44 protein-coding genes and 1 pseudogene (1 of these 45 running past the window's edge) are annotated in these 51,428 nt (G+C 38.7%); 3 read left to right on the forward strand and 42 right to left on the reverse strand.

The features are described 5' to 3' along the window. On the forward strand, positions 1-265 hold the 3' portion of the coding sequence (locus tag D8Q48_RS04070; protein WP_117989500.1) for a PTS lactose/cellobiose transporter subunit IIA. 65 nt of this gene lie to the left of the window's left edge; 265 of the gene's 330 nt are visible here — the last part of the coding sequence; the start codon falls outside the window, past its left edge; its stop codon occupies positions 263-265. A gap of 59 nt (positions 266-324) precedes the next feature. On the opposite strand, the gene D8Q48_RS04075 is transcribed toward D8Q48_RS04070, so the two are convergent. The 9 genes from D8Q48_RS04075 to D8Q48_RS04115 all read right to left on the reverse strand — a co-directional run bounded on the left by D8Q48_RS04075 (position 325) and on the right by D8Q48_RS04115 (position 10,503). After that, positions 325-1,371, reverse strand: coding sequence for an FUSC family protein (locus tag D8Q48_RS04075; protein ID WP_117989499.1), 1,047 nt, complete (start codon positions 1,369-1,371; stop codon positions 325-327). 163 nt (positions 1,372-1,534) lie between these two features. Continuing rightward, positions 1,535-2,569, reverse strand: coding sequence for a transglutaminase domain-containing protein (locus tag D8Q48_RS04080; RefSeq protein WP_121055524.1), 1,035 nt, complete (start codon positions 2,567-2,569; stop codon positions 1,535-1,537). 30 nt (positions 2,570-2,599) lie between these two features. Further along, a complete protein-coding gene (locus tag D8Q48_RS04085; protein WP_243116219.1) occupies positions 2,600-3,541 on the reverse strand; it encodes a CorA family divalent cation transporter in 942 nt (313 codons plus the stop codon). 109 nt (positions 3,542-3,650) lie between these two features. Further along, a complete protein-coding gene (locus D8Q48_RS04090) occupies positions 3,651-4,283 on the reverse strand; it encodes a cytidylate kinase-like family protein (RefSeq protein ID WP_121055526.1) in 633 nt (210 codons plus the stop codon). A 149-nt stretch (positions 4,284-4,432) separates the two neighbouring features. Continuing rightward, a complete protein-coding gene (locus D8Q48_RS04095; RefSeq protein WP_121055527.1) occupies positions 4,433-5,629 on the reverse strand; it encodes a DNA polymerase IV in 1,197 nt (398 codons plus the stop codon). Between the two features lie 75 nt (positions 5,630-5,704). Beyond that, positions 5,705-6,430 (reverse strand): class B sortase, encoded by a 726-nt coding sequence (gene srtB, locus D8Q48_RS04100; RefSeq protein ID WP_207667540.1) that lies wholly within the window; start codon positions 6,428-6,430, stop codon positions 5,705-5,707. Positions 6,431-6,453: 23 nt separating this feature from the next. After that, complete coding sequence (locus tag D8Q48_RS04105; RefSeq protein ID WP_117989495.1) at positions 6,454-7,584, reverse strand: DUF5979 domain-containing protein; 1,131 nt, start codon at positions 7,582-7,584, stop codon at positions 6,454-6,456. A gap of 30 nt (positions 7,585-7,614) precedes the next feature. Continuing rightward, entirely contained in the window at positions 7,615-8,100 is a 486-nt protein-coding gene (gene lepB, locus D8Q48_RS04110; protein WP_121055529.1) for a signal peptidase I, read from the reverse strand. Next, a complete protein-coding gene (locus tag D8Q48_RS04115) occupies positions 8,101-10,503 on the reverse strand; it encodes a Cna B-type domain-containing protein (RefSeq protein WP_117989493.1) in 2,403 nt (800 codons plus the stop codon). A 309-nt stretch (positions 10,504-10,812) separates the two neighbouring features. Between D8Q48_RS04115 and D8Q48_RS04120 the strand changes: the two genes are divergently transcribed. Then, positions 10,813-12,555: a 5'-nucleotidase C-terminal domain-containing protein gene (locus tag D8Q48_RS04120; RefSeq protein ID WP_279230728.1), complete on the forward strand. Its 1,743-nt coding sequence runs from the start codon at positions 10,813-10,815 to the stop codon at positions 12,553-12,555. Between the two features lie 156 nt (positions 12,556-12,711). Here the strand turns inward: D8Q48_RS04120 and D8Q48_RS04125 are convergent. The 15 genes and pseudogenes from D8Q48_RS04125 to D8Q48_RS04195 form a co-directional block, all read right to left on the reverse strand. Further along, positions 12,712-13,101 (reverse strand): annotated as a pseudogene (locus D8Q48_RS04125) (AAA family ATPase); the annotation flags it as partial. An 88-nt stretch (positions 13,102-13,189) separates the two neighbouring features. Continuing rightward, entirely contained in the window at positions 13,190-15,838 is a 2,649-nt protein-coding gene (locus tag D8Q48_RS04130; protein ID WP_121055533.1) for an ABC transporter permease, read from the reverse strand. A gap of 15 nt (positions 15,839-15,853) precedes the next feature. Beyond that, a complete protein-coding gene (locus tag D8Q48_RS04135; RefSeq protein WP_117989490.1) occupies positions 15,854-16,525 on the reverse strand; it encodes an ABC transporter ATP-binding protein in 672 nt (223 codons plus the stop codon). Between the two features lie 135 nt (positions 16,526-16,660). Next, complete coding sequence (locus D8Q48_RS04140) at positions 16,661-17,560, reverse strand: HAMP domain-containing sensor histidine kinase (protein WP_121055535.1); 900 nt, start codon at positions 17,558-17,560, stop codon at positions 16,661-16,663. Continuing rightward, complete coding sequence (locus D8Q48_RS04145; RefSeq protein ID WP_117989698.1) at positions 17,553-18,230, reverse strand: response regulator transcription factor; 678 nt, start codon at positions 18,228-18,230, stop codon at positions 17,553-17,555. The genes D8Q48_RS04140 and D8Q48_RS04145 overlap by 8 nt, the downstream gene beginning before the upstream one ends. Positions 18,231-18,534: 304 nt before the next feature. Further along, positions 18,535-18,786 carry a hypothetical protein gene (locus D8Q48_RS04150; protein WP_118688612.1) on the reverse strand — a complete coding sequence of 84 codons (252 nt, stop codon included), beginning with the start codon at positions 18,784-18,786 and terminating at the stop codon, positions 18,535-18,537. Between the two features lie 63 nt (positions 18,787-18,849). Next, the gene (locus D8Q48_RS04155) at positions 18,850-19,257 is read right to left on the reverse strand and encodes an HI0074 family nucleotidyltransferase substrate-binding subunit (protein WP_117989487.1); all 408 of its coding nucleotides are present in this window, start codon (positions 19,255-19,257) and stop codon (positions 18,850-18,852) included. Next, the gene (locus D8Q48_RS04160; protein WP_117989486.1) at positions 19,241-19,534 is read right to left on the reverse strand and encodes a nucleotidyltransferase domain-containing protein; all 294 of its coding nucleotides are present in this window, start codon (positions 19,532-19,534) and stop codon (positions 19,241-19,243) included. Before D8Q48_RS04160 ends, D8Q48_RS04155 begins: the two co-directional genes overlap by 17 nt. Before the next feature lie 511 nt (positions 19,535-20,045). Further along, positions 20,046-22,670: a pyruvate, phosphate dikinase gene (ppdK, locus tag D8Q48_RS04165; RefSeq protein ID WP_121055537.1), complete on the reverse strand. Its 2,625-nt coding sequence runs from the start codon at positions 22,668-22,670 to the stop codon at positions 20,046-20,048. Positions 22,671-22,933: 263 nt separating this feature from the next. Beyond that, positions 22,934-24,334, reverse strand: a complete 1,401-nt coding sequence (locus D8Q48_RS04170; protein WP_121055539.1) for an aminopeptidase — start codon at positions 24,332-24,334, stop codon at positions 22,934-22,936. Positions 24,335-24,418: 84 nt separating this feature from the next. Beyond that, a complete protein-coding gene (locus D8Q48_RS04175) occupies positions 24,419-25,819 on the reverse strand; it encodes a glycine--tRNA ligase (RefSeq protein ID WP_022074568.1) in 1,401 nt (466 codons plus the stop codon). 142 nt (positions 25,820-25,961) lie between these two features. After that, complete coding sequence (recO, locus tag D8Q48_RS04180) at positions 25,962-26,702, reverse strand: DNA repair protein RecO (protein ID WP_022074567.1); 741 nt, start codon at positions 26,700-26,702, stop codon at positions 25,962-25,964. Between the two features lie 62 nt (positions 26,703-26,764). Then, complete coding sequence (gene era / locus D8Q48_RS04185) at positions 26,765-27,664, reverse strand: GTPase Era (RefSeq protein WP_118723960.1); 900 nt, start codon at positions 27,662-27,664, stop codon at positions 26,765-26,767. Between the two features lie 24 nt (positions 27,665-27,688). Next, complete coding sequence (locus D8Q48_RS04190) at positions 27,689-30,625, reverse strand: insulinase family protein (protein ID WP_121055541.1); 2,937 nt, start codon at positions 30,623-30,625, stop codon at positions 27,689-27,691. A gap of 295 nt (positions 30,626-30,920) precedes the next feature. Beyond that, positions 30,921-31,982, reverse strand: coding sequence for an IS30 family transposase (locus tag D8Q48_RS04195; RefSeq protein WP_121055543.1), 1,062 nt, complete (start codon positions 31,980-31,982; stop codon positions 30,921-30,923). A gap of 252 nt (positions 31,983-32,234) precedes the next feature. On the opposite strand from D8Q48_RS04195, the gene D8Q48_RS04200 reads away from it, so the two are divergent. Then, positions 32,235-32,765 carry a hypothetical protein gene (locus D8Q48_RS04200; RefSeq protein ID WP_118723963.1) on the forward strand — a complete coding sequence of 177 codons (531 nt, stop codon included), beginning with the start codon at positions 32,235-32,237 and terminating at the stop codon, positions 32,763-32,765. A gap of 276 nt (positions 32,766-33,041) precedes the next feature. Here D8Q48_RS04200 and D8Q48_RS04205 read toward each other — a convergent pair whose 3' ends face one another. From D8Q48_RS04205 to D8Q48_RS04295, 18 genes are all read right to left on the reverse strand, one after another. Next, entirely contained in the window at positions 33,042-33,413 is a 372-nt protein-coding gene (locus D8Q48_RS04205) for a hypothetical protein (protein WP_243116220.1), read from the reverse strand. A gap of 8 nt (positions 33,414-33,421) precedes the next feature. Then, a complete protein-coding gene (locus D8Q48_RS04210; RefSeq protein ID WP_118723964.1) occupies positions 33,422-34,549 on the reverse strand; it encodes a hypothetical protein in 1,128 nt (375 codons plus the stop codon). 361 nt (positions 34,550-34,910) lie between these two features. Continuing rightward, positions 34,911-35,849 (reverse strand): tRNA-dihydrouridine synthase family protein, encoded by a 939-nt coding sequence (locus D8Q48_RS04215; RefSeq protein ID WP_118723965.1) that lies wholly within the window; start codon positions 35,847-35,849, stop codon positions 34,911-34,913. 27 nt (positions 35,850-35,876) lie between these two features. Then, the gene (locus D8Q48_RS04220) at positions 35,877-36,428 is read right to left on the reverse strand and encodes a hypothetical protein (protein ID WP_121055545.1); all 552 of its coding nucleotides are present in this window, start codon (positions 36,426-36,428) and stop codon (positions 35,877-35,879) included. After that, complete coding sequence (locus tag D8Q48_RS04225; protein WP_022074562.1) at positions 36,419-37,063, reverse strand: J domain-containing protein; 645 nt, start codon at positions 37,061-37,063, stop codon at positions 36,419-36,421. The genes D8Q48_RS04220 and D8Q48_RS04225 overlap by 10 nt, the downstream gene beginning before the upstream one ends. 69 nt (positions 37,064-37,132) lie before the next feature. After that, positions 37,133-37,975, reverse strand: coding sequence for a DUF5685 family protein (locus D8Q48_RS04230; RefSeq protein WP_118688609.1), 843 nt, complete (start codon positions 37,973-37,975; stop codon positions 37,133-37,135). Between the two features lie 3 nt (positions 37,976-37,978). Continuing rightward, a complete protein-coding gene (gene glpK, locus D8Q48_RS04235; RefSeq protein ID WP_121055547.1) occupies positions 37,979-39,475 on the reverse strand; it encodes a glycerol kinase GlpK in 1,497 nt (498 codons plus the stop codon). 132 nt (positions 39,476-39,607) lie between these two features. Beyond that, positions 39,608-43,156 carry a pyruvate:ferredoxin (flavodoxin) oxidoreductase gene (nifJ, locus tag D8Q48_RS04240; protein WP_121055549.1) on the reverse strand — a complete coding sequence of 1,183 codons (3,549 nt, stop codon included), beginning with the start codon at positions 43,154-43,156 and terminating at the stop codon, positions 39,608-39,610. Between the two features lie 277 nt (positions 43,157-43,433). Continuing rightward, positions 43,434-44,294, reverse strand: a complete 861-nt coding sequence (lgt, locus tag D8Q48_RS04245) for a prolipoprotein diacylglyceryl transferase (protein WP_121055551.1) — start codon at positions 44,292-44,294, stop codon at positions 43,434-43,436. 57 nt (positions 44,295-44,351) lie between these two features. Beyond that, on the reverse strand, positions 44,352-45,449 hold the full coding sequence (gene ychF / locus D8Q48_RS04250; RefSeq protein WP_121055553.1) for a redox-regulated ATPase YchF: 1,098 nt from the start codon (positions 45,447-45,449) through the stop codon (positions 44,352-44,354). A 255-nt stretch (positions 45,450-45,704) separates the two neighbouring features. Next, the gene (locus D8Q48_RS17105; protein WP_172696950.1) at positions 45,705-45,890 is read right to left on the reverse strand and encodes a hypothetical protein; all 186 of its coding nucleotides are present in this window, start codon (positions 45,888-45,890) and stop codon (positions 45,705-45,707) included. A gap of 211 nt (positions 45,891-46,101) precedes the next feature. Next, on the reverse strand, positions 46,102-47,004 hold the full coding sequence (locus tag D8Q48_RS04265; protein WP_121055557.1) for an ABC transporter permease: 903 nt from the start codon (positions 47,002-47,004) through the stop codon (positions 46,102-46,104). Further along, complete coding sequence (locus D8Q48_RS04270) at positions 47,004-47,915, reverse strand: ABC transporter ATP-binding protein (RefSeq protein WP_121055590.1); 912 nt, start codon at positions 47,913-47,915, stop codon at positions 47,004-47,006. Before D8Q48_RS04270 ends, D8Q48_RS04265 begins: the two co-directional genes overlap by 1 nt. Before the next feature lie 83 nt (positions 47,916-47,998). Continuing rightward, positions 47,999-48,454, reverse strand: a complete 456-nt coding sequence (locus tag D8Q48_RS04275; protein WP_121055559.1) for a GNAT family N-acetyltransferase — start codon at positions 48,452-48,454, stop codon at positions 47,999-48,001. 74 nt (positions 48,455-48,528) lie between these two features. Then, positions 48,529-48,717 carry a hypothetical protein gene (locus D8Q48_RS04280; protein ID WP_121055561.1) on the reverse strand — a complete coding sequence of 63 codons (189 nt, stop codon included), beginning with the start codon at positions 48,715-48,717 and terminating at the stop codon, positions 48,529-48,531. A 133-nt stretch (positions 48,718-48,850) separates the two neighbouring features. Further along, positions 48,851-48,973 carry a hypothetical protein gene (locus tag D8Q48_RS17870; RefSeq protein WP_330514299.1) on the reverse strand — a complete coding sequence of 41 codons (123 nt, stop codon included), beginning with the start codon at positions 48,971-48,973 and terminating at the stop codon, positions 48,851-48,853. Positions 48,974-49,139: 166 nt separating this feature from the next. After that, a complete protein-coding gene (locus D8Q48_RS04290) occupies positions 49,140-49,907 on the reverse strand; it encodes a zinc ribbon domain-containing protein (RefSeq protein ID WP_121055563.1) in 768 nt (255 codons plus the stop codon). Between the two features lie 163 nt (positions 49,908-50,070). Continuing rightward, the coding region (locus D8Q48_RS04295; protein WP_130647811.1) for an ABC transporter permease at positions 50,071-51,428 on the reverse strand (1,358 nt) is incomplete at its 5' end.

A 51,428-nucleotide genomic window follows, 5' to 3' on the forward strand; every position in this document is an offset into this window, starting at 1 on the left:
TATGAATGCAATTCAAAAGGCAAAGCTGGGATGTTATGAAGAGGCAGAAAACCTGATTCAAGAAGGAAATGCAGCTTTTTTGAATGCACATAAGGTTCATGCAGAACTGATTCAAAAAGAAGCAGCTGAAGAAGAAAATATAGTACCTAATATTTTGTTGATTCATGCAGAAGATCAGTTGATGGGAACTGAAACATGTAAAATTATGGTTGGTGAGCTAATTGATGCATACAAACGTATCGATGCATTAGAGAAAAAGTATTAAAATCGGCAATTTTAGAAATCAAATGGCAAGGTGAATATGCTCACCTTGCCGTTTGTATTTTAAGCAGCAACTGCTTGTTTCTTCCCGATTCGTGCCAGCAGCTGATTACAAGCCACTGTATATACCGCACCGAATACATTTGCACCAATACGAAGTGCTACGGCAGCAGGCATTCCAAACATTCCTGCTGCAATAGACAGTGCTCCAAATGTGTTAAATACGGTCTGCCATGCATATCCGGCTGAGTAGCCGACTCCAATCCCGCCTATCACTCCGATATACGGATACATAGATTCCGGCAATACAAGATATAACACGATAAAAATCAAGCTTCCTACTATATTATATATACCTCTTAATTTTGCACGTTCTTTTGCATCTTCCGTAAATGGCATGCACACTGACATACATGCAATTCCTGCCCACATTGCTCTTGGCAAGCCAAGAAGTGTCATGATCAACATTGCTGATGATACGATCAGTGTCAATCGGATATACCATCTGCTTCTTGCTGAGAAACGATCAAATTCACGAAACAGATCCAGAAATGTTCTGCGATATGGTCTGTTTTTCTGTTTTTTGTAAAATATTGCCATACAGCCTATCATTCCGACAACTAATCCAATCACACGAAGTCTGTACGACTGTCCGCTTACATCATATCCAAACAATAATAAGTATCCCAATACAAAGGTTGAATGATTTGACATGATCACATTATGGCATCCCAAAATCATTAATAATAGAATACAGATTATATTTACACCAAATGCTATAACTGGCGGCAACATATTTGCTAATCTTGGTCCTATCATTAATATCGCAAAAATACCTCCGATACTGAGAATGCCATGACTTGTCCGAATTCCGAAATCTGCCTGGCGAAGGACAAGTACTGCCAGTAATATGGTTACTCCCGCCACACTGTTATCCGAACCGAATATCTGGCTGAATATTGTTACAAATGCAAAACAAAATGCCATTACAAGATATACTTTAAAGTTGTAGATTAGTATGTGACGGCGTTTTTCTTTTTTGTCTTGTGTGTTTTTGATCAATTGTTTTGAGCCTACAGAGCTTAATTGTAATTCCTGATAAAATGTCATGAGGTATCCTTCCTTTCACTTTTGTATGTTAACTGCATCGGCTTTTGTGGATGCAATTATTTTTGATATAGCGAAGAGGTACTATACACGAAAAATGACTTTTAGTCAAGACATTTTTTTACGAATCCTTTAAACATGCAAAATATCTATACAGCCTTGCTCATTAACAACCTATCTGTTCACCTTCATTTGCATCTTCCATCGTAATCTCTGCCATAACTAATTCCTCTGCAAAGGTAAATCTCAGCACTGCCTGTGACCAGTTCAAACTAATCTTCGCCTTTTTCTGCTTTTCTTCTCCGGCTTTTTGGATTAAGTCTATTAGTTCATCTAAGACTTCTTTTGTTAAATATCCGCCACGCCAATGCATCGTAAATATTTTTCCTTTTTTTGCAGTCTGTAATGCTCTTTTATATACATCTTCTTTTTTTGTAAAAGAAAGTTTCTTTTCTTTATAATAGAAATGTTCTCCGTCTTCACATTTTGGTACAGAAACAAGAACCGGTTCATGATCGCGAAAAATCTGTTTATCGCTTAGATTAAAATAATCGTATCGAATTTCAGAACCAAATGTTTCTTCTTTTCCTAGTGTATTATCAAACGTTGCATCAAGATGATAGTATTTTCCATTGATTTTTACAATATTCCAGGTATGACGATATTTAATTCCTTTTTCTGGATTATTTCCACAAATTGCAATAATACACCAGACACCTAGTGCATCACACAACACTTTGACCGCTTTTGCAATACCTTCGCAGACTCCGACTCCTTGACCTAATGGTCCAATGATTTCATGGGAATATGATTTTTTTAATTTGTCATATCGTACATTTTCGCAAATAAAATCATGCACATACTTTTCTTTTTCCCATTCGGAATAGTTTGCAGCCAGTCTTGATAGTTTTTCTACGCGGGCTTTCATTGCTTTTTGATGTTCTTTGATCTTGTTTTTATCAAATAAATATTCCGGGATAAAAATTAAATTAGAAGAATCTATATAATGTTTATATTTGAATCCGCTTGCCCAAAATATTTCCGGATGATCGAGACGAAGTTGGAAGAATACATCGTATAATTCATTTCCTTCCAGATAAGGTATTTTAATTTCATCTGCCAATGCATTCAGTCCTTGCATAAGAGAATGATATACGATTTGTTTTTGCTTATTCATCTTGCTGTAATAGTATGGTTCCATGCTTCTATTCCTTGTTTTTTTATACTCTTTTTAAATGATTTTTTTCTTTTTAAAGAAATGCAGGCTGACTATAACGACTACAACACTTAACACACACACGCTGTAGTATCCGCTTTTGAGTCCGGGCATATCGTAAAAGTTCATTCCAAACCATCCTGTAATGAGGGTCAATGGAAAGAATATTGTTGATATCACTGTTAAGAACTGCATATTATTATTCTGTCTTGCTGCAATCTGTGACTGATAAGCTTCTTTTACCTGTTGTGCATATTCCAGTAAATGCTGTGTCTTACTCATCAGACGGTCGGCACGGTCTGTCAATGTACCGAAATATTTTAAATGACGTTCAAGGAAAATACCATTTTCATTTTCTTCAAGCTCTTTTCCTAAGTCCATGATCTCATCGTAATAGCTTCTTAAATTTAAAAGTTCTCTGCGAATTGGCATCATTTCATTTTCAAAGCTTTCTACTTCATCGCGGGTCACTTCTTCCTCCATCTGTAAGAGACGGCGTTCATATGCAATCAGTATTTCCAGATCTCTGCTCATAAACTCTGCAAAAAAATTATAAATAAAACGTTCTTTTGTATCTGCCTGTCTTGCTTTTTTCTTTTGGATCCGCTGAATCAGTTTACATGCAAATGCATCATCGTCTACAATTACAACATTAAGCTGATTAACAAAAAAATACATTCTATATTTGTTTCCCAACACATCCAGAAGTTTTGGTATACACAAGGTTCCTACCATACATTCATGTTGGTTTTCTACTTTACAGAAACCAATCTTTGCAAGCTTGATTTCGTTATCATATACAATCCCTGCTTTTTTCAGGGTTTCTTCTGCATGTGCAGAATCTGTCAGAAAAACCGCAGCCGGTCTTTCTTTTTCCCAGGTTTCATTTTTAATGGGAACTAAACGTTCTCCTATTTTATAAATCACCAGAGTCACCTTCTCTCTTGTTTTTACCATAAAAGATTATCTCATACTTTGCCTGTTTTGGGAAGTCAATTAGAAAAGACAGCCAACTTGACTGTCTTCTCCAAAATATATTTCTATAAAGAATGGTGAACAACAACTATTATGCTTCCCATTTTTTGTAGATTCCTTCTAATGCATCTACAACGCCGTCAATTCCCATAAGACTTGAATTGAACATCATTTGATGTGCTTCTATGCTTCCCCATTCACGATCTGTATGTTCTTCATAATATGATTTTCTTGTGCGATCTACACGTTTGATTTTTTCCCATGCTTTTTTCTCATTCAAATCATACAATTTCATAATTCTTCGGATACGATCTTCTTTGTATGCATAGATAAATGTATTTATGCAATTTGAGTAATCACCTAATATGTAATCTGCACATCGTCCCACAAATATGCACGGACTTTGTTCTGCGAGTTTTTCGATTAATTTGGACTGCATATCAAATATCTGTTCTGATAATGGCTGTTCATATTCTGTCCCGTTCATAAAGAGTATATATGCTCCAGAGCCTGTGCCGGATACTGCAGAAGCCATATATCTTCCAAGAATTGTTTCATCTACTTCCTGGGCTTTTTGGGGATCAATCTTCAGTTCTTGTGCCGCCATACGGATTAGGTTGTAATCATAAAGTGGAATTCCAAGCCGTTCTGATAATCGATTCCCGATTTCATGTCCGCCACTTCCGAATTGTCTGCCGATTGTAATAATTGTGTTGTTCGTCATAATTGTCACTCCCATCTGCTTGTATTATTGTATTTGACATTTTAAATACACGTTGATTATATACAGATATTATAACGTAATCCCATTATTTTTTCTATCAATTTTCACATTATTTCTATTTCAAATTTCATCAGCACTTCTATTTTGATTTATTTCATCTCACTTGCTTTCATCACTGCACTATCTCCAAATTTTTTTCTGATTTCTTCCATTGCTTTATTGAGCTTCTGATGTTTTTCATCTGGTTTTTCCGGTATTTTAATATCGAATATAGATAGTTGCTCCGGTTCCGACGCATCGACCAGTTTTGCTGTCCTGATTCCAAGAAGCCGCACAGGTTCTCCGTTCCATGATTCTAAAAACAACTGGCATGCAGCATCATATATTTCTTCTTCTTTGTCTGTCGGTTTTGAAAGCTGTCTTTGATGCGACATTGTTTGAAAGTTGTGATATTTTACTTCCATACTGACCATCATTGCTTTCTGTCCTGCTTTTTTTAACCTGCCTCCAACACTTTGTGAAAGGCTTTTGAATACTTTTTGAACTTCTTCATAAGTTGCTGCATCTTCTGAAAGCGTCGTTGAATTTCCGATTCCTTTTGCATCTGATGGTTTTGATTGTACTTGCGAATCATCGATTCCATTTGCGAAGTTCCATAACATACGGCCATGACTTTTTAAATGAAGTTCAATCAATGCCGGATCTGCTTTTGCCAAATCTCCAATCGTATTGATTTCCAGTTTTTTCATTGTATCCACGCTTGATTTTCCAGCCATAAATAATTCATTTATCGGCAAACTCCACATTTTCACTGGAACTTCTTCCGGAAATAACGTATGTACTTTATCAGGCTTTTCGAAATCGGATGCCATCTTTGCCAGAAGTTTATTTGAGGAAATACCAATGTTTACGGTGAAACCAAATTTATTTTTTACTCCATCTTTTATTTCACATGCTGCTGCCACCGGCGATGCAAATTTATCTGCGATTTTCGTAAAGTCCATATAACATTCATCCACACTGACCTGCTCGATTTCTGTTGTATATGTCCTAAGGTACTCCATCAATTGACGGCTTTTTTCTCGATACATCTTGTGATTGGGGGCTGCTGTTATGAGATTTGGGCACTTACGAAAGGCATTCGCCACCGGCTCCCCTGTACGAATGCCATATTTTTTTGCAGAAATAGACTTGGCAAGTACAATTCCATGGCGGGATTTTTGATCACCGCCGATAATCGCAGGTATTGTACGCAAGTCTACTTCTGCTCCATTTTTCAATTGTTCTACTGCTGTCCAACTCAAGTATGCTGAATTTACATCAATATGAAATATAATCGTCGCCATGCCTTCCTCCCAGTGTTTTGATAAGGCTATCATTACACACTTTTATATAGCCGTCAAGGTTGGCATAGCGTCTTTCTAGTTATCTACACCCATTATTTTTCCAATAAGAATATCTCGCCCATTTGTCTCTCCAGATGTACAGGTGCTAAGCACAAGCAAGTGTTCGGAAGCTGTCACCTCACATTTTCTTTTTTGTATCGCATATTGATCAATATACTCCAACAATGCTGTTTTTTCGTCTTCCTCTTTCACCTGCGGATTATAAATTGTATAATCATAAGCATCCGTTTCAAGAAATGCGAAGAATTCTACTTTTTTGTATTTTCCTTCATAATACAGCTTTCCCCAGCGGTGATTTTGAAAATATTTTTTCCCCGAGAAAGATTCCAGCTCTCCAAACATTTTTTCTTTTGCCATATGGTGTCCATATATGATGTTATTGAAATCCGAAAAATCCGGATGATTTCGGCAGTCTAAAAAGAGACTTCCTGACAATGAAGCATTTCCTTTTGCATCCGTATTTACATACTTTGAATTATCTTTCCCTTGTGTCAACGGGTAATTGATATTCGTGTCTTCAACCATCAGCCAGCCAATCACTTCAGGATTTATTTTTACAAGTTCTTCGAACGACTCCTGATTTTTCGGATTATAAACAGAATAGCTTGTGGCGGATGCATTTTCATAAATCTGCTGTGTGTCCCACCACGTATAGCAGGCATAAAGGAGCAGAAGCAGTCCGATCACACCTGCTATGCAATTTAATATTTTATCTACAATCTCAAATACATAATTTTCCAACTGCATTCGTCTTCACATTTTATTTATTTTTCTTTTTTTAATCTTTTTACAAATGTTCCCATTGCCAGAAGCATTGCTGCAGCTCCGATAAGAATTGTAAATGGAAGGTTTTCAAGGATAATGCCTGTGATCGGAACATCATCGAACGTGTTTGTAAAGTCTGCGCTATTATTTCCTTTTCCAACAAGATTTGTTGCACCCGCTTCTGCTGATGACAAACTCTGTCCTTTGACTGCCTTTGTATCTACTGTTTTGACTCCATTTTCAACTACTTCTACAGAAGGTGTATAATATGCTGTTCCTGTTTCTGTTACAGCATAGCGTGTTCCGGCCGGAATGTTTGTGAATACAATTTTTTCTCCGTCATGAAGTTTAAATGTCTTTGCTTCTCCTGCCTTGAATTCTACTTTTTCATTTCCAATCATTCCTTCATAAGTATCATCCGTTGCTGTACCTGATTTTGTAAATGTTAATGTAAATGCAAAATCTTTTGTTCGGTCTGCATTCTTTCCTGCTGTTGTTTTTGAAATAGTAAGTGAAGCGTCATTTTTAATATAAATGTTTTCGAAACTCATTTCACTCACTTTGTCCCCTGCCGTGTTTGAAGCTGTAATTTTTTCAACTTCCGTTCCGCCATTCTCTGTATTAATGACATATACATGCATCGTGTATGCCTCTGTGGAATATGTCATAACTTCGCCGGAAGCAGTATCGTAGGTGTCTGCTTTTTCCTGCACATGATACTGATACTCACCGGCATGTGGAAATTCGCCAAATGTAATCCTGCCTGCTTTGTTGATTTTATAAACTCCTTCTGACAAGTCACCTTTTGAATCTTCTGCACTATAACTTACACTCTCGATTTCTGCTTCTGGTGCGTCTTCAGTAATTTTGTCGGCTGTAAAATGAAATGTTGCTCTTGGAATTGTAATACCTTCGGCTAGTTTTAATTCTTTTGTAATCTGTGCTACTGTTTCCGGCACATTGCTCGTATCACCTGCAACATCATTTACCGAAGGCTGATTTTTCGAGCCATTAACAGCGCCATTTCTTATAAATACATTTGTATCTGCTGCCAATGCGGTTGCTCCAATACAGATTGTCATTGTAGCCACCGTGCATCCTACCATTGATTTCCAATTGTTCCTTTTCATAGTTTTTTACTCCTTTTGACTTACATTTTTTTATAATCTGTTTCGCCGAATTAATGTGATGACTTTTCCTAACGTGTCTTTTTTATTTACTGCCCCGTAAATGCGACTGTCTGTTGCATGTTCTCTCGCATCTTTTAAGAGAAATATTTCTCCTTTTTTTAAGGTGACCGGAAATGAAATTCCTTCGGCATAGCGTTCTGTTTTTTCCTGGATGTCAGATTCTTGAACATACATCCCATTGATTTTTAACCCTTCGTCATCTATATCTACAATGTCCCCTTCCACCGCTACGACTCTTCCTACTTGCTTTTTTCCATCTTGTACGATTGCCACCAGATCGTGAAATACATAATTTTTATTCAACTGATAACTTACAATCAAATCCCCTTGCCGTATGGCCGGCTTCATTTCCTCATCATTATTTTGAAAAATGGAAAAGCAGACACCAAATAACAGCCACAATATTAAAATCAGTACGCCAGCTTTTGTAATCAGAAATATTATTTTTCTTTTCAATTACTTATCCTGCTTTTTATCTTTTTTTCCATAAAACAATTTTGAAATTGCAGCCAATACAAATAGTGCCACTGTTGCAAGAAGGATTCCGGGTATCATATTTGTGCCAAATGTGACTACATTTGTCAGTGGAATATTTTCTTTTTCATTTGTAACATTAATCCTCACATTTTCATTTAATATTCCATCTACTGATTTTTTATGGATTCCATTGAAACTGACCCGGTACCCTTCTGCATCGTTTACTTTTTCTGTTATGTTATAAGATGTTCCAAGTGAAAGCTGCTGAAGCTCTATCCCTTGTCCATGAGATAACCAGATTTCTGCAACGCCTTGCTCAAATGTTAATGTTCCGTCTTTTGGAGCCGTGACATTTTTTACATCGTCTAAAATGAATCCTCGATATGAATATGTTCCGTTGATTGGATTTCCTGACGCATCTTTCAATATAATCCGGAATGGGAATTTTTTTGTAATATCCCCCATTTCACCGGTCACTTTTTTGCTGATAGAAAGACTAGGCAGCTTCGTGTTTGTCACTGTAAATCCTCTTGTCGAATCACCGGACACTGCACTGACAAATCCCTCCAAAGCCTGTTCCTTGATCTGATACTGATGATGCTTTGCCACATGTTGAAAATCTGCTCTCCACTGATTGTCTGCATTCAATGTCAACGTTTTGTATGGTGCAAGCTTTCCATCCTGATACAATTCAACTTTTACCGGAACTTGTTCACTCTTTGCTGTGTTTTTCCACTCTTTATTCACCGGAATGGTCAGAGAATTCACCTGGAGTACCGGTTTTTCCACATAATCCACTGTCTCAGCTTGTGCCTCCCCTGCTCCATAAACATATGTCAAGGTTGCTGCATCGTTTGTGTAAAATCCAGCTTTACCTGAGCTTGTATCATTATCCCATGCATCACTGTTCATACTTCCCACAACTCCACCATAACTGTCTTCATTTGCCGCATATTCATCATATGCCTTTGCTGTAGGTTTGACATTGAAGCTGACAGCGTAAGTCACATCTTTCTGTAATTTGTAATCTGTTGGAAATGTTGCTGTTACTGTGCGTGTCTCTTCATTGTATGTTGTCTGAATATCAACGCCGGATAAATCCACCTCACTTCCGTCACTTGCGGTTGCTTTTACTGTCGGATTAAGATGTTCTGCATTTTCTAGTTCTGCATAATCGCTCAGCGTATCAGTAAGCACTACACTTCTACAAGTATATTCCGTCAGATTTCCCGTAATCTGTTTAAACGCCTCCGCCAATTTATCTGCGTCCGCTGCGGAATAATATTTTTTACTGGAAGTTGTATTTACTTTTTCCGCTAGTGTACTCAAAAATGTGCTGTCTGCACTATTCGAAAATCCGATGGTGTAAAATTGATCCAAGCCTTTCATCGCAGCTGCTTCATTGTAAGCCGCATTTGCATTGTAATTATAAGGATCTGTGTTTCCGTTTCCTATCGTATAACCATCGTTGTTATATCTGTACGTTGGAAGTCCGTCCGATAGAAAAATTACAATCTTACGTGCACTGCTATCTGCCTTTGCCAAAGCCTCCTTCGCGGTACGCAAGCCAGCCTGACAGTTTGTTCCGGATTTTTCTTCATTTACACGAATTCCATTTACAATCTGATCTACTTCTGACTTTGTTGTCGCCCATGCTCCATTTACCCAGGTTGCATCATCCCATGGTGAGTTATACCAATAATCCTTTAACCCGTAATACGTTACAACTGTCATTCTCGCATCAATTTGATCATTGTTGAAAATGGAATCACTCAAACCGCCCTTTTCTTTTACTACATCCTGCAAAACCTCTAATCTTGACTTTTCTCCCATCGGCTCATCCATACTTCCAGATGTGTCAACGATAAGAACAACATCGATTTTCGGTTTGCTCAATGTAGAATCATATTTTCCCGTCACATCCAAGGTCAGCGTATACGAATCTTCTCCATTGTATTTGATATACTTACGATGCGCCGGTGCCGTATTCTCATCAGACGATAATACAAGTGCAGATGGCTTGGCAGTGTCTGCATCAAGCTCTGCATCTTGTGGTGTATCTGTGTTTGTTGTTATAGCAATATCCGAGATTGTCGTTGCATCTGTTTTCATTGTGGTATCTGATGTAGTTACATCTTCTATTTCAGCTTCTGTTCTGTCTGTATCTGATATGGTTTTATCTTCTGTTAAGTTGCTATCTGTATTTGTCGTTATCTCTTCTGTTATGTCTGCCGCTTCTTCAATTGTGTTTTCTTCGACATTGAACTCAGATTGTTCAGCTGCATTAGATACGCTTGTCCAGATCCCTAAAATCATTATCAGTACAAGTGCATATGCAAGAATTTTCTTCAATATCAAATGTCGTTTTCCTTCTCCTCGCATATTTCTCCCTCCTTCATCACAGTTTAATTGGATTTAAAATCCATATTTCAAGTCGAACGTGCTTTGACACATTCTATTAACAGTCCTGGCATAAATCTATGACCGAACTGTTACTATCTTTTATATGCTTGTCCAAAGAGATGTATGTAACATTTTAGGACAAAAATTTTGCGGTTTTTCGTGGATTTTTGACATAATACCGGGTTGCTGACAGAGGAGGGGTGCTTGTCACAGGTACTGTAACCAGTAACAAATTATGATTATACAATTAGAGAAAATGCATCAGAAAGTACAACATTTGATGTAAAAATCGTACATACCAATGATATTCATGCACGAGTAGAAGAGGATGATTACAATCAAGTGATCGGAATGGACCGGCTAAGCACAATTGCACAGACATTTACGGCAGGCGCCGACGGTTCATTGATGCTTGATTCCGGAGATATCTTTCACGGACAGCCGATTGCAACACTGGTACAGGGAGAATCGGTAGCTAAACTGATGAAATCCTGTGGGTATGATGCAATGACCGCCAGAAATCATGATTGGAGCTACGGCAAAGATCGTTTGAAAGAGCTTGGCGGAATTGCCAATGTCAAAATTTTATCCGGAAATATCAAAAATGTAGATGGAACCTCCTTTTTTGATACAGATGCACTTGTAAAGGAAATTACTAAAAACGGAAAAATATTAAAAATCGGTGTGTTTGGTGTAAGTGACCCAAATATGAAAGACAAAACAACTCCATCCAATGTGGAGGGACTGGAATTTCAGGATGCAATAGCTTATGCAAATATGGAAGCTGCCGCATTAAAGACAGATGGATGTGATGTAGTGATTGCGCTGTCACACACGCTTAATCCGAAAAATATGGCTGCACAGGTGGATGGTGTAGATTTGTGGCTGTGCGGACATGAGCATATTGAACTTAGTGAAACCGTGACGACGCCAAACGGATCAAAGGCCTATGTATCGGAAAGCGGATATTATCTGAACACCATAGGGCTGATTGATTTGAACTGTACACTGGATGCAAATGGCAGCGTACATGTGGATTATAATAAAACATCTGTCAATTATGAAGCAGCACAGAACTATCCGAAGGACGCTTCTGTAACAGCCATATTAAATACGATTAAAGCGGAAAACGAGACAGCACTAAATCGTGTCATCGGTTCTTCTCCGGTAGAATTAGATGGTGTCTGGGAGCATATCCGTATTGGGCAGACAAACCTTGGAAATGTCATAACAGATGCATATCTGCTTGCCACAGGTGCCGATATAGCCTTTGAAAATGCCGGTGGCATCCGTGCTTCTGTCGCAGCCGGAACGATTACATACGGAGATGTCATTAATGTCAGCCCTTATGGAAACTATGTAGTGACAAAAAAACTGACCGGTACACAAATTAGAAATATGCTTGAAACCAGTCTTACAATTCAGAAAAACTGTATTGCCGCAAATGATAGTGGCGAGTGGGATTCCTGGCCAAATGACAGTGGAAGTTATCTACAGATTGGCGGAATCACCGTCAGCTTTGATCCGGCACAACCGGAAGGTTCACGCGTGCTTTCTGTAAAAAAAGATGGGCAGGAGCTGGATAATACAAAAGAATACATCGTAGCAGTTAATAATTATCTAGCAGGTTCCGACAGCTATCCGGCACTTGCCGAGGCAGCGGAAATCGGAGAATATTCTTGTTGTGAAGAGTTGCTGATCCGTTTCTTTGAACAGGGTTCCGATGCAATTGCCGCAAGTGCATCAAAACAGAATATGATTCAGACAAACAAAGAGTCCTCAGAACCGGTACCACCAGCTACACCAGAAATACCAGCTGTACCCGTAACGCCGGCTGTACCGGAGCAACCTGCGAAAGAACAGCCAAAATCTCCAAAAACAGAGGTTAAAAAAGAAGACACAAGCACAACAAAAGCTTCAGCAAAAAATCCAAAAACGGGCGACGACAATACTCTGCTCTGCTGGATGTTGCTTCTATTGCTCAGTGGAAGTGTAGGAAGTATCTGCCTGGTTCAGAAAAATAAAAAGTAAGGTTAGACAGAGGTGTCACAAGTATAACGACACAACTCATTCGAAGCGACTATGTTTTCCTTCTACGCATTGGATAAACCCGATTCCAATTCGAGAGGAGACATAGTTGCTTCTTTTATGATAATTTCTCTTCCTGTTTCACTTTGCATCGTTTCATATGGTGTTAATCCTATAGTTTTCTGGAAACGAATCCGCACGGTCTTTTAATTTATCACAGTAATTCAATACATCCCATGGACAGTACACTTCTACACTGCCAAACTGATACCCGTCATACCAGCTCTTGGCCTCTTCATAATGCTCCTCCATCCCATAATACTCCAGCATGTTCTTTACTTCCATATCTGTAAAGCCAAAATATTCATCATACCGTTCATCTGTAATGGACAATACTTTCAGGTTATTAAGCCCCGTAAAGATACTTTCTTTGGAAATGCGCATGCATCCTGTCATCACTGCAAATTTCAGGCTGTTATTCGTTTTTAATGCCTGTTCCAATAAACTACGGATTAAAAAGATCATCTGATCATAATACCCGTTTTCAAATTTCATAATTCCCTTAAACAAATTTCTTTTTTAAAAAAAGAACCGCCTCTCGGCCATTATAACCAAGAGGCAGTTTTTTGCTTAACAGTTATTGAGCATCCCTTAATTGCTCTACAACGCTGCATTTCGTTGCGTTGTCATACATCATGCAGGGGATCAGCCACCCCAGCAGAAGAAATACTGGAATTGTCAGCAGGACAGGCAGAATGGTAAACCGATACTCAAAGAACCAGAACATACTGCCCAGCATTTTCCCCGCAAGAGGTCCCACCGCCAGCGACAGAATAAAGGCCGCCGCTACGGAAGACATTGCGTAAAACAACCCCTCGTAAATCAGCATGGTTTTGAGCTGCCGGTTTGTCATTCCTACAGCCTGAAGCACAGCAAATTCACGGCGGCGGGAAAGAATACCGGTCATCATGGCGTTGAAGAAATTTAAGAGTCCCACCAGCCCAATGATAGCACAGAGGATACCACCTATCAGAAGGAACATCTGCCGGAACTGAGCAAATTCAGAGCGAGCCGTGGCCTTGCTTTCATACATCAAGGGCGAAAACTCACCGGCAGTGAGCTTCGATAGATATTGCTCTGCTTCGGCCTCGTCAACTTCGTCCGCTGTGTCGAACAGGTAGAGCATCGGAATGGCTGCACCACCGCTGTCCCTCTGTGCGGTGTCTACAGACAAAACTACGTCATATCCAATACCACCATAACGATAACTCATGGAATTCGGAAGTTCTACCAAGGCGCAGACCGTGTACTCTACATCTCTGGCTCCATACAATTTTGCCTGAAGGTACTCCTCCGGTGTATCTTCGGTGCAGAGTTCTCCGGTGCGGCTGTCGATATATTTCACATCATCCGCATAGGTAGCGGTAATTGTGTCTCCCACCTTGGGATAGTATTCAGGATTGAGCAGATTACCGTAGTCATCTAAGGAAACCGCAATGGCAATGGCGTTGTTGTCCGGCTCCAACATGGAAGAAATATCTCCGTCGAACACTTGCAGCTTGTCAAACAGACTGTTATCCAGAGCCTCGATTCTGGTATCTCCCATCACCATATTACCCCGGTGCTCCAGACGGCTCATATGGCTGTCCAACTGCTCGGCGCTTTCATACCTTGCATAGTCCTGCCGCAGAGCATCCTCCGTCATCCACAGGTATGAGGTTTTTCGCACAGCATATCCCGTGCCGGAAAGACTGGCCTTTGTGTTTGCGGAGATATCCTCTATTTGCTCCTGGGTGATAAATTCATCTGCACTCGAGTTATAACGAAAATAGTCGGGAGTGCTGACGATAAAATCGGCGCAGGTCATGGTGGATACATACTTCTCCATGCTGAAGCCGCCCACAAAGGCACACAGCGCATTGAACAGTGTCACCGACAGTGCCAGAGACAACACCACCAGTACCGTCTTTTTCTTGTTTCGTCCCAGATTGGCAAAGGCCATCTGATGGAGCTTTGCTCCCCGGGTGCTGCGCCGTTTTTTCTTGGTCTGCATTGCATCCGTATATTTGATAGCCTCCACCGGAGAGACCTTAGCTGCCATTTTTCCAGGCTTGGAACAAGACAAGAGCACCGTCAACAAGGCGAACAGCATAGAACCAAGGAAGATCACAGGCGATGTGCTGATGGTGGTGATGCCTGCATCCAACTGGGTGGAGCTCAAGACAACAGGAACCAAAACAGCGCCAATGCCGTAGCCCAGCAGCAGCCCCGCCGGAATACCGATCAGACAAAGCAGAAGTGCCTGCTGGCGAATGATGCGTTTGAGCTGCCGGGGCGTTGTGCCAATGGTTTTCAGAAGCCCGTAAAACCGGATATCTCCTGCAACAGAGATCTGAAAAATGTTATAGATGATAAGATACCCCGTGAAAATCACCAGCAGCAAAAAAGCTGCTATGGCGACCATCAGCTCTGGATCGAGCTGTGACTCCAGCTGGGATGAGGTATATCCCCAATTGACGCCGATTCGGACGCTGTTGGGATCAGTATAGCTGTCCCATGTGTAACCAAGATCGGTATCCACCTGCTCCATCTGCCCTTGAATGTTTGTGCCGGAGGCCAGCATGACATTCAAATCGGTGCGGAAAGGCTGTAAACCTGTTTTCACTGCCTGCGCTTCGATGTCATCTGCGTAATCACGGCTGATGTTGATGTAATGAACAGGCATTAGTTCATCATAGTCCCAATAGCCCACCAGCGTAAAGGTATCTGTTACAGTAAAGGCGGTTTGATCCTTGTCCGTAATGGAATAGGAAACCGTGACCTCGGCTCCCAGCTCCGGCATTACGCCAAGCAGCTGCAACGCTGCCGTATCCATGGCTACCTCTTTGCCGCTTTCGGGCATCCGTCCGGTAGTAGGGGTTGCATAGCTCCATTTAGTGCAGTTGGCATCCATGTAGCTGATCTCTGCCGGTATTTTGGCAAAGACCCCCTCCGCAGTGATACCGATTACCTTCCGTGCCCCCGTAGCCTTCACCTTTGGGTGGGCAGCGATGCGTTCCGCCTGCTCGGGGGAAACATCCTTAAAGGTGCCATGCGCATAGCCGCCTACCTGCCGAAACTGGTAGGTTTCATAACTGGCGTTCAACGACAAGACAATGGTGAACATGGACGTAAATAGCAGCGTTGTCAGCGCAATGGCAAAAATGGCGATCAGATTGCGACGACGGTTCGCATAAAAAGATTTTAAGCTGAGTTTTCGAATACATTTTCGATTTTTGACATTCATCGTAGCCACCTCCCGTTAGTTCTGGGAGACGATCCGACCGTCTTCGATACGGATAATGCGGTCTGCCATCTGCGCAATTTCTTCGTTGTGAGTGATCATTACGATTGTCTGGGCGAACTTTTGACTGCTGACTTTCAAAAGGCTCAATACATCCTGGCTGGTTTTGGAATCCAGATTGCCTGTGGGTTCATCTGCCAGAATGATAGCGGGTGCTGCCGCCAGCGCACGGGCAATGGCTACTCGCTGCTGTTGACCGCCTGAGAGCTGATTGGGCAGCGCATCCAGACGATCATCCAGCCCAAGTGTCTGTACAATTTGCTGTACGAAATCCTTATTGACCTTGCCACCGTCCAGCTCAATGGGTAGAACAATATTTTCATACACATTCAGCACCGGAACAAGATTATATGCTTGGAACACAAAGCCGATTTTCCTGCGGCGAAAGATTGTCAGTGCTTCCTCCTTCAGGGAGAAAATATCCTGTCCATCCACCATGACCGTGCCGCTTGTAGGGCGATCCAGCCCGCCCAGCATGTGCAGCAGCGTGGATTTACCGGAGCCGGATGTGCCGACAATTGCAACAAATTCGCCCTTCTTTACACTTAAATCAACTCCATCCAACGCATGAACTGCGTTATTGCCGGAGCCATAAATCTTTTTCAGGTTTTTTGCCTGTAAAACTTCCATAAATGAGTACCTCCATGAAAAAATCTGTATGTATGAAAGGAAATGATCCTTTGATACATATAGATTATCGCATAGGAATCTTTCCACATTCTTTCCGGCGGAAAATGAAATCTAACAGTTTTGATAGAATTGTTGTTATTTCGGCAGAAATATGGAAAACGTACTTCCTTTTCCCGGAACGGAAGCAACCTTGATATAACCGCCCTCGCCGGATATGATCTGTCGGGCAAGGTATAAGCCGATGCCGACCCCTTCTTGTTTCTGCACACTATTTGAGCGGTAAAAGCGAGCAAATATCTTCGCTTGCTCACTTTCCGGGATGCCTGAACCGGTATCCGATATATCGATCCTTGCAAACATTTCATAGCTTACGGCAGAAATAGTAATGGTGCCATGCTCTGTATATTTGATGGCGTTGTCTACGATATTAGCCAGCGCTTCCGCTGTCCATTTGAAGTCGAATACAGCAAAAGCATCTGTATCCTGCATTTGCAAAGACAATCCTTTTTCAGAAGCCTTGGCAGTATATTGTTCTACCACACTTTCAAGCAGCGGCTGCAGCACTGATTGCTGAGGGGAGAGTGAAATGATCCCGTTTTCCAGTCTGGAAAGCTTTACGAGAGAATCAATCAGAAATCGCAGCTTTTCCGATTGTTTGTACAGCGCCTCCACATTTGCCTTCGCCGATGCAGGCAGAATTTCCTCCATCAAAAGCTCGCTGTATAACAGCAGATTTGCAATCGGCGTTTTCGTCTGGTGGGAAATGTCCGCAATCAAGGTTTTGATTTTGTCTTTTTCCTGCGCTACATTTCGAGAAGATGTTTCTGAGGCAGAAAGATAGTGTGCAAACTTTGTTTCCAAAGCAGACTGCCGGCTTTCATCAAAATTGGTTTCAGAAAAGGAGCCGGTCATGGCAGCGTCCAGCATTCTTTCGATTTCTTCCATCGTTTTTCTGGCCTTTCTCCGCTCCCATAACACAACAGCTGCCGCCGCCAGAAAACACAGCAGTATGATCACAATGCCGGTTTTATTCATCTTTTGTCACCCAGCTATAACCGATTCCATAGACGGTTTTAATATATTTCTGTGCGCCAAGCTTATCCCTCAGTCGCTTGATCGTAACAGACAAAGCATTTTCATCCACATATTCTGCGCCATCTGTCCAGATCCGGTCTACAAGGTCTCCACGGGTCATGGTTCGGCCTCGGTTTTCAACAAGCAGACGCAGTAATTTTTGTTCTGTTTTACTCAATTCCACTTTTGAATCTTCCACATAAAAGGTCATAGCCTCAAAGTCAAAGTGAAATAGATCAATATGGATCGGCGCATTTTTATGGCTTGACGCTTGCTTTCGCAGTTGGGTATTCACCCTTGCACGCAAAACCGAAAGAGAAAAGGGCTTGGTAATGTAATCATCAGCACCTCTCTCCAGTCCGTCTACGATGTCCAGATCGGTGTCGTTGGCAGTCAGCAGAATAACAGGAACTCCGGGCATGTTTTCCTTGACCTCCCGGAGCAGCTCAAGCCCACTGCCATCCGGCAGATTGATATCCAACAGGATCAGGGACACACCGCCGCAAAGCAGCTGTTCCTTCGCCGTTTTTAGGTCTTGGCAGGAAATGATCTGCCGAGCATCTGCTTTCAGTGCTTTGCATAACCCTTGATTCAAACCAATATCATCTTCAACAATCAGTAATTGCTCCATATATCTCACTCCCATTTTTTGAAATCTTATAGCTTTGCTATTAATGATAGCTTCCGGAAGGTCCGTAAAGTACCTGTTTTTATCCGAATACTTCCTCCACAGTTCATTCAGCATTTCTTCTACTGCTTCTTCATTTCGTTCATCTGCATCTTCTCTCAATGCCAATTAAAAGGATCTGACCTCAGTAACTTTTGAAGAATTTAGTTGTTGTCACAACGATATAATAGCGGAAGTTTTCAATCCATAATTACATCCCTTTCCAACATCTTTTATTCATAAAACCATATTAAAAGCAAGATGAACGTTAATTAATCAAACATACTGCTTTATCAAAGTCCTTCTTACGAACATAAATCTTATACTCATAGGAATAGTCTTGATTGATTCCATAGTTACCTGTATAAGCTCTTTGGCTTCCAACTACAGTTGCACTCTGTAGATTTGTTGTTTTTACTACATACTCAATGTTATTTGCAGATAAAATTTCACGTATCTCCGACTGTCTTTTCATATCTAAAGTGATCGATAATTCTTTTCTATTAAAAATAGTAATCATCTTTACCTCCCTATACTGTTCGTATTTCGGGTTAATTGCTCCTCCAAATACTGATTTATCTTACTACCAATCACTTTCAGCTTCATTCAGTTTTTTTACCAATGTATCCTTAAGAACAATAAAAGCCGGAATGAAGCTGTCCCGTATCAGCATAATCATTTCATCAACTTCATCCTCATTATATATATGAACAGAAGTATTGCGTTTTTTTAACATGAGCAGCCATACTTCAGAGTCATTGATAAAGCCTATTTTATAACCAAGCTGTAGAATTTCACGGGGAGATCCGGTAACCGCTCCTTCCACACTATGCATTCTCATGATTTCCTGTAACGCTTTCCATGCAAGTTCAAAAGTAAGATTAAATTGTCCAATAATCCCTGTTCGATATATATCATTTGTTTCTGCCAGTTTGAAATCTGCACCTGACAATATAGCCAGACAGTTTGTAAAATTATCGAGCTTTTTCATAAATTATGACACCATCCTTTTCGATTTCCTGTTTTAATTCCTCTGAAATTAATTCATCTGCCTGTACAATATCAAACATCAGGAGAGAATGTGTTTTCTCTTTAACATCCCAATAAAAATGATCAAAATCTCCACCGTATACAGCAATATCAATATCGCTTCTTTCTGTATTTGTGCCTCGTGCACGAGAACCAAACAATATGAGCTTTCCAATAGAATATTTTTGTGCAAAAAAACAAAGTTCCCTTAATACCCGATCTGGTAAATTATATTTCATATTCAGTACTGCCCCCCTTGGTATAAATTCAAGTCGAACGTCCGTGAAACTTGGCGCGTGATTCTGGTCAGTGAAGCTGACATATTCCTATCAGAATCAGCATCCTCGCGGAGCGTTTATCTCTGTCGGAGATTTGACTCCCACTGAGGCAATTTTGCTATTACTCACCACACGAAGAAGTGGGAGTCTTCTCGACTGAGATAACTATCTATAATATTTTTCAGCATAGCATATTTTCACTTAATTAACAAGTATTCAGAAGTATACCAAAAGTATTCAGAAGCATACAAATTAACTGTCGCTATAAGGTGGAGTATCTTTTCGACAAATCTTAAACTTATCTTTATCATCATACTCCCCCAAGAACTTTTGTACATTTTTCATCTACAAAACCTGACACTGGCAGCTTCTTCCGAACGCATGGCACCGCAAAAACCCCTTACACCATAATTGATGTAAGGGGTTTTCTATATAGGTTAATTAACATTCTATATTAGTCACCTACAGTGTCCTATTTCTGGTTGATAGCAGCCTGTGCAGCAGCTAATCTTGCAATTGGTACACGGAATGGTGAGCAAGATACATAATCCAGACCAATCTTATTGCAGAATTCTACAGAAGATGGATCTCCACCATGCTCTCCACAGATACCGATGTGAAGTTTTGGATTAACAGGTCTACCTAATTTGATAGCTGTTTCCATTAATTTACCGACACCAGTCTGATCCAGTTTAGCAAATGGATCGTTCTCAAAGATCTTAGCATCATAGTAAGCATCTAAGAACTTACCAGCATCATCACGTGAGAATCCGTATGTCATCTGTGTTAAGTCGTTTGTACCGAAGCAGAAGAAGTCAGCTTCTTTTGCAATATCATCAGCTGTAAGAGCAGCTCTTGGAATCTCGATCATTGTTCCAACTTCATATTCAAGGTTGCTTCCTGCTGCTGCGATTTCAGCATCTGCTGTCTCAACAACAAATTTCTTAACATATTTAAGCTCTTTGATATCTCCAACCAATGGAATCATGATTTCTGGTTTTACATTCCAGTCTGGATGAGCTTTCTGTACATTAATTGCTGCACGGATAACAGCACTTGTCTGCATCTTAGCAATTTCTGGATAAGTAACAGCAAGACGGCATCCACGATGTCCCATCATTGGGTTGAATTCATGTAAGCTATCGATAATTGTTTTAATTTCTTCTACAGTTTTACCCTGAGCATCTGCAAGTTTCTTGATATCTTCTTCATCTGTAGGAACAAACTCATGAAGCGGTGGATCAAGGAAACGAATTGTAACCGGGTTACCCTCAAGAGCTTCATACAGTTTCTCAAAGTCTCCCTGCTGCTCTGGAAGAATCTTAGCAAGTGCAGCTTCTCTTTCTTCAATTGTCTCTGAACAAATCATTTCACGGAATGCATCAATTCTGTTGCCTTCGAAGAACATATGCTCTGTACGGCAAAGTCCGATACCTTCTGCTCCAAGCTCGCGAGCTTTCTTAGCATCTGCAGGTGTGTCTGCGTTAGTACGAACTTTCATTGTTCTGAACTTGTCAGCCCAATCCATGATACGTCCAAATTCACCAGCGATTGTAGCATCTACTGTTGGGATGATTCCATCATAGATGTTACCTGTTGTTCCGTCGATTGAGATTGCATCTCCTTCGTGGAATTCTTTTCCTGCTAATGTAAATTTCTTGTTTTCTTCATCCATTGCGATGTCTCCGCAACCAGATACACAGCATGTACCCATACCACGTGCAACTACAGCAGCGTGAGATGTCATACCACCACGAACTGTCAGGATACCCTGAGCAGATTTCATACCTGTAATATCTTCTGGAGATGTCTCAAGACGAACCAGAACTACTTTTTCACCTTTTGCAGCCCATTCAACAGCGTCATCTGCTGTAAATACAACTTTACCACAAGCAGCTCCTGGAGAAGCTCCAAGACCTTTACCGATTGGTGTAGCAGCTTTTAATGCAGCTGTATCAAACTGTGGATGAAGCAATGTATCCAGGTTACGTGGATCGATCATTGCAACTGCTTCTTCTTCTGTTCTCATGCCTTCATCTACAAGGTCACAAGCAATCTTTAATGCAGCCTGAGCTGTTCTCTTACCATTACGTGTCTGCAGCATGAACAGTTTTCTATCCTGGATAGTAAACTCCATATCCTGCATATCTCTATAGTGTGTTTCCAATTTGTTGCAAACACCTACGAACTGATCGTATACTTCTGGCATAACTGCCTTTAATTCTGCGATTGGCTGTGGTGTACGAACACCGGCAACAACGTCTTCTCCCTGAGCATTCATCAGGAATTCTCCCATCAGCTTCTTCTCTCCTGTTGCAGGGTCACGAGTAAATGCAACACCTGTACCAGATTCATCTGACCAGTTACCAAATGCCATCTCCTGTACGTTAACAGCTGTTCCCCAAGAATATGGAATATCGTTATCACGACGATATACGTTTGCACGTGGGTTATCCCATGAACGGAATACAGCTTTGATAGCTCCCATCAGCTGTTCCTTAGGATCATCTGGGAAGTCAGCTCCGATTTTTTCTTTATATTCAGCTTTAAACTGATTAGCAAGCTCTTTTAAGTCATCTGCTGTAAGGTCTACGTCCTGTGTAACCCCTCTTTCAGCTTTCATCTTGTCGATCAATTCTTCGAAATATTTTTTACCTACTTCCATAACTACATCAGAGTACATCTGGATAAATCTTCTGTAGCAGTCACGAGCCCATCTTTCGTTGCCTGTTTTCTTAGCAACTACTTCTACTACTTCTTCATTCAATCCAAGGTTAAGGATTGTATCCATCATACCTGGCATAGATGCTCTTGCTCCTGAACGAACAGATACAAGCAGTGGATTCTCATTGTCTCCAAATTTCTTGCCTGTTACTTCTTCCATCTTTACGATTGCTTCCATGATCTGTGCCATGATTTCGTCGTTGATCTTTCTTCCGTCCTCGTAATACTGAGTACAAGCCTCTGTTGTAATTGTAAATCCCTGTGGTACTGGAAGACCAAGATTTGTCATCTCTGCAAGGTTTGCACCTTTTCCTCCAAGCAGGTTTCTCATTGTTGCGTTACCCTCAGTAAACATATAAACCCATTTTGCCATGTCTAAAAGACCTCCTACTAAAGTTTTTTTCAATCATATGTATTCATACTATTGAACTAAGTCGCATACTTTATTTTAAACTTTTCGACGGAGAGCGTCAAGTTTTTTGGATTTATTTTTGTACAATCTTTAACAATCTTTTTTGGTTATTTTGTACAATTCCAGTGTTTTTATCTAAATATTTTTTAGTGTATCTAAATATTTTTTTGGCGTCTTGTCGAAAATCCGTTTTCTCTGATTCATTATGCTTGTCTTGTCTATTTTTATTTCATTTCTTCAATAAATGCTTTGTATCCTTTATATGCTTCATACACATCCGCTTTGCTTGTTGCTTCCCATGGAGCATGCATACTAAGAACAGCTACACCACTGTCGATTACTTCCATGCCATAATTTGCCATAATATAAGCGATTGTTCCGCCACCGCCTGCATCTACTTTACCAAGCTCTGCAAACTGATATGATACATCCTGTGAATCCATTGCCTGTCTGATCTTTGCAAGATATTCTGCATTTGCATCATTTGATCCGCTCTTTCCACGGCTTCCTGTAAATTTATTAAATACAAGCCCTTTTCCGAAAAATGCTGAGCTACGTTTTTCAAATACTTCTGCATACATCGGATCATAAGCTGCACTTACGTCTGATGAGAGCATTGTTGAGTTCATAAGAGCTCTTCTTACTTTCAGATCTGACTCTCCCTCTGTAAGAGCAACCAGCTCTGCAACAATATTTTCAAAGAAACGAGAATGCATACCTGTTGCACCAACACTTCCGATTTCTTCTTTATCTACTAAAATACAGCAAGCTGTACGCTCTGTTTTCTCTACATCTAACATTGCAAATAAAGATGTAAATGCACATACACGGTCATCCTGACCATATGCCAGAACAATACTGCGGTCAAAACCACAGTCACGTGCTTTTCCTGCCGGTACAATTTCTAATTCTGCTGAAATAAAATCTTCCTCTTCCACGTCATAATACTCTTTTAAGAGATTCATAACGTTTGTCTTTACAGCTTCTTTTTCTTTCTTTTCAAGACTTTCATCCTGTTCAATTGGACGGCTTCCGATAAGCAGATCTAAGTTCTCGCCTTCTACTACTCCTGCTGCTTTTTTATCCATCTGTTTTGAAGCGAGGTGGATCAATAAATCTGTGATAACAAATACCGGATCTTCATCCTTTTCACCAATGTTTACATTTACAACTGTACCATCTTTCTTTACGATCACGCCATGAATAGCCAACGGTATAGTTACCCACTGATATTTTTTAATTCCACCATAATAGTGCGTATCTAAATATGCAAATTCTTCATTTTCATATAATGGATTCTGTTTTACATCAATACGTGGTGAGTCGATGTGTGCTCCAAGTATATTCATTCCTTCTTCCAAAGGCTTTGTTCCCATATTGAACATAGCAATCATCTTATTCATGCAAACAGCATAAATCTTATCTCCTGCCTGCACCTTTTCGCCGCTTTTAATAACGTCTTTGATATTCTTGTAGCCTGCTGCCTCTGCTCTTTCAATTGTAAGTGCAATACATTCACGCTCTGTTTTTCCTGCGTCCAGACATTTCTTATAATCCTCATTAATCGCATTGAGTTTTTTTAATTCTTCTGCATTATATGTTGTCCATGCATTTCTACGTTCCATTGAAATTACCTCCTGATTACCAAAATCAACCCAGCAGATTTTCTTTTAAAAATCTTACCAGGCTGATATATTCATGTATTATTTTTACCACTCAAATTTTTTCTCAAAATATGCTTTCAGATCTTCGATCTTAACTCTTTCCTGTTCCATCGTATCACGATCACGAACTGTTACTGCTCCATCTTCTTCCGAATCAAAATCATATGTTACGCAGAACGGAGTTCCGATCTCGTCCTGACGACGATAGCGTTTTCCGATATTTCCACGATCATCGAATTCACAGTTATATGTCTTGCATAATTCATTATATACTTTTTCTGCACCTTCATTCAGTTTTTTAGAAAGTGGAAGTACTCCGATTTTAACCGGTGCCAGTGCTGGATGGAAATGAAGTACAGTACGTGTATCCGGTTTCTCTTCTGTACCAATCTCCTCTTCATCATATGCACTGCAAAGGAATGCAAGTACCATACGGTCTGCTCCAAGTGATGGCTCGATAACATATGGGATATATTTTTCTTTCTTTTCATCATCAAAATATGTCAGATCCTGTTTCGATACTTCCATGTGCTGTGACAAGTCATAATCTGTTCTGTCTGCGATTCCCCAAAGCTCGCCCCATCCAAACGGGAATAAAAATTCTACGTCTGTTGTTGCTTTACTGTAGAATGACAGTTCTTCCTGATCATGATCACGATATCTTACTTCGTCTTCTTTTAAGCCCAAAGAGCTCAGCCAGTCAAGACAGAATTTTTTCCAATATGCAAACCATTCCAAGTCTGTTCCAGGTTCACAGAAGAACTCCAGCTCCATCTGTTCAAATTCTCTTGTACGGAATGTAAAGTTACCCGGTGTGATCTCATTTCTGAATGATTTACCAATCTGTCCGATTCCAAATGGGATTTTCTTTCTTGATGTACGCTGTACATTTTTAAAGTTTACAAAAATACCCTGTGCTGTCTCAGGACGAAGATATACTGTGTTCTTCGCATCTTCTGTTACTCCCTGGAATGTCTTGAACATCAGGTTGAACTGACGGATATCTGTAAAATCATGTTTTCCACATGTTGGACATGGAACATTATGTTCTTCAATAAATGCTGTCATCTCTTCCTGTGACCATGCATCTACAGCACCTTCAATCTCAATTCCATGCTCTGCACAATAATCTTCAATTAATTTATCTGCACGGAAACGCTCATGACACTGTTTACAATCCATAAGTGGATCAGAGAATCCTCCCAAGTGTCCAGATGCGATCCATGTCTGTGGATTCATCAGAATCGCACAGTCTACCCCTACGTTGTATGGTGATTCCTGGATGAATTTCTTCCACCAGGCACGCTTTACATTATTCTTCAGTTCAACTCCAAGATTACCATAATCCCATGTATTCGCAAGTCCTCCATAAATCTCAGAACCTGGATACACAAAGCCTCTTGATTTTGCAAGAGCTACAATCTTGTCCATTGTCTTTTCTGCCATAGTATTTGTTCCTCACATTCTTTTAATCTTTGATTTCACCGATCATAATTCCATCGGATTGAATTCTCAATTGTTTCCTATTATAGCTGTTCTGTTTGTTTTTGTAAACATTCCAGATGTAATTTCCGACAGCTTCATCAAATTACAATAATGTTTCCAAAATTTCCAGTGATTTAAACCTCTTATCTACATACAGATCATTGTATCTTTCCATCAATCTTCCCAGTTCATCTAAAACATTTTCTTTCACAATAAATGTATATAAATGTTCAATCTTACTATTCTCCACATATTGAAGTGTATACAATGTAGAATTATTTAACCGCATTCCATCAATGACATCTCCGTCACATTCTGTACAGACCAATCCACCTTTTCTTGGACTAAACACCATAGAATGTCCCGTACTTCCACAACAAGTACATTGAAATACCTGTGGGGCCTGTCCGTTAATACATAATGCTTTCAATTCAAATACATATCGAATGAGTCGATTCGGTATGTTTGGATTGGTCAGAGCCTTCAATGTCTGATAAAGCAGCTTTAGCATCTCCCGCTCATCGTTTGCTTCTTTTGTAAAATACATTGCGTATTCCATAAAATAGAAACCATAATAGGCTGCAATAATATCATCTCTTAATTCCGAAAAATAGTTTTCTACATGTACAGACTGAATCGTATATGAACTGCGTCCTGCATATAGAGTAAACTGACCAAATGTAAACGGATTAACCGCTCCAACAAGTGGACTATTTGGTTTTCTTGCTCCTCTGGCAAATGCAGATATTTTTCCCTGTTCCTTTGTCAAAATGACTACTCTTCTGTCATATTCTCCAACGGGTGCCGTTTGCAGCACCATCCCGGTCATTGTAATCTGATTCACGTTCTATCCCTTCTAAACTATGTCTGGTACAATTACAAAAGATAAAACGCCGCCTCTGATATTTAATACTCGTCTTGACGATACCCGAAGTTTTTCATCAAAAAGTCACTGTCGCGCCAGTTCTTCTGTACTTTCACCCATAATTTTAAATTTACTTTGCAATCCAGCATACGCTCAATCTCATAACGTGCTGTACTTCCAATTTTCTTCAGCATACTGCCTTGCTTACCGATAATAATTCCTTTATGAGAGTCTCTTTCGCATATAATTGTCGCATCAATATGCATTACATGTTTTTCCATCTTCATACGATCAATCGCAACTGCGATTCCGTGCGGAATCTCATCCTGTAAACAATGTAACGCTTTTTCACGGATCAATTCTGCCACAATCTGACGCTCTGGCTGATCTGTCACTGTCTCTTCATCATAAAACTGCGGTCCATAAGGAAGATACTGTAAAATCACTTTTACCAGTTCATCTGTATTCTCTCCGTTTCTCGCCGAAACCGGAACGATAGCCGCAAAATCATATTCTGTTCTATATGCATCTATAAATGTCAGAATTTCCTCTTTTTTTACCATATCGATTTTATTAATGACTAATACAACCGGAGTTTTTACCTTTTTCAGCTGCTCGATAATATGCTTTTCACCTGCGCCGATAAATGTAGATGGCTCAACAAGCCAAAGAACGACATCCACTTCATTTAACGAACGCTCTGCAATATTGACCATGTATTCACCAAGCTTATTTTTTGCTTTATGAATTCCCGGCGTGTCTACAAACACAATCTGTCCTTCTTCTGTTGTTAAAACTGTCTGAATACGATTTCTCGTTGTCTGAGGTTTATTGGATGTAATCGCAATCTTCTGTCCGATCAACTGGTTCATCAATGTCGACTTACCAACATTTGGACGACCGATCAAGGTTGCAAACCCAGACTTAAAGTTTTCTTTCATAGATTATCCTCCGTTTTAAAATTATTAAAATAATGCTCTCACTTCATCAAACATTTCTTTTTGTGCTTCTATCTTTTCTTCGCTTCCGATAACACAAATCTGTTTTGCAGCAAGCATTGCCTCCAGCACTTTTGCAAGTTTACGGATATCCTCCTGTTGTGCATTTAAAATATCTGCTCTTTCTTTACGGATCATTTCTGCTGAAACATGGTTCATATATAAATTCATCGAACGATCACCCTTCGCTGCCGGATTCATCGGGCGATCAATATTACTCATTGTTCCGATAATATATTTATTCATATCGCGTTCATCTACCGTAAAATTCTTCAGGTAATCCACAACACCTTCATATACTTCCATTGTACGTTCCAGATTTGGATCTCGATAAGAAATCAAATATCCTTCTCCAAGACGGTTAAAATTGCTCATGCAACCATATGCACCACCTTTTACACGCACATTCTGCCAGAGATAATCATAACTCAAAATCACCTTCAAAATCTGTAAAGCTCCGTCATATTCTGCTCCACCATCAATAAAGTTACCTACTCTTGCTACATACTGAACTTTCGAAGATGTCTTGAACCCTTCATTTCGTTTCTTACAATGCAGAACACATTTCGCCTCTTCTCTTGTTGTTCCAATGTTAAGCGTAATTTCTCCACTTACAAGCTTCTCAATTTCTTTTTTAACAACGTCCAGACCTTCTGTAGAAGAAGTATAACTTACCATCATATTATCTGTGCGGAAAATCTGTCTTGCCAGCTTTTGCAAATTAGCAATTAGCTCATCTTTCTTCTCTGTGAAATGTTCTTCAATATCTTTTACAACTTCGTAATAACCGATTCCATCCGTATCATCTTTGAACTTCGATAACGGTGATGCATAAGAAAGAGCACGTAATGCAGCTGTTGTATGTCCCGATGATAAGAATCCCATCTGCAAGCGAGATTTTGTCATTGAAAGAATTTCTTTCAGACGCTTTTCATCATCAAGCTTAGATTCCATCAGAATCTCTCTCATCATTTTAAACAAAACATCCATCTTTGGATATAATGCTTTACCTTTTATTTCAAATGTTGCACGGAATGCTTTTTCTTTTACATGTCTTACATCTGGATAAAGCTCCAATGATGTTCCGATTCCACCAGTATGCACATTGATTTCATTAAACAACTCTCCATACTCATAATGTGTCGTATCAATAATACCAAGTACTGCCTGTAATAAGCCGAGATACGGAAGTTGTTTCTCTTCCACCTCTGAAAGGTCAAACATCAAAGTTACATATCCGATTCCATTTGTCTCAACATTGTGATGTACCATCTGTACATCTCCAACTTTTATTTCTTCGTTATAGATCGGTGCAATCTCTTTTGAAATATCATCGCGTCCAAGAACCGGTATCTTCTCCATATCTTCTTTTAAATCTTCCGATTCCTGATATTCAACCAGCTGTTTTGTACGTTCTACAAGATTCTGGATGTCTTCATCACTTAAGGAAGCTTTATATGCCTGAAGTTTCTCGTCGAGTTCTTTATCCATTCTTGCAGTTCTTCCCTGCTCTGGCTTGATTACCACAATTGATCCATGTGTATTGTCAAGCAACCACTTTTGAATTAGATTTTCAAAATAATCCGTATCCAGCTGACTCTTTAAAAATTCAAATGTTGGAATCGCCTGCATGTGGATAAATGGTTTTGTCTCGTCATACAACCAACTATCAAACAACTGAAGACCATACATCAATCCTTTTGGATAATTACCAAAATCTGCTTCACGGAAACGGAATTCATGATAATTAATTCCCGCTGCCAACGCTTTCTTATCCATACCATTGTTGACAATATCACGTAATGTATCTTCTATAACTTGTATAAACTTCTCTTTTTGCTCTACATTTGCATTCTTCGCAATAACAGAGAAGATTGGCTGATAAATACCATTGTCATATGAACCCATGATATCCTTTCCAATCTCTGCATCCATAAGAGCTTTTTTCAGTGGAGCTCCTGGAGCGGATAACAACGCATAATCCAATATCTGGAACGCAAGATACAATTTTTCATCCAGACTTGTTCCAATTACTTTATTGTATGAAAGATATGTGTTGTCTTCTTCCGATTCTTCGCTGGAAATTGAATACTCTTGTTCTACTTCGATAACCTTATCAAATGGCTTCTGATATTGAATTTCCGAATCAACCTTATCTTTATCAAATGTTGAGAGATATTCTTTATCCAACCATTCCAATTTTTCCACCATATCCATATCGCCATATAGATAAATATAGCTGTTTGAAGGATGATAATATTTTCTATGGAAATCTAAAAATTGCTCGTACGTAAGTTCCGGAATCACCTCCGGATCTCCTCCGGACTCATTTGCATAAGAAGTGTCTGGGAACAATGAATTTAGTATCACACGATCCAGCACTCCTTCCGGTGACGAAAATGCACCCTTCATCTCATTGTATACAACACCATTGTACTCCAGTTTTTCAGCAGCATCTTCCAATTTATAACTCCAACCTTCCTGACGGAAAATCTCATCATGCTGATAAATATTTGGATAAAACACGGCATCCATATACACATGCATCAGATTCTGAAAATCTTTGTCATTACAGCTTGCAACCGGATATACTGTCTTATCCGGGTATGTCATCGCATTTAAAAATGTGTTCAATGAGCCTTTTACCAACTCTACAAACGGGTCTTTGACTGGGAAGTTTTTCGACCCACACAAAACCGAATGTTCCATAATATGCGGCACACCTGTACTATCTGAAGGTGGTGTACGAAATCCAATCGTAAAAACTTTATTTTCATCATCATTTTCCATAAGCAGAACTCTTGCCCCGCTTTTTTTATGTTTTAGCAGATATCCTTTCGATTTAATATCCGACAAATCTGCTTCTTGAATCAATTCATATGCATTCAAGTCTTTGATATTCATCTGCTTTTCTCCTTTCGAATTATCACTTGCTAACGCCCATTATAACATTTTATCATCTGTTTTACTAGGGAAGTGTCATCTTGTTTTTTTCATTGCACATGTCAAGAGTTACCGCACAAGTTTTTTTAAAAATTTTAATTTTCTATTTTGCACCTGATTTTCCTAAAGTTATGTTGATTTTTCTGCTTGTTCAGAGCGTATAAATTAATTAGAACATAAAATTAATGGTACGTCAATTAACCCTTTAAACACCACTTGTTCAAAGGCTTACCCTACAATATTCACTTTCTTTATCTTATGCCGTTCTCATCTCCATCTCCTCCTCTTGAAAGGCTTCATATACTTCTCCTGCCGTCTTTCCATCAAATATTTTTCTTGCATAGTCATTCATCCATGCTTCTATTCCTTTCACTTCTTTCCGAGTAATATGGTCGAAGTTCGTCCCTTTTGGATAGAATCTTCTTATGAAACGATTCTGATTTTCGTTTCTGGCACGTTCGCAGGAACGATAAGCATGACAATAATATACTGTGGTTCTTTTCTTTTTATTTCTTCTTGAACGCTCTATACCTTCAAAATCACTAAACTCCACACCATTATCAACAGTTATCGACTTAAATGTTTCCCTGAACTTTTTCTCTCCTAATTCACGCTCAAGACGATCTAACGCACGAACTACTTCAACTGCAGTATGGTCTTTTAATGGTTCAACGATTTCTTTTAAGCTCTTACGTTCTGTTAGAACCAGAAATGTTTTCTTTGATTTACCTTGAGGACCCACAACGCTATCCATTTCCCAGTGTCCAATTGTTTCTCTGTTATTAATTTCTTCCGGACGCTGATCAATACTTGTACCTGCACTTGCTCGTTTTTGTTTTTTTAGTTTTTTGTTTTTCCTTTTTTTCTTTCTAGGCAAGGGCATATCCTTCATAGTTATGTTGTAGAACATTCCTGATCGAACATAATTATAGAGCGTACTCAAGCATACCTCTGTGTCAAAAACTAAATTTTCACGTTTTATATCATATAAAGCTGCCTGCAGAGATTTCTTCTCTTTTAATATTTTCCTTTCAATATATTCTACAAATTCATAGTCCTTGCCTAATTTTAGTCCTTTGCCATGTGCAAGTTTATTTTTATCACATTTCTCTTGTGCAATATCAGAGCTATAGCGTTCTTCCTCTATCCATTCACTATTTCTATGTATATATTTTCCACGCTGTAATTCTCTCCATATAGAAGAATAATTCTTCTGTAACTGTTCTGCTATCTGTGTTATAGTTCGACCTGCTCTTCGTAATGCTTCAATCTGTATACGCTCATATTCTGTAATATGTTTATATTTTTTCTTTTCCATGTAAAACCGCACCAACCTTTATACATAATAATTATCAATACAAAAATACGTGTATACAAAATACTATGTATTATATTGATTTTCAATGGTCGTTTTTCACATATTCTCATTCCATTTTTTGGTAGTGTTTACATATCTTTATGGTACAATAAAAGACAAGACTATCAGCTTCATCATTCAACAATTCGAACGTTTATTTATATATGCATGATGATATAAAATATAAGCATAGTTAAAAGAAAGGAGCTCTATATGAAGAAAAAATTTATCAAGCAAAAAGGAACACCTTTGGATTCGAAAGATATTAAAAATTTATTTAAGGGTAGTGAAATAATTTATGCTTATAAATATGCAAGAGCCACAAAAAATAGCTTTGGGAATTCAACAAGATTCATAAAACATAAGGAAAACACATGGATTCATGATAAATGTTATTCAAAATATGGTCTTTTTTTCTTTACAGATAAAAAATATCTTCTTCCATATATGACATATGGTGATATACTTATAAGAATCAAAATAACAAAATCTGATTTAAAGAAAATGAAAATCCGAAAACATTTGAATCTTGGTATCTGCGAATATTCATGTCGCACATATTATGTAGATGGAATTTTACCTTTAACGGAGTGGGATACGCTTAACTTTATCGCAACATATGCAGATTGCAACTTCTTAGCAAATGATGTTAAGGATTCGATTAAAAAATTAGAAAATATAGGCGTTGGACAAATTTTTATTAATGATTTTAAAAATATACTAAAGGAAAAAGGCATTAAATAATAGATGTATTATTTAAAAATATTCTCTTGGAATACTAAGAAAAGAATGAAATAACAATAGAAAAATACACATTCTATGATGCCAACAAGATAATATTTACGCAAAAAAGAAATCCCCAGGAGTATCCCTTCTGAGAATTTCTTTAGATTAGTTGTCACTGTTTTTTCATCTAACTAATTGCAAATATATTGGAAACTACACCCACTATGAAAGGTTCCAAAATTATGATTGATAGTAATAATTTTTAGATGTATCACTGATAAAACTGTATACAATTTAATATTCAACTTTGTCAATTAAATAGATATCTAAGGTTGGTTTATCAGTTGGGGTGCTGTTAAAATAAGAAAATTTGATTTTCTCACCAATCATTGATGAATCAATCTTATATTGACTTGTAGGTCCATTTAAAATTAAAATAATTTTATCATATAAAAAACGCTTATCAGAATTATCTATTTGTACTATAGCTTCATTTTTATCAGGATGGTATTCTAATAAAGTTCCTGTTTCTGATAAAAGATGTGCATTTGACATTTGTGATATTTCTATATTTGTGGATTGATTTTTATTTTCAGTACTCAATATTGAAGCTCCTACTATTATTGACAAAATTGTAAAAAGTAATACAGATAATAATTTTTTCATAGTATTGTCTACCTACTAAACAATATGGCGTGAAGTCTTGTGTAATTTGGAAATTCTAAATTAACATAACGGACATTAGAAAACCAACCATCAGCAACCATCACTGTATCTACTATGTTTCCAGTACTAGCATTTTTTAATTGAGTATATCCTTCAACAGTCATCTGATGACCTTCATATCCATTGTCTGTGTAAATACCAACAGATAAATTTGATATATTTCCAGAATTAATACTGTTTTTAAACGTTTCCATTGTAGGATTGGCAATTACAGATGAACTTAATGAAACGCCTCTCCTTGCACAAAATGTTACAAGTCCTGCTGGAGAAGAATTATAATTAGTTGCTCCATATATTATTCCATTTTGAGATTCCTGATTGGTTTGTGTTGTACCAGTTAAATCCCATAATTCCATATATTCATCTCTTATAGTGTTTGTATTTCCACTGACACATCCATAAAACATTGCACAATGATACAATGCAGTTACTGCACAGGCATAGTGACCTGTATTTTGTTCGTAGTAACTTTCCGGAAAGGCTATAAATGTAGGCAAATGACCAATATCAACCACCGTATACTCTGGGAAAATATTATTTATAAAAATATCATTCCAAGTATTTGGATCTTTTGAACGAGTATTTTCTAAAGTATCAGGTACATCCAATATTTTATTCGAGTTTGTTACTAATTTGTTATTTGAATCCTGTATTCCATACGTTAATGCATCTAATTTATAAATTTTCGAATCAATGGAGGAACGGACATTACATTTTTGACGGCAAGCAGCATACGGACTAACAGAATTTTCTTCAAATGAATATTCACAAATTAAATCATCTAACCTTGAGTCAAAAATGACATATCCGTGAGGAATATTGTTCTGATAATACTCAACAATATAACCTATTGCCTGACCAGTTGAATCATAGAATTTTATTGGATTTAGTGCTGTTAAATTAGTATTATTTGTTGACTCAGCAAAATTTTGAGCTAATGATAAAGCTAAGTCATCCGTCATAATGATAGTATTTTCTTCTCCAGATGGTTCTTCAGCTTTAGAAGTAAAACAAGAATTAAAAGTTAATATTGCCACTAAGGCTAACCCACATAATAAATACAAATATTTTTTCATATACTTATACCTCTCTTTTTTATTAACAGTAACAATGTATGTTATTTAACCATCGGCATCATCCCTATCTTATTTGAAATCATTATCAAAATTTATTAAAATAATTATAAATCAAACACAATAAATTGGCAATAAAATAATTGAATAGCTGTTGGGTGTGTTTTTTTCATCTTAAATTCAAGTCGAACGTCCGTGAGACTTGGCGCGTGATTCTGGTCAGCGAAGCTGATATATCCCTAGCAGAATCACTGCGCATCCTCGCGGAGCGTTTATCTCAGTCGGAGATTGGACTCCCACTGAGACAAATTTGCTATTACTCACCACCTAAAGAGGTGGGAGTCTTCTCGACTGAGATAACTATTCATCTTACCAGTTCTTGCTCTTGAAACAATTTTTCTACCGCTTCGTCATACTTATACAGTTTTTCACATTTTTTAATCTTTTTGACATATTTTTCATAATTGGTAAAAATAGGTCCAAGAAAGCTCCATAATTCTTTCATTTTAAATAAAATTGTCTTGTCCCCTGAGAGTACTTCCTTGTATCCTGCATACAATTCATCATGAAATGCTCTTAAGGATATTTTGTCTACCGGTTTATTTTCTTTAATTTCCCTGATAAGCCCAGGATTTTTCAACAGACCTCTTCCCAACATAATACAGTCTACCGTCGGAAATTCTTTTCTAAATTCTTCGTAATCATTTTTTGTAAATATATCTCCATTATAACAAATTGGATTTTTACTCTTTTTCAATGCTTCTGCAAATACATCCTTATTCGGATGATTTTTATAAAAATCCTTTTGTACACGCGGATGTATAATCAGTTCTTTCATCTGATATTTATTATAAATGTCTAACAATCTAACAAATTCATCCGGGCTTTCTTTTCCAATTCGGGTTTTGATAGAAATTTCTAATTTACACTTCCTAAAAATCTCATCTAAAAATTGTTCCAATTCATCCGGATACGCTAAGAATCCGGATCCTCTCATTTTTGAAATCACCGTTTTTGACGGACATCCCAGATTCAAATTAATTTCTTTATACCCATATGCTTCTAGCTTTTCTGCTGTCCGTAGAAAATCTTCCGCTTTATTTGTCAAAATCTGCGGAACAGGATACATATTCAAGTTATTCTCCGGCATAATATCTTGTTTTTCTCTTGTGCTAAAATTACCATTTTGATTTGGTCTGATAAATGGGATGAAGTATTTATCAGCTCCGCCAAAATGATGATAAAGTGCTGTTCGAAACACATGTCCGGTAATTCCTTCCAAAGGTGCTGTATATATTTTCATTTTTTCCTCTTCTAAAAAAGGAAAGCCTTAATTGAAAAGCTTTCCTCTTATCTTATTCCAAATTGTTCCTACTGCATAATCATATGCTTTATCATAGATAAATAAGCCAATCTGACCGGCAATCAACACTCCAATCGTCATGCCTGCAGACAGTTGTTTTCCAAATAATAATTTGCTGCATCCAAGCACTGCCGGAATATACATCAAATTAAATATTGCATATTTAATCACCCATAATGCCACTTTGTATTGCTCTATGCTAAACATTGTATTATTGCCAAGCATCTTCCTAATCTGTCTCCAGACACTTTCTGACAATAATATATAAATTCCCATAGCGGCATAAGTAACTACATATAATTTATTTGGCACAACAATCACTCCAAGCAGTACTCCCGCCAAATAAAATGCACATCCTGTCTTCATACCAAATTCTCGGATTATAATTCCCACAAAAAATGACGCCAGTGCAAGAAAAAATACAGTATTCGATTCCAATATATTGCCTAGTAACATACTGACAATTGAAAATGCCAGCATCAAACCGCCAATCGCTATTTTCTTAGCTTTTACATGCATGGACAAAGATCGCCTCCCATACATTCACAAAGCGTATCTGCAATCCAAAGATCACAGCACGCATTCCCTGTTCCACAAGAATCCGTATTTCTGCCATAACCTGCTCCATATGGATTGTTCTGGTAACGCTGTCCACTCCACTCTAGCTGGTTTAACAATCGACGATACTGCTGATTGTTCGGCTCCATATTTACAGCCTGATTCACTTGATCACGTGCAATCAGATTATTCCCCATATTTGCATTAGCAACGGCACTTAAATAGTACCACTGGGCATCTCTGTTGTTCATTCCATTCAAAACATTCAACGCTTCTGGATATCGTCTTGCATTCAAATAATTATAAACAGCCTGTATCTGTGGATTCTGTTCTGTTCCATATCCACTATTATAGCTGTATCCTCCGCCCTGATAGCCGCCATTAGACTGATATCCTCCCTGTGCACGCTGTCTCATAATCTCATCATAAGCTTCCTGAACTTCTTTAAATTTTTCTTCTGCCAAATCTGCCAGCGGATTATTCACATTCGCATCCGGGTGATATTTTCTCGTCATATCACGATATGCTCTTTTCACTTCATCATCTGAAGCATTTGGTGAAATCCCAAGTACTTCATATGGATTCTTACTCGTCATTTAATACTCCATTCTATTATGTTTCTATCAATGTAACGTTACAATCATATACCACTTTTAAAAAAAAGTCTACTTTCTATCCGCTTTTTTCTCTTCTTTTTCCATCTGTTTTTTTCGATATTTCGTCCAGACACCTGCGTATAAAATATTTCGCAATATCTCCACATCAACCAGACACGGTAACTGCTCAAATGCTGTGCTGCATTCCGCAATCATCATTTGAAGCATCTGGTAACATTTTTCTTCAAAATTTTCTTCAAAACGCAATATCTTCAACGGATTATAGCATTTCTCTTTCATATCCTTTTGCAAATCGTCATATGCATCCATAATATAAATGAATTTTCCGAGGAAGAACCCAACCTTCCTAAGCGTCGGTTCCCATATATCTTCCTTATACACAAGTAATTCTTCCATCAACCTTCCGAAACACCCTGCCGGTAAATCTATGTTCTGACAATTTTCCTTTTCATACTCTGCCAGCTTTTTTAGTTCTCTACGAATCACTTGGCTTTGTCTTTTATATTTTTTCTCTATCTTCTTAGCTTTTCCATGAAGCGTTTTCGAAGCAAGTAATCCACTTACTTTCTTTTCATCTTGCCAGTTATCTATCATGTGATAATATGCAAGCAGCACATTCATATCTGCACAATATTCTGTAATCTCATTCTGGATCATCCACTGCTTTTTCACCGGGTGAGTCTTACATCTATGTGAAGAAGTCAGGCCTTTCACCTCATACAAGGACGTCAAAAGTATCACTGCAAATGTCATATCATATGTCAATGTCAGCTGACCAACATTCCCATGTCTCTCCTTTAAAGTCCGACACAACCCACAATAATATGAACGATATTTTCTCCAGTCCTTCATCTTCAATTCAGGTTCACAAATTGTCACATATCCAAACATTTTTTATTCCTCTTCTGCCCATCCATAAGAACGCTCTACCGCCCGCTTCCATCCACGGAGCATTTTGTCTCGTTTTTCACTTTCAATATTTGGCGTAAATGTGCGGTCAATTGCCCAATTCTTTACTACTTCTTCTTTATCTTTCCAATATCCCACTGCAAGTCCCGCCAGATAAGCTGCTCCCATCGCTGTTGTCTCTACGCATTTTGGTCTGTTAACCGGAGCATCACTGATATTTGCCTGTGTCTGCATCAAGAAATTATTTGCACTTGCGCCTCCATCTACCTTTAATGTTGCCAGCTGCAAATCCGCATCTGACTTCATTGCCTGTAATACATCATTTACTTGATATGCTAAAGATTCCAAAGTTGCTCTTACAATGTGGTATTTATTTACTCCACGAGTCAATCCGACAATCGCGCCCCTTGCATATTGATCCCAATATGGGGCTCCCAACCCGGTAAATGCAGGAACAACATAACAGCCATTTGCATCTGGAACCTTCTGAGCCATATACTCTGTGTCAGATGCCGAATCGATCAATCGCAACTCATCTCGAAGCCACTGTATCGCTGCTCCTGCTACAAATATTGAGCCCTCCAGAGCATAATTCACCTTACCATCAATTCCCCAGGCAATTGTTGTAACCAGGCCATTTTCAGAAAACACCGGTGTCTCCCCTGTATTCATCAACAAAAAACATCCTGTTCCGTATGTATTTTTTGCTTCTCCTTTTTCAAAACAAGTCTGACCAAATAATGCCGCCTGCTGATCTCCTGCCGCTCCTGCAATTGGGATACGTCCGCCGAAAAATGATGGGTCTGTCTCGCCATAAATCTCACTGGATGGTTTTGCCTGTGGAAGCATGCTTTTCGGAATCCTAAGTTCTGCCAGAATTTCTTCATCCCATTCTAAAGTATTAATATTGAACATCATTGTCCGGGATGCATTGGAATAATCTGTTACGTGAACAGCGCCCCTTGTCAGCTTCCATATCAGCCAGGTTTCTACTGTTCCAAACAAAAGTTCTCCACGCTCTGCACGCTCTCTTGCGCCCTCCACATTATCTAATATCCATTTTACCTTTGTTCCAGAAAAATATGCATCAATGACCAATCCTGTTTTCTTACGAAATGTCTCTGTAAGTCCTTTTTCTTTCAATTCATCACAATATCTGGATGTACGTCTGCATTGCCACACGATTGCATGATAGATTGGTTTTCCGGTATTTTTATCCCACACAATCGTTGTCTCACGCTGGTTTGTAATACCTATTGCCGCAATTTCTTCTGCCGATACACCGATTTTATTCATTGCATCACGTGCCACCTGCAGCTGTGTTGACCAGATTTCTCCTGCATCATGTTCAACCCATCCCGGTTTTGGAAAATACTGTGTAAATTCTTTTTGTGCTACACTACACATCTCGCCTTTTTCATTAAATAAAATGCATCTGTTGCTAGTAGTTCCGGCATCTAACGCCATAATATATTTCCCCATATTTTTTCTCCTGTTCTATCTAATCCGTTCTTTTCAATCTATTTTATATTATAACGTATTGCATAAAAAAAGACCAGCATGTTTCCATGCCGGTCTCTCTTTAATCACCGATTCTCATCGAGTAATTTATTCTTATTTCTCTTCTTCTCCATAGAGTGTGATTAACTTCTTCAGGTAATCATATCTCTCTGCTGCTTCCTGCTCATTGATTGCGAACAGTTTGTCAGCTTTTTCTGGATTAGCTCTCTTCAGAGCGTTGTAACGAACTTCTCCGTTCAGGAAGTCCTGATATCCTTCCATCTTAGGCTCTTTACTATCAAGAGTAAACTTATTGCCTTCAGCAGCTGGATTGAATCTGAAGTTGTTCCAGTATCCGCATTCTACTGCAAGCTGTTCCTCTGTCATAGCTTTGCTCATACCCTTCTTAATACCATGGTTGATACATGGAGCGTATGCGATGATAAGTGATGGTCCTGGATAAGCCTCTGCCTCTGCAATTGCTTTTACAGTCTGATTGAAATCAGCACCCATAGCAATCTGTGCAACATATACATAACCATAGCTCATAGCCATGCTTGCAAGGTCTTTCTTCTTAGTCTCTTTTCCGCCTGCTGCGAACTGAGCTGTAGCACCAGTCTTAGTAGCTTTAGAAGACTGTCCACCTGTATTAGAATATACCTCTGTATCGAATACCATGATATTGATATCTTTCTTGCTTGCAAGAACATGGTCAACACCACCAAATCCGATATCGTAAGCCCATCCGTCTCCACCGAAGATCCACTGAGATTTCTTAGACAGGTAGTCTTTCATCTTCAGTACTTCAGCTCTTTCTTCAAGGTCACATGAGCATGCTTCCAATGCTGCTACAAGTTTATCTGTTGCTGCACCATTAGCTGCTCCATTTGTAAATGTATCAAGATATTCTTTTGCTGCTGCTTTTACATCTTCTTTTTCAGCAACTTCAGCAATCTTCTCTACTTTACCTTTCAATCTGTCTCTGATTGTATTCTGTGCAAGAAGCATACCATAACCAAACTCAGCATTATCTTCGAAGAGTGAGTTAGACCAAGCTGGTCCTTTTCCTTCTGGAGTTACTGTGTAAGGTGTTGATGGTGAAGAGTTACCCCAGATTGAAGAACATCCTGTTGCATTTGCAATGTACATTCTATCTCCGAATAACTGTGTAATTAATTTAGCGTAAGGTGTCTCACCACATCCAGCACAAGCTCCTGAGAACTCAAGCAATGGCTGTTTGAACTGACTTCCTTTCACTGTTTCTGGTTTGAACTTAGCAACAACTTCTGGTTTTACAGGAATCTCTGTACCGAAATCGAAGTACTGCTGTTCTCCAGCGTTCTCTTCCATGTTTGCCATTGTAAGAGCTTTTTCACCCTTCTTACCTGGACAAACGTTAGCACAAGATCCACATCCTGTACAGTCATAAGCTGAAACAGTCATTGTGAATTTCATTCCTGGCATACCGATCATATCCAGTGTCTTGATTCCTTCTGGAGCTTTTGCAGCTTCTTCTTCTGTAAGAGCTACCGGACGGATAACTGCGTGTGGACATACATATGCACAACGGTTACACTGAATACATGTATCTGGATTCCATACTGGAATATCTACTGCGATACCACGTTTCTCATATGCAGATGTTCCTGATGGTGTAGAACCATCTACATACTCTGCAAATGCAGATACTGGAAGTGTATTACCTTCCTGAGCATTTACTTTAGCCTGGATATTCTTAGCAAATGATACGGCATCTTTTCTTCCTGCTTCATCTACATGTGGAGCGAAAAGACCTTCATCAGCTGCATCTTTCCAGCTTTCTGGAACTTCGATGGCTACTACCTGTTTTGCACCGGCATCAATAGCATCGTAGTTCATCTGTACAATCTTGTCACCTTTTCTTCCGTAAGTAGCTTTTGCTGCTTTCTTCATAAGGTCAATTGCTTCTTCCTCTGGAATAATAGCTGCCAGTTTGAAGAATGCTGACTGGAGAACTGTATTGATACGTCCGCCAAGTCCGATTTCTTTACCAATCTTGATACCATCGATTGTGTAAAGTTTGATGTCATGGTTAGCAATAAAAGCTTTCACCTGTCCTGGTAAATGCTCCTCAAGACCTTCCATATCCCATGGGCAGTTCAGAAGGAATGTACCACCGTCAACTAATTCCTGAACCATGTTATATTTATTTACATATGATGGGTTATGACATGCAACAAAGTTTGCCTGGTGAATCAAATAAGTTGATTTGATTGGTGATTTACCAAAACGCAGGTGAGACATTGTTACACCACCAGACTTCTTAGAATCATAGTCAAAGTAAGCCTGTGCATACATGTCTGTATTGTCACCGATAATCTTGATAGAGTTCTTGTTAGCACCTACAGTACCATCTGCTCCAAGACCCCAGAACTTACAGTTGATTGTTCCTTCTGGTGTTGTAACAAGTGGTTTGCCTGTCTCTAATGACAGATTTGTAACATCATCAACGATACCAAGTGTAAATCTTGGTTTTTCATCATTGTTATATACTGCTACGATCTGTGCAGGTGTTGTATCTTTAGAACCTAATCCATAACGTCCTGAGAATACAGGTACTGCATCGAATTTAGATCCTTTAAGTGCTGCAACTACATCTAAATACAGTGGCTCGCCAAGTGATCCTGGCTCTTTTGTTCTGTCAAGGACAGAAATTTTCTTAACGCTGTCTGGAATAGCTGCGATCAAAGCTTCTGCGCTGAATGGTCTGTAAAGACGAACTTTAACAACACCAACTTTTTCTCCGGCTTTTGTTAAGTAATCAATTGTCTCTTCGATTGTGTCACAAACAGATCCCATAGCAACGATAATGTGCTCAGCATCTTCTGCTCCATAGTAGTTGAACAGTTTGTAATCTGTTCCGATCTTCTCGTTAACTTTGTCCATATATTTCTGAACAACGCCTGGAAGCGCATCATAATATGGGTTACATGCTTCTCTTGCCTGGAAGAAGATGTCCGGGTTCTGAGCTGAACCTCTCTGACATGGGTGATTTGGATTCAGTGCATGTGCACGGAATTCATCAACTGCATCCATGTTAACCATATCTTTCAGATCTTCGTAATCCCATGTCTCGATTTTCTGAATCTCATGAGATGTTCTGAATCCATCAAAGAAGTTGATAAATGGAAGTTTTCCTTCCAATGCTGCACAGTGTGCTACTGGTGTTAAATCCATAACTTCCTGAACACTTGATTCACAAAGCATAGCAGCACCTGTCTGACGACAAGCATAAACATCTGAATGATCTCCGAAAATGTTCAATGCGTGGCTTGCCAATGCACGAGCAGATACGTTAAATACACCTGGTAACTGCTCTCCTGCTACTTTATATAAGTTAGGAATCATAAGAAGTAATCCCTGTGATGCTGTAAATGTTGTTGTCAATGCTCCGGCTGATAAGGAACCATGTACTGCTCCTGCTGCTCCTGCCTCTGACTGCATCTCTGTTACCTGTACAGTCTGTCCGAAAATATTCTCTCTACCTTCTGTAGCCCATTCGTCAACGTGCTCTGGCATAACAGATGATGGTGTAATAGGGTAAATAGCTGCAACTTCTGTATAAGCATATGAAACGTGAGCTGCTGCCTGGTTACCATCCATGGTCTTCATTTTTCTTGCCATTTCTTGTTCCTCCTTAAATAGTACATTGCAAAAAGTTATTCTTTCACATGTAAATTTATTATATCCCTAAATTCTTCAAAAGTCCATAGAATCCCTTCTGGTTTTTGTTTCTTTTCCAATACATTGAACAAAAAATGTAACATTTTATCACATCTTTATGACATATTTGTTAATAAAATGACAAGCTTGGTGTGAAAAGTCACTTTATTTTTCCTTATATAACCTTTTACTAAATAAAAAAACACGCAGCACACTCTTCGCACACTGCGTGTTTCTTCTATTTCTTTTTCGTATATCTGATTTTTTGAACCATCAAAATTATTCCTGTGGTTGCGACAATAAGTGCTGCCAAAAGCTGTGATACCGGAACTCCGATTCTGTGCAATATCAATTGATCTGTACGAAGTCCTTCAATCCAGACTCTTCCCAGACCATATCCAAACAAATACATCAAGAATAATTCTCCATTATATTTTTTGTGCTTTCTATACAGAAACAAAACAAGTAATACACAAGCGCACCAAAATGATTCGTATAAAAATGTCGGATGCACTTGAATGTACTGCGCACCACGAATTATCTGTACATGTGCCCACATTTTCTCTGTAATGTCACTATCTCTTACCGCATCTACCGGAAGTCTCATAGCAAACAGTGAATCGGTATATTCACCAAATGCTTCACGATTAAAGAAATTTCCCCATCGTCCAAGCATCTGACCATTTACCAATGACATTGCAATCGTATCAAGAATCAACGGAGCACTGATTTTTTTCACTTTTGAACAAATTAAGACTGCAATAACCGCACCAATTACACCGCCATAAATCGCAAGACCGCCTTCTCTCAGATTAAAGACATCTAATATATTGTCCTTATACATATCCCATGAAAATATAACATAATAAATTCTAGCTCCGGCGATTCCTACAATTACACCAAAAATCCCCATATCGAGATAATCTTCCGGATTCTGTCCTGTCCTCTTTGCTTCTCTTGTCGCGATCCAGAAGCCAAGCATAATTGCTGTTCCTATGATGATCCCATAATATGCGATATCAAATCCATGCAGCGAAATCACTTTTCCAACATGATCAAATGTTATTCCCAAATTTGGGAAACTGATATCATAATGCATTCTTTTTCTCCTCTATCCAGCTGATTCCATTAATAAAATGAAATATTTTTCTACAAGTTATACATTAAAACGGAATACGATGATATCTCCATCCTGTACGACATAATCTTTACCTTCCAGACGTACGAGACCTTTTTCTCTTGCTGCAGCATGTGTTCCACATGCGATCAGATCATCATAACTTACGATTTCTGCACGAATAAATCCTCTTTCAAAATCAGAATGAATCTTACCTGCTGCCTGTGGAGCTTTTGTTCCTTTCTTGATTGTCCAAGCACGAACCTCTGGCTCTCCGGCTGTCAAATAGCTGATCAATCCAAGCAGGCTGTAACTTGCTTTGATCAGTTTTTCCAGTCCGGATTCCGATAATCCAAGATCCTCTAAGAACATCTTCTTCTCTTCATCATCCAATTCTGCGATTTCCTGCTCAATCTGAGCACATACAACAAATACTTCAAATCCTTCCTGTGCTGCATACTCTCGTACTGCCTGCACTCCTGCATTCTGAGCACCATCATCTGCCAGGTCATCCTCGCATACATTTGCTGCAAAAATAACTGGTTTAGCTGTCAAAAGATTATAACTGTCAATTAATTCCTGCTCTTCGTCAGACTCTGCTTCAAAACTCTTAGCCAGTCTATTATCTTCCAGATGTGCTTTCATTCTGTTTAACAGCTCTAATTCTTTTGCTGCTTCTTTATCATTTCTTGCAACCTTTGTTGTCTTAGCAATTCTTCTTTCCAAAATCTCAAGATCAGAAAAAATCAACTCTAAATTTATTGTCTCAATATCACGCAGAGGATTGATACTTCCATCTACATGCACAATATTACTATCCTCAAAACATCTTACTACATGCACAATAGCATCTACTTCACGAATATTCGCAAGGAACTGGTTCCCAAGTCCTTCTCCTTTTGATGCTCCTTTAACAAGACCTGCAATATCAACGAATTCAATTACCGCCGGAACGATTTTCTTTGTGTTATACATCTCTCCTAATACATTCAGACGTTCATCTGGAACAGTAACAACACCGACATTCGGATCGATTGTACAGAATGGATAGTTTGCTGACTCTGCTCCTGCTTTTGTTAATGAATTAAATAATGTACTTTTTCCTACGTTTGGTAAACCAACGATTCCTAATTTCATCTTTTATATTTCCTCCTATAAATCCTTTGATTCTTTTCTTTTTGTTTTTTAGTATAGTAACTGCTTCTTCTGTTAAGGGTATCGTTCGATAACCTGATTTACTCTTTGGTTCTCCGCTACGCCACTCCTTTTCACTGTAACGGTATTCTATACTTCTCTTTCCAAACCGATCTACAAATCTGGCTGAGTATAATCTCGTACTTTCCTGGGATATTCCCTTGTCAAGTTCTTTACCTTTTAAATCTTTTCCATATTTCAGCTTCTCTCATAAGAAGCTCTAATACAGCACTTTGTATTATACCATAGCATCTTATTTTTGTGAATATTCATTTTTATATCATCCTCTTCGGGCGTACGGTCGGTTTTATTTGCCAGTCCCTTTCCGGCGATTTTAACCATGACATTCATCATGAAACGATATGCTCCATGAAGCTTCTTCACATCAAAGTTCCCCTGTAACGTAAATAAAGGAATCCTGTGCTTCCGGTATTTGATGTATATATGATTGCTTTCATTCTTCTGACCTCCCATAATATAAATGACGCAGTACAAAACTGTAATATTACAATCTGCACTGCGTCTTAGCGTCTGGCTTCCTTTACTATAAATTTTTCTGCATCGCCTAGCATTCTTAAAATTCAAGTCGAGCAGCCTATCGTCCGCCTTCACCCTCTGGCAACAATGTAACCACATAGTAAATAATTCCAAATACAGCTATGCTTCCCATCATAATGCCAATCATCTGATTTATACTCACCACATTTCCATGAAATACCGGATTGCAATCAAGCGTGTCTCTTATCGCTTCAACCATTTCATCCGGATAATGTTTTCTCTCCATCTCCCTGAAAACTCCGTGAAGCATATGATTCTTAATCAATGAAGTAGCATATGTACTCGGAAGATAAGACAGTGCCTTCTGAAGACCTGAACCAAAATTTGAAATCGGCATATAAGCACCACATATAAAACCATATCCTGCGCTGACAATTGTACCTACAGCTGAAAGCTGTCCCTGTGTTGTCAATGGAAAGCTAATGATACTTGAAAGCGTACTTCCAAACAGGACGAGCAATATCATATCAAATAAAACCCATAATATGTCTGCTGCATTCATATACCATCCCATTTTAAATAAATATCCCAGGCATAATACAAACGCAAGTCCATTGACCATCAAAGAATTAGCAACTGTTGAAAGGAAATAGCCCAAATAAATTTTTCCCCTGCTGACCGGTGAAACATTAAAATCCTTCCTTGTTCCATTTGCCTTGTCCTGCACCATAGTCAGATTCACACAAAATGTTACAGTGATACAGCTCACTGCCATAAGTGATGCTGTCAGTTGTGCTGCCACGGTTCCATTAATAAGCTTATCCGAAATCGTAATCATATCCGGAATTGCTGCTGTAAAAGAATCTCTGAAAACCTTTGCAAGAAACGTAGCATACAGAATAATCAGAATGACGGGTGTGATCATTGATGTAAACAACATCCCTTTATCTTTAAAAAACAGTTTCCTGTTCCTGTTCATTAGTGCCAATACTGTTCTCATCAGCGTTCACCTCCAAGCTTCTTTCCTGTGACTGCAAGAAATACGTCATCCATACCGCCTTTTACTACTTCATAATCCGTGAATAAGTCCTGATGCTCTACAATAAGTCTCGTTGCTTCCTTCGTATTTCTTACTTTTAACTGATATCCGTCACGTATTTTTTTATATTCTCTGTTCAATGACTTTATTTCATCTTCGGAAACCCCATAAACAGATACTATATCCTGTACATAATCATTTTTAAGTTCAAACGGTGTACCTTCCGCTGCAATACTTCCTTTGTCGAGAATCACAACATACCCGGCATTAGCAGCCTCTTCCATATAATGAGTGGTTAGAAATACTGTCATATTTTCATTTTTCTGAAGCTTCTCGATAACATTCCAGATTAACTGCCTTGTCTGCGGATCAAGCCCTGTAGTAGGTTCGTCAAGAATCAAAATTTCTGGTCTGTGCAATAATGCACGGGCAATATCAATCCTTCTTCTCTGACCTCCCGACAGCTTACCTACAGGTCTGTTTAAAAACTCGTCAAAATCCAAAATCTCGACCAGTTCCTGTAATCTTTTATCAAAAGCATTTCCTGTAATGCCGTACAACGCAGCTCTGCTCATCAGGTTTTCTTTCACTGTAAGCGGTTTATCAAGCACACTATCCTGAAATACAACACCAAGCATCCGCTTTGTCTGTGCACTGGCTTTGTCAGTTTCTATTCCATTTACCAGAACAGTTCCACTGTCTTTTTTCAGCAGTCCACAGAGAATAGAAATCGTTGTACTTTTCCCTGCACCGTTTACTCCAAGAAACGCAAACAATTCTCCTTTTTTCACACGAAAGCTCAGATCATTTACTGCTTTTACTTCGCCAAATCTTTTATTCAGATGGCTGATTTTAATGATATCTGTTTCCATATCTTCTCCTTTTTCATGCTGCTCCATATAATCAATAAATTGCTCTTTTCTCCCAAATCACCATAACAAATCCTGCGCTTTTGCTATAACATCAAGGATAACTCTATCTCATCTTCATCCATCGCTCCAGTCTCTTTAAAGCCTTTATTCTTATATAAATTTAATGCGTGAATATTGTCCATATTACAGGTTAGTGTTACTTTATCCGATGTCCCAAATGGTTTCGTTTTAATGTACTCAATCGTCAGTTCCAATGCAATACTTCCATACCCCTGTCCCTGATTAGATTCATCAATCATCATATGCCATATATCGTATTCTGGAATATCATAATCATAAATCACCATGACATAACCAATCATAGTATCATCCTTATAAATTCCAAACGGCTGACATTGATTCCTGTAAACATAAGCCTGTGCAAGGCTTCGAATTGGATGGGAAACAAAACGTTCCTGTCCGTTTGCGAGTTTCAAATTAAATGCTTCAATAAAATTATCTTCTGTAATCTGCCTGAGGCTGATATTATATTTTTCCATGTTATCTATTCGACCCCCTATATTTCTTCACTTTCACACAAATTTTTTAGCCGCACATAAACTATATTTTTCTATTACCCATCGCTCCGGATATGAGCTTCGATATATCGTTCCGGTTCAAATTTGCCTTCATATGTTGTGATACCGTTCTGCGTGGTAATCACCATTTTAGGTGAATCGTTGCCGCAGGCGGTCAGCAATAATAAAGCCGCAACGAGGACAAGGTGTGAAAAAACACCGAGACACTTCAAATTCTTTTCCATTTCATTCCGTTACTCCATTCCTTCGCGCAATTCTGCTTCATAACGGCATCCCAGAGACATCACACCGAGTGCCACGGATTTACCACCATAATTATTCTATCGTTAATTGAATTCATTGTCTATATACAGACAACTAACATGCACAAATCGCTACCAAGATGCATGATAATTCCATCTGCTGCTCCATACGCTGTACAATACAGTCAAAAATATCTCTCTTTCTTTTGTTATGACGGTACAATGCCCCTTTTGTCATATCAAGTTATCCTGCTATCCGGCTGACGTAGACAGTCTCGTAACCATCTCTGGCAAACAGATGCAGTGCCACAATTAATATTTTCTCTAAAATAAATAAACGACCATTTACGTTTTGATAATAGTAAACGGTCATTTATTTGTCTAGACTATTCTTTTTGTTTATATTATCTCTTTTTATAAATCACAAGCTCCGGATTTTCACCATTCTTCTCATATGTACATACGAGAAGAAAATCCATACCTGCAAGAATACCGAAGCACCTGTCTCCTCCGAATTCAGATTCCAATTGATTGCCCAGGTAGGTTTTCTGATCATCAAGGAATTTCACTTTTTGTCCATTAGGCAGAGTATATTCCAGATTCACATATTTTCCCACAAGTGCATTTAGTTTGTCTATCCTTGGAAGTCCGTCTATATGCAGATCATTAATTTCATTTATCAATTGCTTTTTAAACTCTTCAAACTGCCCATTATCACTAAGTTCATCATACCTTTTCCAGTAATCTAACTTTGGAAGCATTTCTTTCAGATAAGTGCGTGTCTGTTCTTCGTTAAAGCTTTCATTTACCATATTCTTTACACATACATCAATCAATTCATCCATATCGTTATATGTGTACGTTCCATCTGCATAGCACCATTTACAATACTTCTCATTTAATGTGCCATCTTTATCACGTCCCAATATGGAATCATCATCAATTGGCATCCCGCAGCACTGACAGATCAGCTTTCTGGGTTCTCCCAAAAGCGTATTGATTGAGACATCAAATTCTTTCGATAAGAGCTTAAGCGTATCCGTATTGGGAACTGTATCTCCATTTTCCCAACGTGATACTGCCTGCCTTGTAACCATGATTTTATCTGCCAGCTCGTCTTGTGACATTCCTCTTTCAGTACGAAGTTTCAAAATAATATTTTTTGTTTCCATAGTCGTCACCTCCGTTATCTTTATCATATCGATAAATCTGCAGGATGAAAAGCAACCTGCTGTTGCCATAAGCTATCTATATGATTTGATTATCACTCTTTGGTCATGACTTTCTTGCACCACCTTACAAGCCTTAAAAAGCGTATAATTCATTCCTTTTTGATCAATTTGTTTTTCCAGATTTTTCCTTACACACAAGACATGTAACAAAAATATTAATAACTGCAAATGATAACATTACACTCACAGTAATCTGAATCGGCCAATGAAATGTAAAGTATGATAATTTATTTTCCATATAAATTTTTACGCCAATCAAGGCTGCCACCCCTACAGTAAACAGCATTCCCATCACGCACAAAAAATAATAACTACTTTCTCCTAAGAGCATTAATTTCATTTGTTTATCCGTCATCCCGATACTTTTCATAATGTCGAATTCTTTTCTCCGAGAGTACATCCCTGTAAATACAACGTTGCAATAATTGGTCAATCCCGCAATGAATAATATGATACTTACAGCACCTAAGAGAATTCGATTTCCTCTCATATATGTTTCTTTTTGCTGCATCAGGTCTGATTTACAGATAACAAAAACTCCTGCTTCGCCGGTTCCTTCATCCATTGATACTTCTGTCATTTCAGAGCGTTTCTTATTTTCCTCGGAGACCAGCTCGCTGATCTGTGTTTTCACATAAGGTTCTTTTTCCGGATTGGCAGTTAATTCCATTGTTAATATCTTTTTCTCAGTTGGTATCTTTTGAAAGCCTTTCTCACTGATAAAATAGTATAAGCTGCATTCTCCATGCCAGGATTGATTTATTTCCGGGAAATCATCGTTTTGCCGATCCAAATAACCACATAGAGTAAATGTTTCAGATTCCTTTTGAGGGAATTCGTCTTCCTGTTGTTTCTCTTTATTCTCAGAATTACTTTGTTCTTTTCTAAGAATCGCATCTTCTCTTGAAAGCAAAGTTTTAAAGTATACCGGTTCGCCAATTGCTTCATCTGCAAGTTTTTGCTGTTCCGGGGTCAGCATATGATCATGTATGAGCAACACGCCATTTCCTTCTTCCAAAGATTTCAAATCAATATTGAGTTGATTATCCTGAACGTATTTCTCAAGCGACAAGATTTGATTGTCATTTAAAATCTGCACAGTATCCCAACTGAATCCTTCCACCATATTGTCATCTGTAAGATTCGAAAGCCCTTCGTCATAAGGACGGATGCCCTTTCTGGACATAACTGTAGTTACATAAGCTCCTTTGATCAAATTAGATTTTTCCCAATCGATACCATCTATCTTGTGTAATTTTTTCTCCAACTCTTGAGAGATTGGTGAAAATTCATCATAATCGTTATCATACAACAGTTCCACACCATCTCCCTGTGTCAGCAAAGGATCCACATCGATTTCTCTTGTTTTATATTCTTCCCCACACCCCTGACTTTTCCCGAATTCGCTAAACTCTCCTGCCAGCAAAAAATCAGGACGTTTCTCAAGAAGATGCTTATAAT

The sequence above is a fragment of the Ruminococcus sp. B05 genome, from assembly GCF_003628495.1.
In the GTDB taxonomy this organism is placed as follows: Bacteria; Bacillota; Clostridia; order Lachnospirales; family Lachnospiraceae; genus Schaedlerella; species Schaedlerella hominis.

What these genes read in the sequence shown, in the direction of transcription:
- D8Q48_RS04075 (WP_117989499.1), bottom strand. Translation starts at nt 1,371, where the DNA reads ATGACATTTTATCAGGAATTACAATTAAGCTCTGTAGGCTCAAAACAA.
- D8Q48_RS04080 (WP_121055524.1), bottom strand. Translation starts at nt 2,569, where the DNA reads ATGGAACCATACTATTACAGCAAGATGAATAAGCAAAAACAAATCGTA.
- D8Q48_RS04085 (WP_243116219.1), bottom strand. Translation starts at nt 3,541, where the DNA reads ATGGTAAAAACAAGAGAGAAGGTGACTCTGGTGATTTATAAAATAGGA.
- D8Q48_RS04090 (WP_121055526.1), bottom strand. Translation starts at nt 4,283, where the DNA reads ATGACGAACAACACAATTATTACAATCGGCAGACAATTCGGAAGTGGC.
- D8Q48_RS04095 (WP_121055527.1), bottom strand. Translation starts at nt 5,629, where the DNA reads ATGGCGACGATTATATTTCATATTGATGTAAATTCAGCATACTTGAGT.
- D8Q48_RS04105 (WP_117989495.1), bottom strand. Translation starts at nt 7,584, where the DNA reads ATGAAAAGGAACAATTGGAAATCAATGGTAGGATGCACGGTGGCTACA.
- D8Q48_RS04115 (WP_117989493.1), bottom strand. Translation starts at nt 10,503, where the DNA reads ATGCGAGGAGAAGGAAAACGACATTTGATATTGAAGAAAATTCTTGCA.
- D8Q48_RS04130 (WP_121055533.1), bottom strand. Translation starts at nt 15,838, where the DNA reads ATGAATGTCAAAAATCGAAAATGTATTCGAAAACTCAGCTTAAAATCT.
- D8Q48_RS04135 (WP_117989490.1), bottom strand. Translation starts at nt 16,525, where the DNA reads ATGGAAGTTTTACAGGCAAAAAACCTGAAAAAGATTTATGGCTCCGGC.
- D8Q48_RS04140 (WP_121055535.1), bottom strand. Translation starts at nt 17,560, where the DNA reads ATGAATAAAACCGGCATTGTGATCATACTGCTGTGTTTTCTGGCGGCG.
- D8Q48_RS04145 (WP_117989698.1), bottom strand. Translation starts at nt 18,230, where the DNA reads ATGGAGCAATTACTGATTGTTGAAGATGATATTGGTTTGAATCAAGGG.
- D8Q48_RS04150 (WP_118688612.1), bottom strand. Translation starts at nt 18,786, where the DNA reads ATGATTACTATTTTTAATAGAAAAGAATTATCGATCACTTTAGATATG.
- D8Q48_RS04155 (WP_117989487.1), bottom strand. Translation starts at nt 19,257, where the DNA reads ATGAAAAAGCTCGATAATTTTACAAACTGTCTGGCTATATTGTCAGGT.
- D8Q48_RS04160 (WP_117989486.1), bottom strand. Translation starts at nt 19,534, where the DNA reads ATGAAATATAATTTACCAGATCGGGTATTAAGGGAACTTTGTTTTTTT.
- ppdK (WP_121055537.1), bottom strand. Translation starts at nt 22,670, where the DNA reads ATGGCAAAATGGGTTTATATGTTTACTGAGGGTAACGCAACAATGAGA.
- D8Q48_RS04170 (WP_121055539.1), bottom strand. Translation starts at nt 24,334, where the DNA reads ATGGAACGTAGAAATGCATGGACAACATATAATGCAGAAGAATTAAAA.
- D8Q48_RS04175 (WP_022074568.1), bottom strand. Translation starts at nt 25,819, where the DNA reads ATGGCAGAAAAGACAATGGACAAGATTGTAGCTCTTGCAAAATCAAGA.
- era (WP_118723960.1), bottom strand. Translation starts at nt 27,664, where the DNA reads ATGAAAGAAAACTTTAAGTCTGGGTTTGCAACCTTGATCGGTCGTCCA.
- D8Q48_RS04190 (WP_121055541.1), bottom strand. Translation starts at nt 30,625, where the DNA reads ATGAATATCAAAGACTTGAATGCATATGAATTGATTCAAGAAGCAGAT.
- D8Q48_RS04195 (WP_121055543.1), bottom strand. Translation starts at nt 31,982, where the DNA reads ATGGAAAAGAAAAAATATAAACATATTACAGAATATGAGCGTATACAG.
- D8Q48_RS04200 (WP_118723963.1), top strand. Translation starts at nt 32,235, where the DNA reads ATGAAGAAAAAATTTATCAAGCAAAAAGGAACACCTTTGGATTCGAAA.
- D8Q48_RS04205 (WP_243116220.1), bottom strand. Translation starts at nt 33,413, where the DNA reads ATGAAAAAATTATTATCTGTATTACTTTTTACAATTTTGTCAATAATA.
- D8Q48_RS04210 (WP_118723964.1), bottom strand. Translation starts at nt 34,549, where the DNA reads ATGAAAAAATATTTGTATTTATTATGTGGGTTAGCCTTAGTGGCAATA.
- D8Q48_RS04215 (WP_118723965.1), bottom strand. Translation starts at nt 35,849, where the DNA reads ATGAAAATATATACAGCACCTTTGGAAGGAATTACCGGACATGTGTTT.
- D8Q48_RS04220 (WP_121055545.1), bottom strand. Translation starts at nt 36,428, where the DNA reads ATGCATGTAAAAGCTAAGAAAATAGCGATTGGCGGTTTGATGCTGGCA.
- D8Q48_RS04225 (WP_022074562.1), bottom strand. Translation starts at nt 37,063, where the DNA reads ATGACGAGTAAGAATCCATATGAAGTACTTGGGATTTCACCAAATGCT.
- D8Q48_RS04230 (WP_118688609.1), bottom strand. Translation starts at nt 37,975, where the DNA reads ATGTTTGGATATGTGACAATTTGTGAACCTGAATTGAAGATGAAGGAC.
- glpK (WP_121055547.1), bottom strand. Translation starts at nt 39,475, where the DNA reads ATGGGGAAATATATTATGGCGTTAGATGCCGGAACTACTAGCAACAGA.
- nifJ (WP_121055549.1), bottom strand. Translation starts at nt 43,156, where the DNA reads ATGGCAAGAAAAATGAAGACCATGGATGGTAACCAGGCAGCAGCTCAC.
- lgt (WP_121055551.1), bottom strand. Translation starts at nt 44,294, where the DNA reads ATGCATTATGATATCAGTTTCCCAAATTTGGGAATAACATTTGATCAT.
- ychF (WP_121055553.1), bottom strand. Translation starts at nt 45,449, where the DNA reads ATGAAATTAGGAATCGTTGGTTTACCAAACGTAGGAAAAAGTACATTA.
- D8Q48_RS04265 (WP_121055557.1), bottom strand. Translation starts at nt 47,004, where the DNA reads ATGAGAACAGTATTGGCACTAATGAACAGGAACAGGAAACTGTTTTTT.
- D8Q48_RS04270 (WP_121055590.1), bottom strand. Translation starts at nt 47,915, where the DNA reads ATGGAAACAGATATCATTAAAATCAGCCATCTGAATAAAAGATTTGGC.
- D8Q48_RS04275 (WP_121055559.1), bottom strand. Translation starts at nt 48,454, where the DNA reads ATGGAAAAATATAATATCAGCCTCAGGCAGATTACAGAAGATAATTTT.
- D8Q48_RS04280 (WP_121055561.1), bottom strand. Translation starts at nt 48,717, where the DNA reads ATGGAAAAGAATTTGAAGTGTCTCGGTGTTTTTTCACACCTTGTCCTC.
- D8Q48_RS17870 (WP_330514299.1), bottom strand. Translation starts at nt 48,973, where the DNA reads ATGACAAAAGGGGCATTGTACCGTCATAACAAAAGAAAGAGAGATATT.
- D8Q48_RS04290 (WP_121055563.1), bottom strand. Translation starts at nt 49,907, where the DNA reads ATGGAAACAAAAAATATTATTTTGAAACTTCGTACTGAAAGAGGAATG.